Raw genomic sequence first — 57,671 nt, 5'->3', positions numbered from 1 at the left:
GCTGTGGGGCGATGGCGTAAAACCTTGCGCCGACAATTTGGTTGAGCGGTAGGTATGAAACAAATCTTTGTTACTTAAAAACGTTTCGAAGTGCGTTCCCAAAACAAATCTGTTTCCTAGTGGGAAATAGCGTAATGAGTGGGCATGTACCTGAAAGTAATGATGATCTGCCGTGAGAGTTGCGTAGGACGATTTATTGGTTCCCGGCTGGTATTTCTCTTCTCCGCGAACAAAGTTTACCTCAATTCCCCGATGAGCTCCTTCTGTGGCATACTGTTTATAATTCAATGAATTATTTTCAAATCCAATTTTTGAAACAAAAGCATTAAATTTTGAGGTATTAACTGCATTTTCCACATCGGTGTCCTCGGTTTGATAAAAATCGTTACTTGCCGAAGAATACGCCACTCCCGAATACAATTTACTGTGCAAACCCAGCGGGAATCCGTTTTCTATCCTAAAATTGGTTTCATCTTTAATAATGTATGGCGTACGCACGTCCTCAAAAATTAGCTCGGTACTCGACGAAAAATAATCCCAACGGTTAAAAGTTAAATACGATTCGAGATAAAACGGTAACGAGGTTGGGTAATCAATTCGTCCACCCAGTTTAAAAGAACTGTAAAAACGGCCAAAATATAGGTTCGAATGCAGCGAATAAGCCCTGCTGTTGTAGGTCCTGAAATTAATCGCAGCAAAACCCTGGTTTATTGGTTTGGTAGAAATGTTTCCGCCAATGCTCAAATCAAGCCTTTTTTCAGGTTCAACTTTTAAATGCAAATCAAAAAGACCCGAATTCTCATTGTAGCGCGTAATTGGCTGAATTGATTTTAGTTGCTCGTCGGCCACCAGTTTAAAATATTCCTTTTTTAGGTCTTCTAACGGAACAATATCATTTTTGTGTTTGATGCTCTGGATAATAAATTGACGTTGCATGGGGTCGGTAACGCCTTCAACCTGAATGTTTTGAAATGAAAGTTCCGGTTTTCTTGAATTAAAACTTTCGCGTTTAGCCTGAATTGTTTCCTTCGGAACACGTCGTTTTATCAATTGTTTTATGCTGTCGATTGAGGCCAGAGTTGTTCGCTCACCGCGGGCCAAAACCGTATCAATTTTATTAAAGTCGAGCAGTCCAACATTATCAAATTTCGTCTCCAACAAAATTCCGTCCGATGGTTTAATCTCAAAATTTGTTGGGCGCATCACCATATTCGAGATTTGTTGCATTACATCATCGGCATCGGCAGCTTTTACATCATCAGCAACTTTATGTCCGATTATAATGTCCGGATTAAAAATCTCTTTCATATAATCGGTCGGGAAGTTATTCAGCAAACCTCCGTCGAACAGTAATTTACCGTCAATTTCAATAGGTTTAAAATACAAAGGAACAGTCATCGAAGCCCGCATGGCATTTCCCAGATCGCCATTGCTTAATACTAACGGCTTGCTGTTATTTACATCGGCAGCAATACAAAAATAGGGAACCATTAACTGGTTGAAATCATAATTACAGGCTGCGCTGGTTGCGGCAGTTAATTCCATAAAAGCAAAATCCATTTGCTCGGCCGGAATAATATTCGTTGGTGGCAGAATTTTTACTTTCTCATCTTTTTTGGCAACCCGCAATTGTACCCAGGTCGGGTCGTCTTCCTGCCGTTTAAAGTAATAACGGTATTCCCGTTGAATTTTACCCGTAGACCAAAAATAAAAATCATCCGACTTAAAAAGTTCTTCCATTTCGTCGGTCGTATAACCCGCAGCATAAAGCCCGCCAACAATTGCACCGATTGAAGTTCCTGAAATATAATCAATTGGAATGTTGTTTTCTTCCAAAACGCGTATAACTCCAATATGCGCCATCCCTTTGGCTCCACCACCGCTTAGCACAAGCCCAACCGACTGTGCATTACACTGTAAAATAGCAAACGTAAACAGTAAGGAAATAAGTAGTGGTTTATTCATTCTGTTAAATTGTTTCTGAACGCTATCAAAATTACAAAATCGAAGTTTGATAGATAATAGATTAGTATAAAATTTTAAATAAATCTGATCAAACTCAGCTTTACATAAATTATAGACCGAAATTTTGATGAACGGGTTGCTTTGTTGACTAAATTTTTTCTTTAGAATTTGAATATTAATAGTTTTGTTATATCTGCATATTAAGAAACGGAAATGAGAACCGGGTTGGTAAATATTGAAATATAACATAAATCCGGTTTAGGAAGGCAGTTAAAATAGAGAAGGAGTTTTAAAATAACAGAACAAGTTTGAAACAATTACTCATCATATTATTCATATTTTGTTGCATCGGACTACAAGCGCAGCAAAACACTATCCCAGATGTAAGTTGGGGAAATACACATTATTATAATCTGGATATTGGCGATACCGTTTGGTTTAACGACAGAGCTGTGGTTTTGCTCGACATCGAAAATCAGTATAATACCATTAGTTTGGGAAATGATACGGTGAAAGTTAAAGTTGGCACCCGAAGTTTGCCCTATGCGATTTATGGCATTCGGATGTTTGTTGCCGATAATAAAAATTTAAAAAAACTCACTGCTGATAAGGATGTACACGGATTGCTGACAAAGGACGCGTTGATCTGTTTGTCGGATAGCAAGAACCTGCTGTTGTCGCCTGAAAGTTTTATTTTTCCGGTGAGTTATAACGATGGTTTTAACTGGAACATAAATGAAGACAATTATATGTTTTCGTACATGCAGCAGAACTGCGAAAATAAGCGGGAAATGCCGCATTCGAACGAAGGAATTGGTATTGCATTAAGCGATGCTCGAGGTATTCAGAAACACTGGTTACTGGCGATGGAATCCAGCACGGTAATGTGGGTAGAAAAGAAAACGGACGTGCGGAAAAATAAGGAAGCCTGCATTCTATTACAAAGCGATTCAAATCCGTCTGTTTTTTATGTTTACGATCATTTATACGTAAACAATATCGAGGTAAAAGAAGGCCAAAAAGTACGACAGGGTGAATTGTTGGGAACGATATGGGGTGATGAAAACTGGGGATATCTGCAACTGGCAGTTGTCCATTCAGACTCTGTTCCAACCTTTGAAAACAGGTTTGCCAACTGTATCAATTTCTTTCCGCAGCTTTATGAGTTGTATTTTAAAAACACCTTTAATTTTTCGAAAACCTTTACCCGCGGGAAAATTGAATTTGGTCGTAAACCTGTCCTTAACGGTAATCAGAAAAATATCCTCTCGTTTGAGGAATTTACCGGAATGGGGTGGAACCTGGGAGCGTGGAACACAACCGAAAAGGTTATGCACTGTACAAAAGGCGAACTGGGGAATGCACGCTTAAAAAAGATATTGTTCGCAAATACGGCTGCGGAATGCCGTAATCCGAATAATTTTTACGAATACGAAATAAATGTTCGAAATGGTGTTTACCGCGTGCGTGCACAGGTTGGCGATGTTAAGCAGGCGTCGTGGCAAAAGATCGAATTCGAAGGGATTGAAGCAGCAACGTATGCGTTGGAGCCCGGTGAGATGAAATGGACTTCGGAAAAAGTGATAAAAGTGAACGATCGCCGGATGACAGTTCGAATTTATGTCGATCCGAAAAACCAAAAGGTTGCCGGAATCAGCGAAATTGTATTTCAACAGGCTTACTAAAATTTAAAAACCATTCCTGTTTTTACCTGCTCTGTTTTAAAAGTTGAATAAAATAATGCCAGTGCAGGGAGTGCTGTGCAGTGCGATGGTAAAAGCTTCTCAACCTGATTATGCTTGAAATATTCTAACGTTTTTAAAGTTTGCTCATCCTTGTTTTTAAGGTGAAATCCGCCAATTATAGCTTTTATTTTATTTATTCCGGTAATCTTTTTAGCGTGTTCACAAATATTACAGATTCCTGAATGCGAGCAGCCGGTAATTATTACCAGTTCGTTATTTACGATGGCAGCCAAAGCTGAATCATCAGGAATAAAATCATCAGATCTATCTTCAAGTTCAAAGCTGGTCGATTGACTTTCATAATCGTTAGTTCTTGGAATTTCACCCAGAAAGTACAGGTTTTCGGTAAGTTGTAGCGGGATTTTACTTTCCTTCAGAGAAAATGTTTCTTCAATCTCTTCTTTCGTAAGCTTCAATCCAACACTGCTATGACTTGTTTTGCTGAATCGGTTTGAAAAACTGGCGGGATGCGTGAATAGTGTCTTGTTGTTCAAATGCTTTAATCCGTTTCCGTGATCCCAGTGACCGTGGCTTAAAACAACCTTTTTGACCTCGTTTTCAATATCAATATTTAGTTTTTTCGCGTTTTTAAGAAACACATCGGAGTGACCGGCATCAAATAAAATCTTTTCATTATCGATTTCAACGAGGTAGGAGAGGCCGTGCTCTGCCAGAAATTGTCCGCCGGCTGTATTATCGGTTAAAATTGAGATTGTTATCATGTTACTCAAAGCTAGTTGTTGCTGATCCTTTTCCAAATGGTTTTTAAATTTAAACTTATTGGATGATCCGGCGCATATTCAATCAAAGATTTTTCGTGTAACATCGACTCAACGAACAGCTCCGAAAATGGAACTTTACCAAGAAGTGGAATATTTTCGTCGTTTAAGTAGTTTGCAACGGTTGCCGTAAATTCAGTATTAATATCGTATTTGTTGATAATGGCGAAAATGGGTACGCTGAATGAATTTACCAATTCAATAAGCCGTTTTGCGTCGTGCAAACCCGAAATGCTTGGTTCAATAACCAACAAAACGGCATTTGTACCGGTGATGGAAGAAATGGCAGTGCAGCCAATTCCCGGTGGACCGTCATTGAGTATAAACTGCGCTTTATTTTCCAGGGCCAGTTCTTTTGCTTTTTCCCGTATTCGCGTTACCAGTTTCCCTGAATTCTCTTCGCCGGGGCCCATTTTAGCGTGTACCATTGTTCCAAAACGCGTGTCGGAAACAAACCACTGGTTGTTCAGGTTTTGAGAAGTTTGAATGGCGCCGACCGGGCAAAGTCGTTCACATAGACGACAGCCTTCGCATTGATAAGGATTGACTTCCGGGAAACTATTCGAATTTATATGGATCGCTTCAAATCGGCAAGCTTCCTGGCAGGTCCCGCAGTTGGTACATGCTGACTGATTGATGAAAGCCAGCGAGCCACTGTCGAATGGATACGTTTCTTTAATCTCAGGTTTTAAAATCAAATGCAAATCGGCAGCATCAACATCGTTGTCGCAAAATACCGCGTTTGAGGCCAGGTAAGCCAATGCCGCTGCAATGCTTGTCTTTCCGGCACCACCTTTTCCGCTCAGTATTGTTATCTCTTTCATTTTAGTTGATTATTGATGCCAGTTTGCCAATGATAGATTGATAGGCTTTTTCTACTTCTTCGGGGATATTTTCAAACAATTCGCCCCGAGAATAATTCTCGGCATAAGCTTTTGAAAAAGGTATTTTACCCAATAACGGAATGTTGTTTTCTTCCAAAAACAGATAAACATCATCGTTGCCCAAATTGGCTTTGTTTACAATTACGCCAAATGGTTTATTTATTTCTTTGAGTAACTCCACTGTTATTTTTAAATCGTGCAAACCAAACGGAGTTGGCTCGGTAACCAAAATGACGTAATCAGCGGTAGCCACCGTTTCAACTACGGGGCAACTTGTTCCGGGAGGTGCATCAAGCAGCGGGATTTGCTGTTCTGAATCAGCTTGCTTTTTTACCTTTTTGATCAGTTCTGTTTGCATGGCTGAACCAATTTCGAGTCGTCCTTCTGATATTCCGGCACCAAAAGTTGTCCGGTAATTAGAAATGCTGCCCAGCGGATTTTCAATCTGTCTTAGCGCATCAAAGGAACAAGCCTCGAAACAAGCACCGCACGAATGGCACAGCTCGTAATTTACTTCTGCAAATTTCAGTCGTTGAACAATACTGATCGCATTAAATTCGCACCATTCAACACATTTTTTACAATACGTGCACTTGTCATTATCAAGTTCAGGAACCAGAGTAAAAACCTTTTTTTCTGTTTCTATTTTCGCGTGAGGGAAAAAAAGTAAGTCGTTAGGTTCTTCCACATCGCAATCGATCAACTGCACCCGGTTATTATATTTTTCAGATAAGAAATAATACAGACTGACCGATACAGTGGTCTTTCCGGTTCCTCCTTTTCCGCTGGCGATGGCAATTTGCATATTCAATAGTGTTTAAAAAATTCCCCGGAGTCACACTCCGGGGAATACCGATTTAGTAGCTAACTCTGAGTGACTATGAAATTAAACTCAGAAATACCCTTTGTTCGCACTGTAGTATTACTTTTTATGAAGAAGGGCAGCTATGCTCATCTATCTAGTGATCGCAATAATTGGCTGAAAAATCAATTGTTTCTTTAAGGTATCCCTGTACTAATTCGGCTGCAGACAGTTTTGGAGCACCTACAAAAACATTTACATCGTTGTAATTGAATATCTGAATGGCTTTGTGTCCCATTCCTCCTGCCAATACATCGGTAACACCTTTTTCCGCCAACCATTTGGGTAAAAGTCCCGGCTCGTGAGGTGGGGGAGTTACCCGCTCTTCATTAATTATCGTTGAGTCTTCAACATCCAGCACGGCAAAATATTTACAGTGTCCGAAATGCCCATCTAAAATCCCGCTTTCATCAACAGGAACTGCTATCTTTTTACTCATATTACTTTCTGATTATTAGTTTTCTAAACGACTAAATCCACGTCCTTGTCCTCGTCTTTTTCCGCGCCCCCAGCCTGATTGTAAAGTTTCTTCGTTTGTAAGATTTCTGTTTCTGAAACCTCTTCCACTTCTTTTACCAAAATGGGCGAATTGTTCTTCACTAAGTGACGCGCTGCATCTTCCTTGTTTTCTGCCGGTTTGGGTTCCTTGTCCCATTGGTCCGGTTTTGTCTAATCCTGGCATTGTTTCTAATTGTTTTCAATTTTAAAAATCACATCTTTTACATTTAGCTCTTCATCATCCAGTTCTATCATTTGAATGTGGAACTTCTCCAACATATCCTTGGCTTTTGGACCAAAATGACCTGAGATGATTTGCTCAGCACCTAATTCTGCTGCCATTTCCGAAGATTTTGTACCGGCTCCGCCATTTGAATTTTTAAAGCTGTTTTCGATAAAATTGGTAGTGTGAGTTTCTTTATCGTACACACAAAACCATCCCGCACGCCCAAATCTTAAATCAAATTTCGAGTTTACATTGTCTCCGGATGAAGTAATTATTGTTTTCATATAATAAACAAATGTTCTTTACAAATCTAAAATAATATTTTAGAATATGCAATAGTTTAAATGAACAAATGATTAATATGTGTGCGTGATAGTTTTTGAAATTAGAACAAAAAAAATGCAAAACCTTCAGTAATTACGGGTTTTGCATTTTCCTTTAGTTTGGAAAGATAATGAGGTGTTATTCTTGCATTTCCTGAGCTTTCCTTTTTACGCGGTTTGCGAGTAAAAGCGTTATTATACCAGCAAAAATGGCGAATGAACCCATCACTTTAACAATGACAAGTGCAGAGGTGTAAGGCGAAGAAATTAAAATAATACCAAGGACGATCGAGAATATTCCTCCCCAAATCATGGAGCGTTCTCCTGTGTGGTATTTTTTTATTCGAATTCCGGTAACCACTCCGGTAATTCCGTTAATCAGAGCAACTAAACCTAAAAACCACATTAAAAAAGAGGTGGTTAGTACCGAGCTCGAAAATGGTTTTATTACAACAATTAATCCTGCAATAATTCCCAGTCCGCCGGTAATTAAACCCCACCACCAGTTTTTTCTCACATCTTTTTGTTTGAAGGTGTTGTAAATGGTAACAACCCCATCAATTAGCCAGTAAATTCCGAGTATAAAAATTAAGGTTGTAAGCGTAGCCTGTGGGAACAGGAGTAAAATTAATCCTACAACCAGTAGTGTTATGCCACGTGCCATAATAAGTTTCCACATACTTTCGGCAACTTTTTTGTTTGTGTTGTCTGTCATTTTTAAGTTTTTATTAGTGTTCGTTTGATCTACAAGTTAGGGTAAATTACTGAAAGATACCACAGTATTAGAGTTGAGTTTACATAAAAAGAAAAGGTTGCCTGTAACAGACAACCTTTCAATTTACGCATATTATTGCAGAGCTATTCTACTCCGGCCTTTTCAAGGAAAAATTCCAGCGGACAGAATTTGGTGATCGATGATTGAAATAAATTCAATCCAACAAAACCTGCCAGGCCAAGCCAGTAAATATTAACGAATATGGCCAATAGAACGCTTGTCAACACAAATATTCCTGCAACTGCGCGTATTATTCTCTCTTTCATGGTATTCTATTTTTGTTGTGATTAATTTCTAAATAGGTGATTAAACAAATTTCTCGATGGCCGAGATATAAGCACTTATCGGGCTTATTCCTTCAGCTTCTTCGTTAAATTTCTTGATTCGCTCAAGAAGCTCAATTGCTTTGTCCTCTTCCAAAAAGGTGAACGAAATGAAATAGCGGTACGGATTTTTTGATGATCCGAACCAGTTGGAAATGTCTGAATTTCCATCAGCACTTTCCATAAATCCATCAACCGGTAATTCGCTGTACGAATTGATATGGATGTCGCGAAAGATTTGCTCCAGCTCGTGATGATAAGCTTCAGCACTTTGAATAATTACAAATTTCATCATTTTAATTTTCCTCGTTAGTTAAGTTATTTTTGGTCTCCTGAGTTTCAGCCACCGGAGTTTCTTCTACCGGATATTTTTTCTTCTCAGTCATGTAATAAATCAGCGGTACAATAACCAGTGTTAGGAATGTTGATGCAATTGTTCCACCCATCAGCGAAATTGCCAATCCTTGGAAAATAGGGTCGAATAAGATTACAACTGCACCAATTACAACTGTTCCGGCAGTAAGCAGGATAGGAGTGGTTCGTACTGCTCCGGCCTCAATTACCGCGTCTTTTAGCGGAGCTCCGTCCTTAAGCCGGAGATTTATAAAGTCGATGAGCAGTATGGAGTTTCGGACCATAATTCCTGCCAGCGCAATCAATCCGATCATTGAAGTTGCTGTAAAGAATGCACCCATCAACCAGTGACCGATAAGAATACCAACCAAAGAAAGTGGTATGGCAACCATCATTACAAACGGTACCGTAAAGTTTTGGAACCATCCGATGATTAGCATGTAAATTACCAACAGAACCACTGCAAATGCAGCGCCTAAATCGCGGAATACTTCGTAGGTAATTTGCCACTCGCCGTCCCATTTCAAACTGTAATTATCCTGTACAAAGGGTTGTTGTGTAAACTCTTCGTTCAAAGTGTAACCTTCCGGCAATTGAATTTTATCGAGGTTGTTGCTCATATCGAGAATTCCGTAAACCGGACTTTCCAGTTCTCCTGCAATATCGGCAGTTACATAAACCACACGTTTCTGGTTTTTACGGTAGATACTTTTATCCTGAAGTGCTTCTTTTATTTCAACCACATCACCAAGCGCCACTTTCTGGCCGGTCATAGTCATGATGTTTATTTTCTTCAGGTCTTCGATGCTCGAACGTTCATTTTCTGAAAAACGCAGCGCAATGCCAACCTGGTCATGTTCTTTCTCGGCATACAATTGTGTTACTTCCTGACCACCAAGTGCCATTGCAACGCTGTTTACAACCTGCTGCGTTGAAACGCCTGCAAGCGCTGCTTTTTCTTTTAGCACGTTGAATTTGTACTCCACCTGGTCGTCTTCCATTTGCCAGTCGATATCTACCACATCGGCAGTTTCAGCAAACAGGTCTTTTACCTGACGGGCCACTTCAATCTGCTGGTCGTAATCCGGTCCGTAAATCTCGGCAACCAATGTTGAAAGTACCGGTGGACCCGGTGGAACCTCAACAACTTTTGCGTTGGCGTTGAATTTTTTAGCCAGCTCCTGAATACCCGGACGCATGGCTTTTGCAATGTCGTGACTTTGTGCTTTACGTTCTGTTTTGTCAGTAAGGTTTACCTGAATATCGGCTACATTCGAACCTCTACGTAAATCGTAATGACGAACCAAACCGTTAAAGTTCATCGGCGAAGCAGTTCCCACATACGACTGGTAATTAATTACTTCCTCTTGCTGAGCGATGTATGCTGCCAGTTCTTTAGTAACGGCTGCGGTACGCTCCAGAGTTGTTCCTTCAGGCATGTCGATAATCACCTGAAATTCGTTCTTGTTATCGAATGGAAGCATTTTTACAGCTACCTTTTTAAAATATACAAGCGTTGTTGATGCGAGTAGTAAAAACGTAATTGTTCCGATAAATGTCCAGCGTTTCCATGGCGACTCCAACATCGGTTGCATCGTTTTATAATAGATCTTATAAATCGGCGAATTTTCCAGTTTGAATGCCTTTTTTACCTTGTCGTCTTTCTCAACAACTTTTAATAAACGGAAAGCCAGATACGGAGTAATCGTTAAAGCTACCAGCAATGAAAAGATCATTGCAATAGATGCTCCAATTGGCATCGGGCTCATATAAGGTCCCATCAATCCTGATACGAAAACCATTGGTAAAACTGCCGCAATTACGGTAAATGTTGCCAGAATTGTTGGGTTACCCACTTCATCGATCGAGCGCAAAGCTGCCTGGATGAACGGTAATTTTTTCATTTTAAAGTGCCGGTGCATGTTTTCGGCAATAATAATCGAGTCGTCAACAACAATCCCTGTTACAAAAACCAGTGCAAAAAGCGTAATCCGGTTCAGGGTGTAATCGAGGAAATAGTAGCTGAACATGGTTAATGCGAAAGTGATTGGCACCGAAAGGAACACAACCAGTCCACCGCGCCAGCCCATGGCAAGCATTACCACAAAAGTTACCGCTATAATCGCTCCGGCAAGGTGCATCAGCAATTCCGATACTTTGTGCGATGCAGTTTCACCGTAGTTACGGGTAACATCAACATGCACATCAGAAGGAATCAGGTCTTTTTCAAGGTGGCTGATTTTCTCCAGAATCTGGTCAGAAACTTTCATCGCGTCAGCACCACGGCGTTTTGCCACCGAAATAGTTACTGCCTGGTATTCGCCTGCAAATTCATTTTTCTTCTCGTCCATCGATCCGTAACCAAAATTCACGTATTGAATTGGCTCTTCAGGACCATCAAGAATTTGGGCGACCTGTTTCAGATAAACCGGGCTTCCGTTGTGGATGCCAACAACAAGGTTCGAAACATCATCAGAAGTTTGCAGAAACTCACCGGCCTCAACCAGGTATTCCACATCGTTCTTGTTAAAAGCGCCTGTGTTGAACTGCTGGTTGGCGATCTGTATTTTTTGTGCAATACTCAATGCATCAACATTGTAACGAACCATTGCTCCATTGTTCAACATCACACGGATCTGACGAGAGCGACCACCAATTACTTTTGTTTCCGAAACATCGGTAACCTGTTCAATTTCGTTATTTACTTCCTGCGCAATTCGTTTCAACTGGTAGTCGTCGTAATTTTCGCTCCAGAAAGTTAGTCCCAACACCGGCACATCGTCGATAGAACGTGTTTTTACCAATGGCAAACTTGTTCCGTGCGGCATCTGGTCCATATGCTTCATAATTTCGTTGTACATTTTTACCAACGAACGTTCGATGTCTTCACCAACGTAAAACTGAACGATAAGCATGGCCTGGCCCGGCATTGAGGTAGAGTATACATATTCAACTCCGGGAATATTGGCTACCACTTTTTCGAGCGGTTGCATTACGCGGGATTCAATTTCTTTCGGGCTGGCTCCCGGATAACTAAAGAGGATGTCGGCAATTGGTACGTCAATTTGCGGTTCCTCCTCGCGGGGAGTCAGGTACGAGCTGTAAATACCGATCGCCATAAAAGCGACCATCAACAGCGGCGTTAATTTTGAGTTTATAAACTGTTTGGCTATTCCGCCAGCAAATCCTGTTTTCATTTTCTTTCTCTTCTTAAATTCATTTTTTAAGTTCCGTTTTAAGACCCCCTATCGTCACTTTGTTCCGATTGTCCCCCTAAAAGGGGACAGGAGCTTCTTTGAAGCGACAGGGGTAATTCTCAGAGGAATTACCTTTTTGTTAGTTAGAAGCTATAATTGCTCCGTCAAAAAGTTTGCTGTCAGATTTCACAACGTATTGTTCTCCATCAGATAAACCTGAAATGATCTCAATTTTGTCGCCAAATGTTTTACCGGTTTTTACCCAGCGTAGCAGGGCATTTCCCGACTGACCAACAGCATAAATTCCAACCAGCTGACCACGGTGGATCAAAGCTGATTCTGAAACCAGGATGCGTTTTTGTGTTCCATACTCAAACAATACTTCGGCGTACATTCCGCTGTACAATTTTGCTGTACAGTTTTCAGGAACGGTAACCAAAACTTTTGCGCTGTATTGGTTGCCGGTATTTGTTGTTGATGGATTTATCTCGATAATTTTTCCTTCCAGTTCTGCATTTGCTGAAGTGAATTTTACTTTAACAGCATCATTCAGCTGAACTTTTGCAATGTCGGCTTCAGGGATGCGTGCAATAACTTTCCATTGCGACGGGCTTTCCATGCTCAATAAAGGCATTCCCGGATTGGCCATGTCGCCTTCCTGAACGAATTTGGTTGTAATAACTCCGCTGTATGGTGCACGAATCGATGCATAACGCATGTTTTCTGCCACTTCGTTTTCCATTTGTTCAACGGCAGCCAAACGTGCTTTTGCCATGTCGTAACGGGTACGCATGTCGTCCATTTCCTTGTCCGATGCACTGTTATCTGCGTAAAGTGCTTCGTAACGTTTTAAATCTTTTTCAGCGCTTTCGTAAGCAGTTGTTGCTTCAACTTTGCTGGCTTCAACCTGTGCTTTCTTGGCCAGGATATCCTGGTTTCTGATCTGGATTAACAGATCTCCCTGGTTTACTTTTTGACCTGGTTTTACGTAAATGCGCTGAATTTGCCCCATAATACGGGTGCTTAAATTACTTTGTTTGTCGGCCTCCAGTTTGCCCGAAAAACTATGTACTACCGGGTAATCAGTAAGGTTGGCAACAGCAGTTTGCGCTGCAACTTTTTCTTGTGAAACCGTGGCGTGTTCTTTCTCTTTGTTTCCACACGAGATTGCAATTATTGATACCAATGCAATTGCAATTATAAGTTTTGATTTTTGTACTAGTGTCTTCATTTTAAATATGGCGTTATTCGTTAATATCTTGTTCGATAAGCAATTCCATTTCGAAAATGGCTTGCTTGTAATTATAAATTGATTGAATGTATTCTAATTCTTTTTGTGATGTAAGGGCTTCCGACATCAACAGGTCGGCAGTTTTTTCAAGTCCTTGTTCAAAACGGTTTGTTCTGATTCGTAACGACTCCTTGGCCTGATCTTTTGCGAGTTTGCTCGATTGGATGCGGTTGTAATTCAGTTCCATTTTACGGGTAGCACGATTGATTTCAATTTGGCTTTGAGACAGGTAATCTTCGTAGTTAATTCGTGCTTCGTCCAATTGTGCAGTAGCGTGTTGAACAGCTCCTGCATTTTTATATCCGCTAAACAGGCTCCAGCTTAGTGATGCTCCAACCATGTAGTTGTTCGCTGAAGTACCGAACAACGATTCGTCGTTCCACTCAAAAGCTCCAAAAGCATTCAGGCGGGGAACGAATTTCATTTTATTCGATTTAACCATGTTTTCGCCGGCTTCTATTTGTTTTTGATAAGCCAGCATATCCGATCGGCTTTCCAGGTTTACTGAATTACGGTCGATAAGAACCTGCATTGGCGGTTGGATAAGCGAATCGGTTGTTTCAATTACTTCGCTAAATTCCATGCCTAACAAATAAACCAAAAAGTCGTTGGCAGTTTGTCGCTGGATTTGCGCTTCAAGTAACTGATTCTTGCGTTCCTCAACACGAACAGAGGCTTCCAGAACATCAGCTTCTTTAGCAAATCCCTGTTTGGCATTGTTTTGTGTTAAACGTAAAGCTTCTTCCGCTACAGCTACTGATTTATCTAAAACCTCAACCGACGACTCAGCAAGCTCCAACATGTAATAAGCTTTTTTTACTTCGTATTTAATATTGAGTTTAACCCTGTTTGTCTGAAACGACATTGCATCCAGTTGATTTTTGGCTGCTTTTCGGGCGTAAATTCCGTCAAGGTTCAGCAATGGTTGCTGTAACTCGATTTTTGTCTGGAAATTTTCGATACTTCCCGGATCATTTAACAGATCAGGATTAAAATCCTGTTGTGTAACAATCTCCTGTTTCAATTTAAAACCGAAGGAATTTAACGGGTCGTTGGTTGACATTCCGGTGTGACTCGCTTCCAGTCCCGGTAAAAAAACAGAATTGGTCATTCGGTAATTAGCACGTGCGGCTTCCACACGGGCTTCAGCACTTTTTACATTAAGGTTGTTTTCGTCTGCAAGGATGAGTGCCTCGCTCAAACTTAATGGTCTGGGTTGTGCCTTTAATATTGCCGGCGTTAATAACAGCAATAGAACTAGATAATTAAATTTTTGTGTTGACATATTTTTAATCATTTTTGATTCTTTTTTCGGCGCAAATATATGTTTTGAAATCTAAATATATATATAAATAGATATATAAATAATTGATAGGTCATTTTTGAAATCTATTACGATTTAAGGTTGTTGATTTGTGAGCATATTAGCATTCCAAAATTTATGTAAAAGTTAAGTGTAGTAACGTATTCTGATTCTTATAGTTACTGTGGAATGATAAATTAATTTGATGAAGCGATAAAATTGATTTAGGGGATAAGTTATTGGGGGATAATGAACATTATTTCAATGTTAACTGGATTTGGATTGAGAATAGAAATAGGTTGAAATAGGAGAGAAGATGCAATCTTCAAAATTAATTGGGGGCTTTTGTTTCATTTTACAAAACTTACAATTGTCGTATGACATGTGTAAGTTTCTCCTTTATTTCGTGGGCAATTGGTTCGATAGCAGTGTTGTTAACGGCCATCATCGACGCAACCGGGTCGATTGCCGAAACAGTTATTTTGCCGGGTTCCGGCGATTCCTGAACGACAACATTACAAGGAAGCATCAAGCCGATTTGTTCTTCCGCTTTTAACGCTTTATAAGCATTTGGCGGATTACAGGCACCAAGAATTTTATATTGTCTGAAATCTACATCCAATTTTGCTTTTAGTGTGCTGTGAATATCAATCTCTGTTAACACACCAAATCCTTCTTTTTTAAGTTCCTCTTTAACTTTTTCTACTGCGGAATTAAAGTCGGAGTCAATGGTTGTTTCAAAATAGTATTTCATGGTTATTAAGTTTTAGTATGTGGTATTCTAAATTAAAACATTCCCATTTTTAACAGGTTTGGTTAATGTATTGTTTAAAGAGTGCATGGTAAAAAAAAGGGCTTCATCTACAGTGAAACCCTTTCTTTTCAGTTCAATTGAAAATTAATGCTTATGTCCTTTGTGATCATCCTCAGTTTTGGTTTCTGCAGTACGATCGTAATGACAACAGCCCGGAAGATTTTTATAAACTTCGTCATCGGCTTTGTAATTCGGCGTGTCGTGCCCTACTTTGGCAACCGCTTTTTCAATTGCATCAGTACTTGTTTTCGAATCATCGAAACTTACTTCAAGCATTTTGGATTTTTTGTCCCATTCCGCTTTAGAAACTCCGTCGATTGCATTTACAGCTTTTTCGATGCGGGTTTCACACATTCCGCAGTTTCCGCTAACTTTAATTTTTTCCGTTTTATTTCCAGCAAAAACGGTAAATGCGCCCATCATAAACAGGGCCACTAAACTTAAAACTTTTGTTTTCATCTCGTAATTTTTTAAATGATTAGTATTTAATTTTCTCTATATAAACAGCACTCCGGCAAAGCTTCGTAAATAGCGTCGGGTGCTTTGTATTTTTCAGTATCGTGACCAACCGCGGCAATTGCTTTCTGAACCTCATCGGATGATGTTTTTGATGCATTAAAATTCAGGTGAAGCGTTTCTGTTTCACTCTCCCAATTTGCCGATTCTACACCATTAACCGATAAAGCAGCTTCTTCAATCCGGTCTTTGCACATGCCACAATTTCCTCGAACTTTTATCATGACATGTTCTGCAGAATTATCTGTTTTTTTATCCGTATTCTGATACTCAAATCGTTCGTAAAGGCAACATTCCGGCAGCTCATCATACACACCGTCAGGAGCTTTTTCCAGTTCTGTATCATGACCCACTTTTGCAATGGCATGGTGCACTTTATTAAGCGATAGACCATCCTCGTAATTTAAATGAAGGTCTTTTGTCTCAGCGTCCCATTCAGCAGAAATAACACCTGATACTGACAGAGCCGCTTCTTCTATGCGATCTTTGCACATGCCGCATTCTCCGCCAACTTTAAACATCGCATGTTCTGCCTGATCACTACCCGCATTTTTTAGGCTCATCATGCTCATTTTTCCGGCAAGCTGCGCTGCAGCATCAATACTGAATGTGCCGTTAATAGCAATTTCTTCGCCTTGCTGAAGACCGTTTTCAATAACGTAACTTTCGCCAAGTGCAGGACCCAAATCCACCTCGCGCATTTTAAAATACACGCCCTGATCGTTTTCTGATTTAACGTAGATTACCGAGCGTTCACCTGTCCACATAACTGCAGTTTTCGGAACTACGAGTGCATCGGTTTGCGGTAGTTTTGCTTCCACTTTCCCTGATACAAACATTTCAGGTTTCAGTTTTAGGTCCGGATTGGATTTAACCACGCGTGCTTTTGCCACTCTTGTTTTCGGATTGATCACCGGATCGAGGTAATCGATATTTCCTTCAAATGTTTCACCGGGCAGCGACTCAATTGTATAACTCACTTTATCGCCTTTTTTAATCCACGGAAGATCCGATTCGTATACATCGAAAAGCACCCAAACTTTTGAAAGATCTGCAATCTCGTATATTGCCTGTCCTCTGCGCACATAATCTCCGGTGTTCACCTTTTTCTTAGTAACATAACCCGATACTTCAGACAGAACATCGAAGGTCTCCAATGGTTTTCCTGAAGTCAGAATCTGGTTGATCTGCTCATTGGTGAGTTTCCAGTTTTTTAATTTTTCTTTGGCCGCATCGAAAAGTTGTGGCTGCGTAGCCTTAATTTTTTGGGCTTCAAATAACTCTTCCTGTGCAGTTACTAAATCGGGTGAGTAAACTGAAGCGATCACTTGTCCTTTTTTTACGTAGTCGCCCGTAAAGTTTACCAGCAAATTCTCGATCCTGCCGGGAATGTGCGACGATTGCGAAAAGATCAGGCGTTCATCTTCCTGAACTTTTCCATCCAACCTTACCACTTTAAGCGGTTCTGCAGCGCCTACAACGGCTGTTTGAATATTGGCCAGTTGCATCGCCGTCGCCGACATACTCACCGCATTCGGATCAATTTCGCCATTTTGCTCTTCTTCCAGCGGAATTAAATCCATGCCGCAAATGGGGCAGTCGCCGGGTTCGTGCTGACGAATTTGCGGGTGCATCGAGCAGGTCCAGATTGTCTCTCCGGCGACTTCTTCTTCACTGTGTTCATGTTGATGTTCCTCAGTTGCGGTGCTTTCTGAGCCCCCAAATATCAACCATCCCAGCAACAAGCCAATTGCCAGTGTTGACAGAACTATGATTATTGTTTTTCTATTTGTGTGCATCGTTAATATGTTTTTGCGGTGATGTAATTTAGTTTTGCCAAAGCGGTTTGATATTGCGTTTCAGCCATGGCTTTCATTTTTTCGTATTTCAGTAGTTGTTGCTGCATGCGTAAAACTTCCTCAAAGTCTTTTCCCGAATTTCCGTAGGCGCTAAACAACAGGTTCAGCGTTTGATTGGATTCAAGAATTTGCGCCTCATACAAATCGATTAAATCTTTTTGTTGTTGAATTTGAAACCAAATAGATTCGTATCCAGAGGTAAGCGAATTGATGGTTTCCTCTTTTTGAAAGGAATATTTTTCCTGAGTCAGCTGCGCCTCTTTTTCGGCTGCTCTGTATTTTTTTCTGAAAATTGGAATACTTGCTGAAACCATTGGCATGAATACGTTTTTACCGTTGTCGTTCACCTCCATGTCGGTGCGTTTTCCAACAATTGCATAATCCACACCAACACCCAGTTTCGGAAGTCCCTGTCTTCTCGCAGCTAACTCACTCTTTGCGCTGGCTTGTTGTTTCAGATCGATTGCATCGAGCATCGGATTATTGGTCAGCAAGGAATCTCTCCTAAAATTTTCAGGTAACAACTCCATCGTTAGTGAATCCTGAAGAACTACCGTTTCGTTTTCGTCTCTGTTGAGCAAGTTGTTGAAGGTAACCAGCAGTGGTTTTTCCTTTTTAGTCAGAATTCTGAGATTGGTTTGTGCATCTTTCAGCATGATATCTACCCGCAAAACATCGGTCATTGGCGAAACTCCGTTTTTAAATTTGGAGTTGGAAATGGTTTTATACGATTGCAGAATTTCGATATTTTCCTGCTCAATTGCTTTTAAGCGATTCAGCTCAATCAACGGATAATACGCTTCAGAAACGCTATAATAAAGCCGGTTGCGCGCGTCGAGAAATGCCTGGTATTTTGCATCGGCCATTAGCGAAGCTGCATCAGACTGGGCTTCCAAAGTTCCGAACCATGGAAACATCTGGCTAAGCGAAAACTTGGCACGTTGTGGTCCTACACGTGTTTCAACCGGTGAAATAAAATAACCGAAAGAAAAGGTGGGATCGGGAAGGGAACTTACCTGCGGTACTTTTTGCAGGGCTGCCTCAAAATCCTTGTACTGAGCCTGCAGTCCCGGATTATTTTCGGCCGCAATCTCAAAGTAGTCGCTCAGCGTTTGTGCCTGCACTGTAGTCAACGCTGAGATGAAAACGATTATAATTGTTGTTATTTTTTTCATGACTGACTCTTTTTAAGTTTTCGCTCTTCGCGGTAGCTATACAATACCGGAACAATGAAATAGGTAACGGCGGCAAAAATCATCCCTCCAAATGCAGGAATTGCCATCGGAATCATAATGTCGGCGCCACGGCCGGTTGATGTTAAAATAGGAAGCAAGGCAATAATCGTCGTTGCCGATGTCATCACTGCCGGTTTTATTCTTCGTTGTCCCGCTTCCACCACAGCAGCCCGAATTCCCTTCAAGTTGTTGGTTCGGTTTTTTGCAAAACTCTGATCTAAGTAGGTTGCCATGAGCACACCATCGTCGGTTGCGATACCAAAAAGCGCAATGAATCCTACCCAAACTGCCACACTCAGATTTATAGTTCCCATCTGAAACAGTTCCCGAATGTTCGTTCCAAAAACTGAAAAATCGACAAACCAATTTTGGCCGTACAGCCAGAGCATCATAAATCCACCACTGAATGCCATGGCAATTCCGGTGAAAACCATCAGCGAAGTGGATACCGATTTAAACTGGAAATAAAGAATCAGAAATACAATTGCAAGAACAAGCGGAACGACTATAGACAGCCGCTTTTCAGCACGAACCTGGTTCTCGTAACTTCCCGAGAATTTGTAACTCACGCCGGCAGGAACTTGTAAATCCCCTGAACCAATTCGTTCCTGAATGGCTTTTCTGGCGTCATCAACTACGGTGACTTCCGAAAATCCGTCGTTCTTATCGAACAGAACATATCCCACTAAAAAAGTTTCTTCACTTTTGATAGCCTGCGGACCACGCTGGTATTTTATATGAACCAGCTGGCTCAGCGGAATTTGAGCGCCGGTTGGTGTTTGTATCAGAATTTTTCCCAATGATTCCGGATCATCACGCAATTCACGAGGGTAACGTACCCGGACAGGGAAGCGTTCGCGCCCTTCAACCGTAGAAGTGATATTCATGCCGCCAACAGCTGTTTCAATGGTTTGCTGAACATCTTCCACATTTAGTCCGTAACGTGAAATTTTATCCCGATCGATATCGAAAAGTAAGTAAGGTTTTCCTACGATCCGGTCGGCAAAAACAGCCTGAGCTTTTACCGAAGGAACTGTTTTCAGTATATCTTCCAGTTGCAGGCCAAATTTTTCGATGGTTGTTAAATCAGGTCCGTAAACTTTAATTCCCATCGGAGCGCGCATACCCGTTTGTAACATCACCAGGCGTGTTTCAATCGGCTGAAGTTTAGGTGCCGAAGTAACGCCCGGAATCTTGGAAGCATTTACAATTTCATCCCAAATATCGTCGGGTGATTTAATTTTCTCACGCCAGTTACGGAAGTAGTCTCCGTTTTCATCCGGAATCAGCTCTTCTCTGGTAATTCCTCGATGCAATGCATCTTCATTACTAAGCTTCTCTCCGTTTGTCAATATAAAGAGATCGTCTTTATCTACTTTAAACCGTAAACGATGTCCTTTTTCATTCAGCATGTATTCCGGTTTGTAGTTGATCACGTTTTCGTACATCGAAATCGGAGCCGGGTCGAGCGCTGATTCTACACGACCGAGTTTTCCAACAGTCAATTCAACTTCCGGAATATTGGAAATTAGCATGTCAAGCTGACCCAAAACTTCCCGGTTATACTCAACGCCCGAATGTGGCATTGAAGTGGGCATCAACAGGAAACTTCCTTCATCCAGCGAGGGCATAAATTCTTTACCAATTCCCGGAAATCCGTGTGCAAGGGTAGACCAAACTTCAGTAGTTCGAACATTCCATCCAAGCTTGTCGAATCCGCGGGCAACAAATCCAAAAAGATTATTGAAGCCCATCCAGGCAGTTATTCCCACGATGATCAAAAAGGTAGGAATGGAAAGAAATGCTGCTTTATGATCGAGACACCAGGTTAATATTCTTTTGTAGTAATATTCCAGTAAGGCAAATATTCCCAAAATGATGGTAAGCAGAATGGCAACAAATACTACATTCATTACCATGCTTTTAGTTGGTCCTAATGGTAGCCAGTATTTTGCCAGAAGCCAGGTAACGCCGATAAGTACGATAACTACTTCAAGATATTCGAACAGAAAACTAAACGCCTTCTGCAAACGCGTCTTCCAACGATTACTAACAGTTTCCAGACTTCGGTCTTCGGTCTTCCGACTTCTAACTTCTTTTAATGTGCCTGCCAATCCAAATGCGAGAATCATCATACCTCCCCAGGTTTGGCCGTAAATCAGCAGAATTATTCCGAGCGGGATTAAAATAATATTTACCCATTTCCGGATGGCTTTGCTGTTGATGCGTACTCCAAAAAACCAGTGTGCCAGCGCCGGCATTATAAATAGAGAGACAACCAGTGCTGCAATCAACGCGAAGGTTTTGGTAAAGGCAAGTGGTATAAATAATTTACCCTCTGCAGCCTGCATGGTAAATACCGGAATAAAACTTACAATTGTGGTTGATACTGCAGTCAGGATTGCAGAACTAACTTCTGCCGAACCGTTATAAATAGTTGTTATCAGTTTTTGTTCGGGAGGGGCTTCCTTTGTGTGTTTTATTATATTTTCTGAAAGAATTACCCCGAGATCGACCATGGTTCCGATGGCAATTGCAATACCCGAGAGTGCCACAATATTGGCATCTACACCAAAATAGCGCATGGCAATAAAAACCATTAATACAGCAATTGGAAGCAAACTTGATATTAAAAGCGAAGCCCGCAGGTTATACACCATGATAATTACCACAAGAATGACAATGAGAACTTCGAGAGAGAGCGCTTCTTCCAGCGTCCCCAAAGTTTCTTGAATCAGAGTTGAACGATCGTAAAACGGAACGATTGTTAGTTGACTTTCCACGCCATTGGGTAAAACTTTTGAAGGTAGCCCCGGTGCGATATCCGCAATTTTTGCTTTTACATTGTTGATCACTTGTAGCGGGTTGGCACCGTAGCGTGCAACCACAACACCTCCAACAACCTCAGCACCATCTTTATCAAGTGCACCACGACGAGTTGAAGGTCCGAGACTGACAACTGCAATGTCTTTTACCCGAATTGGCACGTTGTCCTGAACCGCAACCACGGCTTTTTCAATGTCCTCAACATTTTTAATATAACCCAATCCGCGAACGAGGTATTCAGCCTGGTTAATTTCAATGGTTTTCGCACCCACATCGCGGTTCGATTTCTGAACCGCTTGCATTACTTTGTGTAGCGGGATGTTGTAAGCTTTCAGCGCGTCGGGATTAACGTCGATCTGGTACTCCTGAACAAAGCCACCAATGGAAGCCACTTCAGAAACACCTTCGGCAGCATTTAACGAATACTTGACGAAAAAATCCTGCACAGTGCGGATTTCGTGTAAATCCCAGCCTCCGGTTGGGTTTCCGTCTTTATCGCGCCCTTCAATGGTGTACCAGTAAACTTGTCCGAGCGCGGTTGCATCGGGACCAAGTGCGGGCTGAACACCATCAGGCAAAAGTCCGGACGGCAATGAATTCAACTTTTCTAGTATCCGCGAACGCGACCAGTAGAATTCAATATCTTCATCAAAAATGATGTAGATGCTGGAGAATCCGAAAATGGATGAACTACGGATCGATTTTACTCCGGGAATTCCCAACAAATAAGTAGTCAATGGATAAGAGATCTGATCCTCAATGTCCTGAGGAGATCGTCCCATCCACTGGGTAAAAACAATTTGCTGGTTTTCCCCAATATCGGGAATGGCGTCAACCGGAACCGGATCTTTTGGCAAAACTCCGGTGTCCCAGCCAAAAGGAGAAGTTATGATTCCCCAACTTACGAAAAGGATCAAAACCAGTATCGTAACCAGCTTATTTTCAAGAAAAAACTTTATGATTTTATTTAGCATACCTTTTTAGCTATGAAATTAATACAATAGAAAATCGGGATCACGAGTATTCGTGATCAGATAATTTATCATAATAATTTCATAAAAGGTATAACTGTTCTTCCGCAAGAAACTCCATCACCGTAGGAGGAGGTGGGTCGTTGGTTAAATCGAATTCTTCAGTTAATTCGTTGGGAAATAGTAAGTCAGTATCAAGAAATGTCTGATGTAATACATCGATTTCAGCAAGTACCGGAATTTCAGAAATTACCGGTGCCGAAAAATCTTCTTTTACTTGATAAAAATGATCTTCGTTCTGGCAACAGCCTGGATCGTCGCAGCAAGAATCGGCTTCTTCAAAAAGTTTTACCGAAACCAACTGTCCGTGACAGTAGTGTTTGCTCACAGCCATTCCCATTGTTGAGATCAACAACAGGGTTGCTAAAATAATATGGCTGAGTTTTTTTATCATTTATATTTTTGACTGTACTATATAAACGTTATACAAAACTAAAGGTTTAAACGAAATGGCCAACCGTTTAACAAAGCTTTAACATGCCTGCGGTTTACACCGCTTTGTAGCCAATCGATTCAACAGTTTCTTTTACTTTGTCCAGATCAATATCATCACCTTCCAAGGTCACCGTTTTTTCTGCAAGGTTTACAACTGCACTATCTACAAATGCCAGTTTTTGCAGGTTATTTTCTACGTTCGCCTTGCAATGGTTGCAAGTCATTCCTTCAACTTTAATCGTTTTTAATTGCATGGTATTATTTTTTAATTGAGTTTCAGTTTGTTCTTTTGGAGTTCGGTATCGCTGAATGTAGCCGTTTAAAATCAATCCAAGAAGTATAACTCCGGAAGCAATTTGCCACCAATTCAGGTGAGTTCCGTGGTCGTGTCCCAAATGTTGTTGGGTAATTTCTGTGAACCACTGTACGGGCAGCAGGTAATCGATAATCAGTCCCGATCCCAATGCACCAATAATAATTGTTCCAAGATAGGTGAACAAGCTTTTTTTGCCCAAAACTTTGCCGATCATGGTAATTGTAGCTGCATTGGTAGCAGGTCCGGCCATGAGCAGAACAAAAGCTGCTCCCGGACTTACTCCTTTTAAAATAAGGATAGCCGCCAGCGGAATTGAACCGGTTGCACAAATGTACAAGGGAACCGATACAACCAAAATCAGCAGCATTTGCAAAATTGGCGACAGGTTTAAAAGCTCAAAAAAATCGTTGGGTATCAAAGCCGAAATAATGGCCGCTAAAACCAGACCGATGATCAGCCATTTTGAGATATCCTGAATGAACTCCACAAAACCATAACGAAAAATAGCCTTGATTTTTTGCCCCAGTGTTTTCGGTTTTGAAACTGTATCTGCGACATGCTCTGGTACAGGTTCATTTTTTGTAATTATACTTGTAATCAAACCTCCCGATATTCCGGTAATTAATGCGGCAATCGGACGAATAATAGCAAAAGGTAATCCCATCAATGAGAATGTTGCCAAAATTGAATCTACGCCGGTTTGCGGAGTAGAAATCAGGAACGAAACAGTTCCGCCTTTTGAAGCACCATTTTTATATAAAGCTGCTCCGGTAGGAATTACTCCGCACGAACATAATGGAAGTGGTATTCCCAGTAAAGAGGAGAAAATAGATGAGCGAAATGGCGAACCATTAAAATACTTATCAATTTTTTCGCGTGGAATAAACGCATACAAAAGCCCGGCAAAGAAAAATCCCAGTAAAAGATAGGGGGCCATTTCACCCAAAATGGTGGCGAAATCGCCTAAAAATTTTACTATGTATTGTCCTGCTTGCATTCTATTCAGTTTTACAATACAAAGTAAAGCAGGATAAGGGAGATTTTGTTTACACGATTTTGGATTAGATTTATAAGATTTTGGGATTTCATCCGATTAGCACTGAATATCAATTCGTTTACCCCGTCCCTAAAGGGAGCGAATTGATTGTCTCTGCTCCCTTTAGGGATGGGGTATTCAGTGAGAATCAATTTGCGGGTGATGAAATGAAGAAAGCTTATTTGTCGAAATTACACCTCGTCAAGCGGTTTACGCTTGTTTTCTTTAAGCTTTTTAAAGTGCGAAGGCGTTAATCCGGTAACCTTTTTAAACTGGTTCGACAGGTGTTGTACACTGCTGTAACCTAGTTGATAGGATATTTCATTCAAGGTAAGTTCGCCGTAAACCAGCAGCTCTTTAACCTTTTCTATTTTTTGATTGATGATGTATTTCTCAATCGTGATTCCTTCCACCGAAGAAAACAACTTACTTAAGTACGAATAATCATGACCAAGATCTCCGGCAATGACATCCGAGAAATTAACGGGTTCTTTTGCGTCGTTTGAGTAGTGCGTTTTTTCGATGATAATGGTTTTAATCCGGTCGATCAGCTGGCTCTTTTTATCATCCATCAACTCAAAACCATTGTCGTTCAGAACCGAGCGCACTTCTTCTGTTTGGTCTTTATCCAGATTCTCAGAAATACCAACTTTGCCCAGTTCTATCGTTTCAATCTGAATGTCGAGCTTTTCAAGTTCTTCTTTTACCACTTTAATACAGCGGTTGCAAACCATATTTTTTATGTGAAGAACCTGTTTCATAAAGTTGCATTTAAACGCTCAAACAAGGTGTAAAGGGAGTGTCAGCATTATTTAAACGATTGCTGCAATGCCACCATTTTTATGGCAGTAACGGCAGCTTCGTCGCCTTTGTTGCCCAATTTCCCTCCGGCACGGTCGAGTGCTTGTTGTTCGTTGTTGGTAGTTAAAACACCAAAAATAAACGGTTTGTTGTATTTCAGGTTCAAATCCTTTGTGCCTTGCGTTACGCCTTCGCAAATATAGTCGAAGTGGCGTGTATCACCCTGAATAACGCAACCCAATAGAATTACAGCATCAACGTTATCTAATTCTGCAAAATACTGTCCACCCAAAGGAAGCTCAAAAGTTCCCGGAACATATTTTACTGAAATGTTCTCTTCAGTAGCGCCGTGTTTTTTTAGGGTGTCAACTGCACCGTTTGCCAATGCCGATGTAATTTCCCAGTTCCATTCGGCTACTACCACGCCAAAACGCATGTTTTCTGCTGATGGTACCGAATTAATATCGTATGCTGATAAATCTTTTGTTGCCATAATCTGTCTTTTTTGATTTGCTGATAAAGCAAAAGTAATGTTTATACAAACAAAAAACCCCTCCGAAGAGGGGTTTAACTATCGATTGAATATTTCTTAGTTCAATTTTGTGTTGATGCGCGCAATGTAGCGATCGGCACTTGTTCCTTCAGTAGATTGAGGATATTGTGCTTTAATATCTTCGTACAATGCCAGTGCATCTTCCAACTCGTCCATCGATTCCAGCAGGTTCGCTGCTTTCATCATGTAAACCGGAGTTGTTAATTCGTTATCAGATAAAGCGTATGCTTTTTTGTAGTGTTTAAGCGCTGTATCGGTTTCGCCTAATTCAAGGTAAGCATCACCTTTTGCACCTTCAGCTACTGGAGCTAAAAGTAAATCGTCAGTTTTAAAATCATTTAAGTAATCCAGTGCTTCTTCGTACTGTCCCATATACAAATATGAAATACCAGTGTAGTATTTTGCACGGTTCGCCGATTTTGTAATACCGTAGTCATCAATAATATCAAGGAATCCTAAGTAGTTTCCGTCGCCGTTAATGGCCAGATTGAATGAATCTTTTTCGAAATAATTTTCGGCCATAAACATTTGCGATACAGCTTCGTCTTCTTTAGGTTGCACATAAAATCGGTTAAACCCAAGATAAGCTGCAACTACTACAATAATTCCACCAACAACATAGCTGATGATTTTCGAATTATCTTCAACAAACTGTTCCGTTTTTGTTAACGCACTTTCAAGTTCCTGTAAATTATCGGCTTGTTCTACATTCTTCTTTGCCATTTCTGTCTTTTTCAAAATTGTGCCGCAAAAATAGCTTTTTTTTCAAAACAGCTAAACCAATGCTTATTTTATTTTGCAGAATAATCAACATAACAATGTTATTAACTGCTTTTTGTCAACATTTCAGATTTGTGCAGGCTTTTTATATAGTTTTGTGGTAACAAAAATAACGAAACAGATAATGCACATTGAAGAGATTTCAATTGTAAATTTTAAAAATATTCTGGAGGTGAAGGCGGAGTTTTCGCCAAAGCTGAATTGTTTTATCGGTAAAAACGGTGCCGGAAAAACAAATATGCTCGATGCCATTTATTACCTGTCGTTTTGTAAGAGCTTTTTTAATGCAAGCGATTTGCTGAATATTAACCACAACGAAAACTTTTTTATGCTGAACGGAAATTACAACCGTCAGGAGTCAAAAGAAAGTATAAACTGTGGCATACAAAAAGGGCAGAAAAAGCAGTTTAAACGAAATACCAAAGTGTATAAAAAACTTCAGGAACACATCGGTTTGCTTCCGTTGGTGATGATAACTCCGTCGGATGTAAACCTGATTTTAGGAGGCAGCGACGAACGTCGAAAGTTTATGGACGGTGTAATTTCGCAGTACAATCAAAACTACCTCGACGATCTTTTAAAATACAACCGGGCACTTTCACAACGCAACAACCTTTTGAAACAGTTTGCCAGCGAACGTTATTTCGATGAAGAGCTGTTGGGCATTTGGGACGATCAGTTGGTGGAATACGGAACACGCATTCACGAGGAGCGCACACGTTTTGTTGAAAAGCTGATTCCCGTTTTTCAACGCTACTACAATTATATATCTGAAGGAAACGAAGTGGTGGAATTGGTGCACCAATCTGATTTGTATGAATCGGATTTGGCGACAATGCTAAAAACGGCTTTGCAAAAAGACCGGATTGTTCAGTACACCACGGTTGGAAGTCATAAAGACGATTTGCTTTTAAATATTGGTGAATACCCAATAAAAAAACTGGGATCGCAGGGGCAGAAAAAAACCTACCTGGTGGCATTAAAACTGGCACAATTCGAGTTTATAAAAGAGATTTCGGGCCAGAAACCGATACTTTTACTCGATGATATTTTCGACAAGCTGGATCAGTTTCGTGTTGAGCAAATTGTTACGGCTGTAGCAGGCGAACAGTTTGGTCAGATATTTTTAACCGATACCAATCGCGAGCATCTCGACACCATTATTAAAAAAATGGATGCCGATTATCGAATTTTTCACGTAGAAACAGGAAAAGTAAAACTGGCAGAATGAGACGAAGTAATACACAATCGTTAAGCGAGGTTTTAAAACAGTACATCGAGGAAAACCGCATTGAGCGGAAATTAAAAGAAGTGGACATTGTTCAGGGCTGGGAAAACCTGCTCGGAAAAACCATCGCCCGCTACACCCGAAATATTTATATCCGCAATGGAATATTGTATGTCGAGATTACCTCGTCGGTGGTAAAAAACGAATTGTTTTTAATGCGTGATGAGATTTGCCGCCGGATTAATGAAAGTGCCGGTGATGAAATTATTACGCGAATTATCTTTAAGTAAAAGCCGGATGCTTGATCTTGGATCCTGGATACTAAAAATCTGAAACTAAATAAAAATGAACATAGACGAATTAAACGACCAATTTGGTGTTGAGGGCGAAATTGGTTTTATGGAACTGGATGGCGACATGCCTTTTGTAACGGTAACCAATAAATATGCTGAAGCTGATATTTGTTTGTACGGAGCGCAAATTACCGGTTTCAGGCCAATGAGTACCACCGATGTTTTGTGGATGAGCCCATACAGCGTTTTTGAAAATGGTAAAGCCATACGTGGCGGAATTCCGGTTTGTTTTCCGTGGTTTGGTCCACACGTTAGTGAAGCTTCTTTTCCGCAACATGGTTTTGCACGAACCTCAATGTGGGAAGTAACCGAAGTTGACACCCTGGATAAAGGGGAGAGTTTAGTTAGCCTGCAATTAAAATCGTCGGAAGAAACCAAAGCCTACTGGCCGTTTGATTTTGTTGCTGAAATGACATTTATTATCGGTAGTTCATTAACGGTAACGTTGAAAGTGACAAATCCTTCTTCTGAAAATATTTCATACACAGCTGCTTTACACAGTTATTTTAATCTTTCGGCTATTGAGAATATTAAGATTTCCGGTCTGGCAAAAACGCATTACGAGAACCAGTTAGACGGAAATCGTTACGTTCAGGAAGAAGAATTGCTGGAAGTTTCAGAAGCTACAACACGTCATTATTTCGATACCGAAACCGATTGTGTTATTCACGATCCGTATTTTAACCGCAGTATCCGCATTGCAAAAGAGGGTAGTAAATGTTCAACGGTTTGGAATCCGGGAGCAGAAGCATGCGCACAAATGAGTGATATGCCCAACGATGGACACGAAACTTTTGTTTGTCTCGAAACGGTGAACAATATCAACGATCAGATCGATCTTGCTCCGGGGGAATCACACGAAACAACTGCTGTAATAAGTGTTGAATAAATCCAGGGGAGCTTTTTGCACCGTTCATTAGAGCGGTGTTAAAATACAGTGTATCTGGTGATGATTTTTCAGGGATTTTGTAAATTAAAATCTACAAAATTCCTGAAAAATCTGTACAATTTGAATTATCATTCATCACCACCTTAAAAGGTGGTGCAAAATTTATTCGTAGTCGTAAAAACGCTCGAAAGTTGAAAAGAAAAAATCGGCTTCGCGCGTAGCATTTTCATCGCTGTCGGCGCCATGAACGGCGTTTTCGGTAACACTGCAGGCAAACAATTTTCTTACAGTTCCTTCTTCGGCGTTTTCAGGATTAGTGGCACCAATTAGCTTCCGAAAATCTTCAATGGCATTTTCTTTTTCTAAAATAGCGGCGATAATTGGTCCCGAGCTCATAAACTTCACCAACCCTTCGTAGAATGGTTTATCCTTGTGGACTTCGTAAAAAGAACCGGCCTGTGTGGTTGACATACGCGTAAGTTTCATCGCGCGAATTTTGAAACCGGCATCGTTAATCATTTTTAAAATTGCACCCTCATAATTTTTGCGCATTGCAGTGGGTTTGATCATTGTAAAAGTTCTGTTTCCAGCCATTTTAAATTTGTTAGTGTTAGTTAAAATATAATAAATGCTTGTCAATTACAATATTAACAAAATTTGAGAACTATCAGTTTTACTGCGAGGTAAGATTTTTTATCTTTGCCAATTCTAATTTTTGAATATTTTGAAAAATACTGACATAGAGATTATTACATCGATTAAGACTTTGCTGTCAGCCTCGAAAATGAAGCTGGTAATTGTTCCGCATGAAAATCCGGATGGTGATGCTATTGGTTCGGCCCTTGGGCTTGGACAGGTACTTGCCGATTTCGGACACGAGGTAAAAGTATTATCCTCAAACGATTATCCCGTGTTTCTAAAATGGTTTTCTGCCGATGTTCCGGTTATTATTTACGACAAGGATAAAAAGAAAGCTAAAAGCTGGTTGAAACAGGCCGATGCAATGATATGTGTCGATTTTAACGAGGCTTCGCGAGCCGGAAAACTGGAGAAGAAAATTCTTGAATTTGACAAGAAAAAGGTGTTGATCGATCATCATCCATACCCAACGCAATTTTGCGATTTTATGGTTTCTGAAACATCTTACAGCTCAACATGCGAACTGGTTTTTGATGTGCTGACCGAAACCGGTTTTAGCCCGTATTTTTCGCAAAAAGCTGCCGAGGCACTTTACACCGGAATTTTAACCGATACCGGAGGTTTTAGCCACAACATTTCGAAAAATACCTTTAAAGTGGTTTCTGAATTACTGAACCACGATATTGAAACCGATAAAATACAGTCGGCAGTATTTCATAATTTCTCCGCCGATAGAATGAAACTGCTCGGATTCTGCCTCAACGAAAAAATGCAGGTTTTTCCGGAGTACAGAGCCGCTGTAATAAGTATTACTAAGGAAGAATTGGAACGATTCAACTTTCAGCCGGGCGATACCGAAGGATTTGTAAATTACCCGCTGTCGATAAAAAATATAGTTTTCAGTGCGCTGTTTATCGAAAAAGATGAGTACGTAAAAGCATCTTTTCGATCGAAAGGAAATTTTCCGGCAAACGAATTTTCATCGAGCCATTTCAATGGTGGCGGACATTTGAACGCTGCCGGAGGGGAGTCGGAGTTAGATTTTGAAAAAACTTTATTAAAGTTCACGCAACTTTTACCTGAGTATAAGCATCAATTGTTGGAAACAACAATTTAAAAATGTTAAAAATGAATTGGAGATTAGTTACAAGATTTTTATTGGCGATTATTATTGGAGTAGTAGTGGTATCGTGTATTGAGGAGGGTGAAGAATATATTCCGCCAACACAAGCAGAAGAAGATGCCTTGTTAAGTGAATATCTCGATACGCTTCAAAACCGTGGTTTAGATATCGATACAACAGCTTTGGGTGTTTATTATGTAATCGACTCGGTTGGAAACGGAACTTACCCGGTTATTGGAGATACTTGCGAAGTAATGTATACCGGCTTCTTTATCGATGGAAGTGTATTTGATTCAACCGGAGATAATACCTGGGAGTTTGAATTAGGCGACGAGGGAGTTATTCCTGGATGGACCGATGGAATGCAGGTTATTGACGAAGGAGGAAGAGCATTCCTGATTATTCCTTCGGAATTAGCCTACGGAACGACGGGTTATGGAAGTGTTCCGCCTAATACTTCGTTAGTTTTTGTTGTAGATATGGTAGAAATAAAACCACTTGATTAAATTTGCAGCAAAATTTAAGTTGAACCACACTGTTTTTAGGAATAGGAAATAATTAAAAGTCAGATGAAGAAAACATTTTCAAATATTTTATTGGTAGTAACGGCCTTTGCGTTTTTTGCCTGTAGCGATGGCATTGATTACCAAAAAATGAGAGAAGCAGAGTTAGATCTGCTGGATGAGTATCTCGCAATTGCCCATCCGGGAGCAGAAGCAACACCATCTGGTCTTTATTATTTTAACGAACCTGGATATGGCGAAGGTGATACCATTAAAGTTGGCGACCAGGTTCAGCTATTTTATGCTACATGGGCCTTAGAAGATACAGATGAAGGGCCGGACAGTACTTTAGTAGACGAAACAAGTGGCTTTCTCGACGGACACCGTTATGAACCTTACCTGGTTACTGTGGGTAGCGGTGGTTCAATTACCGGACTTGAAGAAGGTTTGACCTATATGCAACCCGGAACACGCTCAAGATTAGTAATTAACTCGGAGTTGGCCTATGGCCAGAGTGGTTCGGGTTATACTGTCGGGGCATTTCAGACTGTATTAATGGAGGTAGAGATTTATAAGGTGATTCCTTATAACACTGGCTCCGAAGAAGAAGAATAAACTGCTTGTTCTTTGTCACAGCTCGTTAAAAAGTTATTACCCGGTTTTATTCCTCTGTTTGTATTCATCGCTGCCGATGAAATATGGGGGACTAAAATCGGGCTTTTTGTTGCCATTGGTGTCGGTGTGGCAGAAATGGCCTGGATTGCCATTAAAGAAAAGCGATTCGAAAAATTTGTGCTTTTTGATACACTGCTGCTTGTTGTTCTTGGTGGCGTTTCTATTTTACTCGATAACGATATTTTTTTCAAGCTGAAACCGGGATTGATTGAATTGATCTTGGTTGCAGTTCTTGCCATTTCAGCATTCTCAAAAATAAATATTGTTGGATTAATGGGGCAGCGCTATATGATAGATGTAGCGTTTAACAGTACCCAAATGCAACAGATGCGACAAAGTATGAAGAGCCTGTTTTTCATCTTTTTGTTGCATACTGTATTGGTGTTTTATTCGGCATTTTATATGAGCAAAGAAGCCTGGGCTTTTATTAGCGGTGGTTTGTTCTATATTATTTTTGGCGTTTATTTTATCTACGAATTCCTTCGTCAGAAACGTAAACAAAAAGCACTTACAAACGAAGAATGGGTGCCACTTGTTGATGAACAGGGAAAAGTTACCGGACAGGCGCCACGCAGCCAGGTGCATAACGGCAGCAAATTATTACATCCTGTTGTGCATTTGCACGTGCTCAATAATAAAGGATCAATCCTGGTTCAAAAACGCCCGGCTGATAAACTTATTCAACCCGGAAAATGGGATACCGCTGTTGGTGGTCATATTTCAGCAGGAGAAACGCTGGAGCAGGCTTTAAAAAAGGAAGTTTTTGAGGAGATTGGTTTAAAGGAGTTTTCAGCAAAATTGCAGAAAGTGTACAAATGGGAATCGGAAGTAGAAGCCGAGTTGGTTTATTTGTTTACTACATTCGATTATAAAGGTTTTGGCATCCAGTCAGACGAAGTGGAAGAACTCCGTTTCTGGACAAAAAAACAAGTGGAGAAAAACCTTGGGAAGGGTGTTTTTACACCAAATTTCGAAGTGGAGTTCAGGTTACTGCAAGAACTCAAATTGATTTAATAAATCGCTTATTTACCCCAACAAAAAGATTACCGGTTGTTTGTGTAGATCGGGAACACCGGCTTTTTTCCAATCCTGAATGGTTTTGGTTTGGATAAATTCATTCTCGCCGGTAATATTTGCCGCTACACAAAACAGTGTTGATGGCGAACACGATTTTAGAACATCATTAACCAGCTGATTATTTCGGTAAGGTGTTTCGATAAAAATCTGCGTTTGTTGGCTGTTTCTGATTGTTTTTTCCAACGATTGTAATTCTTTCGTCCGTTCCTGTGGTTTTACGGGCAAATAACCTTTAAATGCAAAATTCTGCCCGTTCATTCCCGAGGCCATTAATGCCAGAAGAATTGAAGATGGTCCAACAATAGGAACCACTTTAATACCGCGTTTATGGGCAATTTTAACAACCTCGGCACCCGGATCGGCAACACCCGGACATCCGGCTTCGGAAATTACAGCCACATCATATCCGTCAACAATTGGCTTTAAAAAGCGCGGTAAATCGGCATCGTTGGTTCGTTTGTTAATCTCATAAAATGTACACTCATCAATGTTTATCTCGCGATTTACCTGTTTCATAAATCTGCGTGCTGTGCGCACATTTTCCACAATAAAATACTTTGTTTGAGTTAAAATAGTCTCAACCTGTGCCGGCATAACTATTTGCCATTCGCCTTCGGCCAAAACATTCGGGACGAGATAAAGTGTTGCCATTCGTTAAAAGATTTTTGCAAAAGTAGTGATTCTTGTTATTTCACAACTGCTTTTGTTAATTTTGGCGCAAATGGCAAATCCTTCAATAAAAATAAAAGCGACACTTTTGGGCACGGGCACCTCACAAGGAGTGCCTGTTGTTGCTTGTGGTTGTGATGTTTGTACTTCGGAGAACAAAAAAGACAAGCGCCTACGATCGTCGTTGATGCTCACTATTAATGATCAGAATTTTGTAATTGATGCCGGTCCGGATTTTCGGCAGCAGATGTTGCGTGAGAATGTGAAATCGCTCCGGGCAATTTTACTGACACACGAACATGTCGATCATATTTTTGGTCTGGATGATATCCGTTCTTTCAACTGGATTCAAAAGAATCATATGGAGATTTTTGCCGAAGAACGGGTACAGAAAGCGATCAAACGTATTTTTAACTATGTGTTTGCAACGTTTAAATATCCGGGCATCCCGAAGATGGAATTGCGTAAAGTTGATGATGTGCCGTTCGCTGTTGATGGTGTTGAGTTTACTCCGATTCGTTGTTGGCATCACAAATTACCGGTTTATGGTTACCGGGTAGGGGATTTAACCTACATTACCGATACAAATTTTATTGAAGAGAGTGAACTGGAGAAAATCCGAGGCACAAAAATCCTGATCATTAACTGCCTCAGAAAAGAAAAGCATTTATCGCATTTTAACCTGGAAGAGGTATTGGAAATCGTGGAAAATATTAAACCCGAACAGACCTATCTTACACATATTAGCCATGCTTTTGGCAAGCACGACGATGTGCTAAAAGAATTGCCTGAGAATGTGTTTTTGGCCTACGATGGACTTAAACTTGAAGTCTAAAGAAACTTTTCGAGTTCGGCAAAATTTTCGATTCGGTTGGCGTAAGCAGTGTTGGAATATTTCTCCAGACGATCGTAAATAACCGTGTCGATTCCAAGTTCTTTCCCCGCCTGAACTTCTGACTTGATATCGTCGCCAACAATTAAAATCGCGTCTTTTGGTAATTTGTATTTCTCTAAAAGGTATTCGAAAATGTCCTTTTTGGTTTGATCCGACTCTTGCAGGTCGAGAATAACAATTTCTTTAAAATCTTCGCGAATACCGAGGTTATCAATTTTACTGTGTTGCAATTTGCTAAACCCCGAGGTTACTAAAAACTTTGTTTGTGGAAGTTTTCGTACCAGCTCATAATCCGGAAAATACTGCATTGGCTCATCGTAAGTCAGGTTGATGTGAATAGCCATACATTCCTGGAGCAGTGGTTCGCTAAAAGAGAAGGTTTGTGCTACCTTTTGAAAAGGAGTGCGTTGAATTTCCAGCTTAATTGTTTCAAAATCTCCCTGGTATTCACCACTTTTTTCAATGGCAGCAAACAAGGTTTTAAATAGTTTTGCACCAATTGAACTTACCGGGTAAATGGTATTATCGAGATCGAATATCAGTACTGATTTGCTCATTACAATTCATTTTCAAGTTGCTGAATAAAACATCGTATTTCAAATCTATAAACAAGTAAAGCTGTAAATATTGATTTTCGAATGCTGATTAACGAATTATGATTTCAGAACTGAATTTTCGGACTTTTTTGTTTTTCAGTCAATCGTAAATCGACATTCATTATTCTTTTTTCGTTCGTAGCCACGGAAGCGAAACCGCTGTTGCCGCCACAAGATAAATGATTCCGGCCAGTAAAAATGCCTTATTTAAACTCACGTTGTCGGTAATCCATCCTAGCAGTGGTCCAATTCCCGCAAAGGCCATTCGAATAATAAAATTCCTTACCGAAAGCATGGTTGCCCGCACTTCGCTGTCGGTGTATTGGTTAATGTAGTTCTTAAAAATAGGGGTGGCCAAACCACGCACCAGGTAAAAGAGAAAAAGAAAACCAAATCCCCAGTACGAGATGGTGATTCCGGATAAAAAGTATCCGAATGACAACAAAAGAATAACAATTAAAACCGACCAGCGTTTTCCCAAAAACAGTTCTACTTTATACGCAAGTACCGAAGAAATGCCCACACTTAAATTTAGTGCTGTCCAGAATATCCCAAACAATTCTTCGGGTAGTCCAATCGCCACAAAAAATGGCTGAACCAACCACGCAAAAGTTAGTGTAGCAGTTCCTGTAAGCGCTGATAGCAATATGGCAACTCTTAAATTCGTGTTCGTAATCAGCGAGTTTTTTATGTTGGTAACCAGTTTCTTTATGGAATGTACATGCTCAACCGAATGTACTTTAGGCTCAATTAGTGTAAATGCCGCAGGAATTGCCAGTGCCGCCACTCCAAACTGAAAATAAAACGGTGTTCGTAAACTAAAATAAACCAGCAAACCACTAACCACGCCCGCTATGGCCTCTGCAAAATTCCCGGCAGAAGTAATTCGTCCTTCTTCACGCGTATATTTATCAGTTTTGTTATCTGCTTTCAGACTGTCGTAAAGTAAAGCCGAATCCGCCCCCGAAATAAATGAAAGTCCTATGCCCAGTACAACTTCAGCTGCAACAAACGCCCAAAATCCATAGGAGAAGCTGTAGATTAGAAATCCAAGGCTTCCTAAAATGCTTCCAAGAATAAGCGTTTTTTTACGTCCCCAAACATCTGCCATCCAACCCGAAGGGATTTCCATAACAACAACAGCAACCGAATAAATAGCTTTTAGCACAAATAGTTCGTACGATCCCAATCCGTTACTTTTATAAAAAAGCAACATAATGGGCATAACCATATTAAACCATTTCGAGATTTTTATGATATAGAGGCGCGGTATATTTTTGCTGAAATTTGCCATTTTAATACGGTCACAAAAATAGCAAATTGAATGAACAGGAAGATTCTGGCGAAAAATAACACCGCGTTTTTATATATTTGAACGTAGTAATTTGTTATTTGCAATTAGATTTATACTTTTGCAGCGCAAAATTAAAGACTGCTTTCTAAGCAGTGGTCTTTAAAAATAAGGTACGCCTCGGTAGCTCAGTTGGATAGAGCAACTGCCTTCTAAGCAGTAGGTCATGGGTTCGAATCCCGTCCGGGGTACTATTTGTACAACATAAAGGCACTGAAATCAATGGTTTCGGTGCTTTTTTCGTTTAAAGGGGGTGAAAATAGGGGGACAAATTATATTGAAGGATTTCTCATTTAGCGGATAATTACTACTTCCAGCTACTTCATCTGCACAATTCAGAAAAAATATTCTTTTCAAAAACAAGAAATTTCCAGTAGGGTAACTTTCCATGTACCTGTATTATGAATGATTACGATTAAAGTTGTAATTAATTTTGAGGTTTTAATGGTAAAAAACGGAAACAGTTAGTAGCAACCCGCCTGGTGAGGCGGGTTGTTTTGCATCAGAAAAGTTTGAATTCTAAAAACACAACTATGACAAATTTTACATTACGTTCGATTCTTAGCTTCGTAATTCCGCTTGTGTTATTTACATCGTGCCTCGATGTGGAAACGGATGACCGAACCTACAAGGAGGAAATGATCGAGTTGAGTGACCTGCTTAGCGGACTTGTTGCTGAAGGATACGATATTGACACAACAGCCCTGGGCGTGTACTATGTGGTTTTTAACGAAGGAGTGGGGGAATCGCCGGTTGAAGGGGACACACTTTCAATAAGTTATAATGGCTATTTTTCTGATGGAACCTTATTCGATACATCCGAAGAGTGGGCTACCGATGGAATTTGGGAGTTTGTTTATGGCGAGCAATCGCTAATAACCGGATTTCAGAATGCACTTTCGGTGATGCGGGATAGCAGCCAAATGCAGTTTATTGTTCCTTCTACTCTGGCCTATGGCGAATATGGTTATGGGAGTATCGGGGCGTACCAAACGCTTATTTTCGCCATCGAAATGCACGATATAAAACCTGCCAACTGATTTGGAGGTAGGGTAAACAGGCGAAAAACTGTATAATATGTGAAACGAGTTCCGAATTATCGAGACGAGTTCCCTGTCTGACGACAGGCAGGCATCTGTGACTTTGAAAAATAAACATTGTAAACAGATGAAAATTGATTAAATTAAGTTCGATTTACAGAAAACTGTTTCTATGCCGGGTATAGAGAAAAGAGAATTTATAGCATTGTTTAACGAAATGTTTCTGCCAATTAAGAACTACGTGTACTACAAGGTTGGAGATATTGAAGTGGCAGAAGACATTGCACAGGATACATTTACAAAGGTATGGGAGAAACGTAACGAAATAAGACAAAATACGATGAAATCGTTGCTTTACACCATTGCCAATAACTTGTGCATAAACAGGTTCGAGCATCAGCAGGTGGTTTACGAGTTTGCCAATAATTACGACCGAAACCAGTGGGATGTGTCGCCTGAGTTTGAGCTGGAACTGAAAGAGTTTAATATAAAATTGCAGAACGGAATTGCCGGGCTTACCGAAAAGAACAGAACCGTATTTTTAATGAACAGAATAGACGGATTTACTTATAAAGAAATAGCAGAAAATCTCGGAATAAGCGTAAAAGCTGTTGAGAAGCGAATGAAAAATGCCTTAACTGATTTGAAAAAAACGATTAAACACAAATTATAGAAAATGTCTACCGATAACGGAAATAAAATAACACACGAAGAATTCAGAAAAATGGATTCAGAGGAGCAGATCCTTAATGTGGCCGGTAGTTTTGTTCCGCCTGCCGGAAGGCCACAGCAAGATATTCTGAACGATATTCTGAATAATATTGAGGAAAAAGAACCCACACGTACCTTACCTATAATACGTTACATGAAAGTTGCCGCAGCAGTTGCTCTAATTCTATTGTCAGTTAAAGTGGTGCCTGGTTTATTGTCGGCTAAGCAGGTTCGAACTTCCTTTGCCGAGCAGCAGGAAATAACTTTGCCCGATGGATCGGAAGTTGTTTTAAACGCTGGCTCGAAACTAAAATGGAACAAACGAAAATTTAATAAACAACGCTACCTTACACTTACAGGAGAGGCCTTTTTTGATGTGGAAAAAGGAAACGAATTTGTAATCAGTACCAAAAATGGAGATGTAGAAATACTTGGAACACAGTTGAATGTGTTTTCAAGAAACAACGAGTTTTGGGTAAGTTGTTTAGAAGGTAAAGTACTTGTACGTCATCAAAATCAGGAGCAAATTATTACTCCCGGACAAATGGTTCGTTTAAACGAGGAAGAGCTTCAGAAATCAACTTCAGAGACCATAGAAAACACCACATCTTGGAAAGAAGGAATTTTACATTTTGAAGAAACAAAGCTTAGCACTATTTTTGCTGAGCTGGAAAGACAGTTTGATGTTAAAGTTTCGTTCGATGGAAACGACGAACGAAGAGCAACACTGGACTTTTCCAATAAAAATCTTCAGGAAGCTTTAGATGTTGTGTGTATCCCGATGGAACTTGAGTATGACGTTAACAACAATAAAATTACAATCACGGAAAAGAAATAGACTTCCCTATATAGTTGTTGTTTTATTGTTATTGATTCCGTTTTTCGGACGGGCTCAGCAATTCAAATTTCAATTCAATCAAACTCCTGTTTCTTCTGCTCTGGTAGAGGTGGCCGGAAAAACAAATAATCGTATTTCTTTTGATGCCGACAATCTGGAACAATTTACAGTTGACGGCAGTCTTGAAACAGACAGTATCTCCGACGTATTCACTTGGTTACTAAATGGCACAGGATACCGGGCAGAATTAAAATACAATACCTGGTTAATTTTCAAAATTGGTGAGAATGGTGTTGAGTCTATGCCGCTTGAGATTCGGGTTTCGGGATATATATCCGATAGCGAATCGGGCGAACGGTTACCTTATGCCACGGTTTTGGTTGGGCAAAAAGGTGCAGTTATTCCATCAACTGTTGATGGGGTTTTCAGTGTAAAACTGCAACAAAACAGTGCATATTTCTTCCAGGTGCGTTATTTGGGCTATCAAACGCTCGACACGGTAATTACAGTCACCCCCGAAAATAAGGTATTCAATTTCGCGTTGCAGCAAAAACTTCAAAATATTGCCACCATCGATGTGCAGGGGCACAAACTCGAAATGCTGGAAGTTAGCAACGATGCGGGTCATGTTACGTTTAATCCGAGGCGATTTGCAGATTTACCCAATTTTGGCGAAACCGACGTGTTTAAAACTCTTCAGCTTTTACCCGGTATCAGTACGCAGGAAAACTCGTCGCAGTTGAATATCAGAGGAAGTTCTGCCGACCAGAACCTGGTAACTTTTGACGGTTTTACCTTGTATAATCTCGACCACTTTTTTGGTGTTTTTTCAGCACTTAATCCTAATGTTATAAAAGATATTCAGGTTTACCGTGGCGGATTTGATTCGCGTTACGGTGAGCGTGTATCCGGAATAGTTGAAATTACAGGCAAAAGTGGCGACAAAACAAAACCGAGGGTTTATGGGGGCGTGAATTTAATAAGCGCTAACCTTACAACCGAAATTCCAATTTCCGAGAAATTGTCGCTGGTAGCGGCCGGCAGACGTGCTTATTCCGATGTATATTCAAGCTGGCTGGCCGATGCAATTTTGGCCAAACAAACGGGCAGGGCGAGCCGTTTCCCCGATGCTGATGAGGCAATAGAACCGGAGTTTTATTTTAGTGATTTTAACACCAAACTAACATGGACTCCAAGCAAAAAGGATATTGTTTCGTTTAGTGCATATGGGGCAAAAGATAACTTAAACAGCTCGAATGTTCTGGAGAAAGATTTTATCGAGATCGACACAAAAGACATTAATAAGTGGGGAAACTACGGATTTGGAATATCGTGGAAAACGCAGCATAAGCCCAATTATGTCAGCGAATTACAGTTGGGGCATTCGGGGTATTACAACGATTATTACAACAACACTACTTTATCCGATTCAGTTGATGTTCAGATTCCCGTGAACGACCGGCGCGAATATCAGGCTACCAACGAAGAAAATAAGTTAATCGATTATTTCTTGTCCTATAAGAGTACCGTTTTTCTAAATACTGCCAATCAGCTGGAATTTGGTGTGGCATCGCGTTATACAACATTCAATTATTATAAAGATGCCGATGACGATGTAGTGTACAGTAAACTGGAAAAATCGGCCACGTTGTATACTGGTTTTATTCAGGATAAAATAGCAGTTGGTGAAAAATGGTTTGTAAAACCAGGTTTTCGAATAAATTATTACGACGAAAAGGATAAATTTTATTTCGAGCCAAGATTCGCTGTTCATTACATGGCAAACGAAAACGTATTGCTAAAAATGGCTGCCGGGAAATATTACCAGTTTCTGAATAAAATAGCCACAGAGCAGACATATGGCTATAATCGCGACTTCTGGGTTTTGGCCGAAGGCGACCGCAATCCGGTTGTTTCGTCCGAACATTTAATTTTAGGTACGAGTATTACTGCCGGTAAATTCTTTTTCGATGTTGAAGGCTATTATAAAAATGTTAGCGGTTTGCAGGAATATTTGTTTTCGGAACCCGACAGAACACCCGGTGAAACTCCTTCAGTAGAACCTGGCGAAGAACCACTCAGTCTTTTTATTGCCGGAGACGGAAAAGCTTATGGTATTGATTTCCTTGCAAAATACCAGATTACAAATTTTAGTAGCTGGCTGGCTTATTCGTTAAGTAAATCAACACGTAATTTCGATGAAATTAACAACGGTGCAGATGTTCCGGCTTTATACGACCAAAGACACGAGTTAAAATGGACCAACATGTTCTCGCACAAGCGATGGAATTTTTCGGGAGTTATGCAATACACAACTGGTAGTCCGTATATTGCATCAACAGAGAAAGACAGCGATTTTAACGTAACCCGGGAATATAAACGTTTGCCTGATTATTTTAGGGTAGATCTTTCGGCTAATTATAACTTCAATATCAAAAAAGTGAATATTAAACCCGGAGCGTCCTTATTAAATGCATTTAATACCCAAAATTACCTTGGAGTTTATGTTCGCGAATTTAATTTCCAGGGAAATTCAATTACTGAGATTACCCCAATTAAAGCTCAGGATATTACGCTTAACTTTTTCATCAATTTCAGTTTCTGATCAACAATTTCTTATTCACAGTAGGGTATTTCATTTTTGATTTGTATTAGATGTACAAGCAAATAACAGTGTGATTCATAGGTTTAGTTAGACAGAAGGTAGTAACAGAAGAATTTAAAGTACTCTACTTCGTGCAAAAGTGCATTTCTTTATTTTGATAGAGATTTGTGCTTTTGCTGTTTTTAGGATGTTCTGTTAACCACATAATTATACCCATCCTCTTATCCTTCCCTGCAAGCAAGGAAGGACGATTGGGCAGTATTTCATGAAGTAATCAATCAAATTATTAACGTTTGTAGTTCCTTTTACAGTCTAATCGTCTTTCCCTTCAAAAGGGAGAGACAGGAGAGAGGGTAAAAAAATCAAAAAAATAATTTTTTAGGGTAGGGTAAAATATAACCCACCTGTATTATACATGTTTTCAGGCAGAGGCCGAAGACTAGAAACAGTTTGGTTCAACAATCCGCCTCAACAGGCGGATTGTTTTTTAGACTTCGAGCAATTTGTCGATCACCTGAATAACATAAGGTTTAACACCCTTTAAAACATCTTAAGATTTTTTGGGGTATGGTATTTAGGCAAATGCCTGTATTAGTTCATAAATTGCAATGCCACAACAATTAATTGCGTAATGCAAAACAAAAAACTGAAAACTACTGGAGAAATGAAATGTATTATACTTGAAAGACCTCACGCACAAAGTCCTTTAAAAGAGATGGTAAGTATGGTGCCATACTTTCATTTGGTATCGTACTGCTCGTCGGTTTTTGATGCCTATGAAATTCTTCGCAGGGAAAAAATTGATATTGTATTTGTTGATACAGTATTATCGAAGGTTTCAGGCGTTGATTTTATAAAAAGCCTGGAGCATAAACCACTTTTTGTATTTGTATCGGACAAGCCGGAACTGGCCGTTGAGGGTTACAATCTTAATGCACTCGATTTTCTTTTAAAACCATTGACTTTCGACCGTTTTCTGAAAACAGCAAATAAAGCTTACGAGTGCAGTGCACCGGAAGTTAAAAGAACCGAATTTGTTCCCGAGCCTGAACACCAGGAGCTGGGACATAAAACCATTTTGGTTAAAACAGATTATAAAACGATTTTAATTAAGGTGAACAATATTTTGTACATCGAGGGATTAAAAGACTACATTAAAATATACACCAAAGAGAACAACAAACCGGTTATCACGCTGAATTCGTTAAAAAGGTTGCAGCAGAATCTGCCTTCCGAAAAATTCTCGCGTGTACATAAATCATACATCGTCGGGCTCGATCATATCAACGCGATCAACAAAACCCAGGTAATGATAAAAGATAAATTTATTCCGATTGGCGAAAGTTATCGTTCTATTTTTAGTCAGAAAATGGAAGAACTTCGTGTCTGATTAATTTTTGGCTTTTTTACTCCCAACAATCATTTCAGTATTACATTTTACATCGCAGAATCATCTGTAAAACCTTTGTGAGTTTTACACAAACAGGTGCTTTTGCGATTTTTTTTTAGCGAAAAGCAACATTCTCGAGGCTGCTTTACAATCTCTTTCTTAAAAAGTTTAACTGAGTAAGGACGTTTTATATCCTTGCTCAGTTAAGATGATTTAATCTCACGAATGTTGGAGTTCTCGTAACGGTAATCGATTAAATTAGTCGATTACACGTTTTAGGAATGCCATTTCATTCAAACTGAAACCAATATTAAGAATCAGGTATTTTTCTTTTGTAAGGTGACCGGATGTGCTTCCGTAAGTACCTCCGGTTAATGATATATCCATATTTGAAATAGCTCCATATAGCGGAATTCCGGCACCTAGCGTAAGAGCGTTGCTACCCAATGTTGTGTTACCAAATTTCAGGTACGACGATTCGTGGCTAAATCCCATTCGGTACGTCCAGTTTTTATAACCTGGATTAATGGCGCGGCGTTCCCAAGGGTTAACTTCAAATCCTGCAGAGAAACGGTGCGAGTCGGCAAATTCTTCAGCCTGAATCGGGTAATCTACATTGCTCCATTGCTGAAACGTGTAATCAAATGCAAGGCTCATCCGTTCGCGTGTTACCCCAATTCCTGCTCCAAAAATCTGTGGAATTACCAGGTATTCGGTTTTATATTGTTGCGCCTGAATGGTGGAATAGTCACTGTCATATGCGGTTACAATATGTTTTGAGCTCAGGCTTTGTTCAGGTGCATAAGTTAAACCGAGTGAATAGTCTGTTCGGCCTGAAATGAATTGGTACTGAAGCCCGAAATCAAAGTAAAAACTCCGCAAAAAGTCTTTCCGTTCAATCATCATAGAAGGCACCATCGTAGAGCCGGTAATGTATTCTTCCTGAATTAGCGGCCCAAACAGGTACGACGTATTTACGCCAAGCGACAACTTTTTAAGCAGTTTGATGGCATTGGCAAAGTAAAAACGGGTTATACCGCCACTTCCAACATATTGTGAAATATATTGCTCGTTGGTACCTTCAATGTAGTTTGTTCGGTTAATCGAGTAGCCAACGGTACTAAAAGGCATCATTCCAAACGAACCGGCCATCCACGGAGTGTATTTAAAACCAAGGGCAAAATAGGCCAGATTGGCTTCGAAACCCGAAATCGACTGGTTGGAATTACTGATGTTGTAGCCTTTCCCCTGAAGACCGAACTCAAAGATCAGTTTCAGGCTGTCCATTCCGGCATACGACGCCGGATTAAGCGCATTCAGGCTATTTGTCGATTCAAGTGCAATTCCACTTCCTCCCATGCCCAGATTGGCGCCAAATCCACCATTTCGAATTTCTCCCGGTCCGAAAATGGAGTAGGGCGAAACGGTATTTTGTGCCTTTCCGCAAAATGGTGAAATCAAAAATAGGAAGAGAATGCTTATCGTGAGAAATCTATTCATTTTATTCAATTTGAGCCTGCCGGCTATTCGTAAAAAACATAGTACAGGTTGAGGGTAGGGCGATAATTTGAAAGTGTACGTGCGTCGAAGACCACATTGTTAAGCGTGCCGCCATATTCTGTATCGGGTAACATTACCAGCAATCCGTCTTCCGGATCAACATAGCCATCGCTCAGTTCGTTGTAAATAAAATTGGTGATATCAAAAATGTACTGTGTCGATTCATTGTAAAACTCGTCGTAATACAAAACTGATGGTATGGAATAACCATCATCATCGGTCAATTCCGAAAGAACATTGTTACGTTTATCAGTATAGTAAAGTAAAAGTTCTTCGGGCAGCTCTCCCTGGTTTTTATAGGTGCCGGCAAGTGGTTTTAGCACCAATTCCGCATTGTACAATATGTTTTTGTATTCTACCTCCAGAATCTGGGTGATGCCCGGAAAATCGATCCGAGTGGTGTATCCAAGGCTGCCAAGCAGGTAGGCACGTTTGTCCAATAGATTTGACGAAACAGCTTCTTTTTGTGTGGTAAGCTGTTCCAGTGGCATGCCACTTACATCGTTGGTAACATTGTTAAAGTGGTTTTGGCTGGTACTTTCGTAGTTGAAAGTGTAGGTTAAATTCTTTTTAACTTCCTCTATTATGTGGGTATATACTTTAATTTGAAATGAAGAATCGGCATCGAAGCTTAATATCGAATTGTTTTCGTCTCCGGGAACCAGTGCTACTCCCTGAAAATACTCGAGGAACTCGCTTAAAGTTTCCAGCTCATCGTCTTCGTCGCGAAGATAGGAGAGGAATTCCAGCCCCAGTTCATCGTTTAAGCGAATGGCAATTGTATCATGGAAATTGGGCTTAGGAACAACTGTTGTTGATCCTAGCGGAGTTTCATCGTATTTAAATTTTGTGGTGTTGTACAAGTACGGTTCTTCGTCGTATTCGTCGCTTGGTTCAATATCTTCGCGTACACGGTGTACTTTAATGGTTTGAGGCAAAAGCGTATCGCCATAGGCCATTCCGCTGTAATTCATACAAATTACAATCGAATCGAAAATTTCATCATCGTCAATGTCGGCCGATGGCATACCAATTTGAGCGTAGCCGGTAGCACTTATTTTTCCTAAATCAGTATCGGTATAACTTCCGCTTAATAAATAGTCGCTTTCGGATGTGGGCACCGAGTCAATTTTAACTGTCGACAATAGTACCTGGATGGTATCAATCAGTGCAACATTTGTTTGGCTATTAATGTAATTGTCGCCAAGCGAAACCATTAAGGATTCTTCATCGTGGCACGACAATAAAAATAACCAGCCAACAAGGGCAATAAATGCTTTTTTCTTCATTGTATATTTTCTGTTTTCGGCCTCAAATGAAGAAAAGAATTGCCTTACGGTAAAAGAATATATACCAAACAGCTATTGTTACAGACCATTCGGTATAAAATGTTTCTTTTAGAACTTTTTAACGATAAAACCACGAAGAATCAGGAATAAATTGGCGATTAACGATAAAAAACATCGGTTAATCTATACTTTTTCGCTTGTAGTCCAAATTCCTTTTTTATCACTGTAAACAGACTTAGGTTTGCCCTACCGAATTAAACAATTACAAATAATTTTTTAGTCATGATGAAGACAGGAAAAAACATTCTTTTATACTTTTTATTTATTGTGCTTGCAACACTTACTGCGTGCAGCGACGATGATGACGATGAGATTACAGATGGCGACTGGTGGGAAATGTCGGACTTTGACGGTGTGCCACGCAGCGACGCTGTTTGTTTTGTAATTAACGATATTGCCTACATAGGTTTGGGTTATGATGGCGACGACCGCCTGAATGATTTCTGGAAGTACGATTCTGATAATAATTTCTGGACAAAGGTTGCTGCGTTTCCGGGAAAAGCCAGAAATGGTGCTGTAGCCTTTAGTATCGACGGTAAAGGATATGTTGGTACCGGATACGACGGCGAAGATGAATTGAACGATTTTTGGGAATATAATCCAACGTCAGATGAGTGGACTCAAAAAGCTGATTTTTTAGGAAGCGCACGTTACGGTTCTGTTGGTTTCGCAGTTAGCGGAAAAGGTTATATCGGTAGTGGTTACGACGGAAACTACCTGAAAGATTTTTATGCCTATACGCCTGAAAGCGACAGCTGGGAGCAGATTATCAGTATTGGAGGATCGAAACGACGTGATGCCGCTTGTTTCGTGATTGGCAGTAAAGCTTATGTAATGTCAGGTTTGGATAATGGCGTTTACGAAGACGATTTGTGGGAGTTTGACCCATCAACCGGTTACTGGACTGAAAAACGACCGATATCAGACGATGACGACGATTTAAGTTACGATGACGATTATATTTCAATTGCACGTATCAACGGAGTTGGATTTACAATTAATGGCTTAGGATACATTGCAACGGGTAGTACCGGATCGATGGTAAGCAACATTTGGGAATACGATCCATCTACAGATTTGTGGGCAGAAAAGACATCATTTGAAGGAACAACCAGAACAGAAGCAGTTGGTTTTGCAATTGGTTCGAGAGGGTATGTTACCACCGGAAGAAGTTCCACTTATTACTTCGATGATATCTGGACTTTTGATCCGAACTTAGAATACGATGAGGATAATTAATAATGTCTGAAGGGACAGTTAGTTATATATTTCTTGTGAACGGAAAGCGCTTATTTATAAGCGCTTTTTTTGTTTGCTTCTTTTCGAATTGTCGATTATTAGTGGATTGGATTATACTTTCGTTTGTTTGGAATATATTAAATCCTGTCCAATGCATTAGGTTGCATATTTTATCTTTCTTCTAATTTTTAAAACCTTTTCTGTTTTGCCATTAATTACCCTATAAGATGACTTGCTAACCCAGTTATTGTGATCGTCATATTTGTATTCATATTTATGAACCAACATATCATCACAAGATAAACACTCGGGTTTGAGTTCCTGAATTATGTCTCCAAAGTTATTTTTTGTAACTCCTTCCTCTTTAAAATTATCGTCATCATTCAAATTCAGTTTTAAGTCAATTGTTTTTCCAATAATGCTCCCTTGACCATTAAAAACTTTGATTAATACTTCATTCTTGTCGTAATTATATTCAGCAATTTCATATCCAATCAATGAATTGTCGCAGTCATACGATGTAATCTTAATTGGATAACCATTCTCCGTATTAACTATTGATCTACTAGCTGTACTGCCATTATTTCCAATGGTTACGATTTCTTTCAAATCACGTGATTCAAAATTAAATCTGGTTGTAATCAGTGAATAACCTAGTGAATGATTCCATTTTTCATCCTTAATCTCGATTAGATTATCCAGAACATCATAGTCATAGCTCATCCTTGTACTCAGTTTACCTTCTGCATCCAGACCTACCATCTTAGTAATAAATCCTTTTGAATTGTAGTAATGAGTCCTCTTGTATGTACTTGTCCCTGATGAATCGAAATATCTTATAGTTTCTACAATCTCGGTAATAGTTGTATCGTTCAACCTATAGTCATTGATAAGAAATTTTTGAATTGTCTGGCCCAAACAATTCAATTGGTACAAGAGGAAAATCAATAAAATCAAATGTTTCATTGCGCTAACTTTTCTATTATCCTTTTTGATATGCCCAGCTTTAACCTATCGAAAGGATCATTACAGTGCAAGATATACTATTATTCTCACCTCTGCATATATTGTTAATCAGTTTATGACGTTCTGGATACTAATTCAAGTAATTAGAAATGAGCGCAAATAAAAAAAGGAGGCACAATTGCCTCCTTTTGGAACTTATGATAATAAAACCAGCTATAGACTAAACTTATACGTTAAGCCTACAATGTTTCGGTTTTCTTTTGTGCTGTTTAAATACTTGTTTACGCGGTAATAAGCGCCTATTTTGTGGTGTTTGTTTACTTTATACATCAAACCACCTTCGAGCCGTTGTTTGCTAAATTCGCTGGCATCTAGATCCTGGTACCATTCGCTTACAACATAAGGCTCCAGATCAAGCTTTTTAATCTTGTATTCCAGCTCGAATTTATAACGCAGGTAATTGGTTGCTTCGTTGTCGTCGGCAAAATCATCGGCATTGGTAAAACGCAGCCTGAATTTCGGATTGAAATTTTTCCATTTATAACCGGTTTTTGCGTCAACATGAAAACGGCCAAACGATTCGTGCTCATCATCGCCATTAATGTTGTAGCCAAACCGATAACCGGCCCCCAGTTTAAAGTACTTATGAAATTTGTATTCCAGTGCCGTTTGCAGAAAATACTCGTTCAGCTCGAAATTGTCTTTGAAACGAATTTCGGGAGATACCGAAAATTCAAGGTCTTTGACAATTTCGGTTGAGAAATCGGCATTAAACCAGGTGCGTTGCGAATACGCTTGAACAAACAATAGGGTTATGCTAATTGTAAAAAATAGTTTCTTCATCATCTTCAAAAAGTGTTGGTGTCGCCGTTAGAATCATTTATATCGTGGAAAACCTTTATTTTGGCGACATCGCGCAGATAGTTGATTTCCTCAATCTCAATACGTTTTACTTTAATACCCGTACGTTCCTGTATATCGGCGTACAACTCGGCTTTCTTTTTAATGTTAATGTTGTTAATGTTTTCGTAGTTAATTACCAGGCAAATTTCCTGTTTTAAAAGCAAGGCTTTTTCCAGTATCCACATGGTTGAAACAATAGCAACGTTGGTAAACATTAACTCGATATGGCTAACTTTTTTGTTTGATAACGAGTTGATTACCGAGATGCCAATGATTACAAAAAGATAGGTCATTTCTTTAATCGGGATGGCATCTGTTCGGTAACGGATGATTCCAAAAATAGCGAACAATCCGAGCGCAAATCCCAGTTCAAGTTTAACACTTTCCAACAGGAAGCATAACACAAAAACGGTCATGCTGATGGAAAAATAGCTGAAATAGAAATCCTTTCTGTTGCTGTTTTTTGAATAAATGTAGTGTACCACAACAAAGGTTACCAAAAGGTTTAAACCCAGTCGGACCAACAGTTCGGTAAAGTCCGAGGGATTAATAACCTTAATGTCCAACCACCTTAGTGGCTCTTTTATAATCGTATCCTGTAACTGATCCATTGTTTTTCTTGTTTTCGTTAAAAATTGATGTTGTACTGTTTTTTGTTGGCTTCAATACTATAGAGCCATTAAATTGTTTCTTTAATTGTATGAGTCTTTCTTTAAATAAATTTTGTTTTAAATCCGGTTCCAAAAACGCACGGCCAATACAGTATTTGCTAAATCCCTGTGGTTTTATTCTCAACTGATTGAGTGCTTCGGCAAGTGGTGTTTTTTCATTCACACTTCCTTGCTTTAATTCCACAATTGCCATCGAATCCATTTCAACTTTTCTGTTTTTCGAATACGAAACCATTGACAAATCGATGGTGCAACGTTCAGAATAATCTTTGTTAACCAGCGTAATACGTTCAAACGCGTTGGTGTTTTTAACCGGCAAGGTAAAGTTCGACAAGATGAAATCGAAGTTGGTATTTGCCGATAAAAAGTCGAGTTCCTTTAATGTGAACGATGAATTTTTATTTTCGGCAACCATCCTTAATTTCCTGGTTTTACCTTTGTTATTTTTCCGTTTTATTTCCAGAAATGACATCCCCGAACTGAGGTATTCACGCTTTCGGATTTTTAAACGGTTCAGCCGGCCGTTGTGATGGCTGGTGTACAGCTCATCACTACCGGTGTCGTAATAAATAGTGCTGTATTTGTGTTTTCGTTTTCCTTCAATTTCTAAAATAAAATAGTCGTCTTTTATGGCTTCGAGGACTTTGCTGAGCTTACTAACCGAAAGCTGGTATTTTGAGTCGAAACGGTTAAGCAGGGCCACGTCATCCATCTCATCCAATGAAATGGCCTCAAACCGTTGTAAAAGCGATGTTATCTGCATTTGTTTAATTGCTTAATTGATATCCTGTTACGCGTTGCGATAGCGTGAATGTTTTTTGTAATGTACCTGCTGAATAGGTCGCATCGGTGTAATACCCGTTTTCTTCTGTGCCGCTAACCGAACCACCGCTGTAAAAATTGTAGCTCACACCCTGGTCGAGCTCTGGCGAACTAAAAATAAAGGCCTGAAAATCTTTTGCCGGTTTAAAGGTTACCAACTCTTCACCACCAGCAGTTTCGATATGACATAAAGTGCCATCATCTTTTGTGCTTCGGAAAACAAGCGCTACGCAGTTGATACTCGACGAGGATCCGGGAGCCTGCAACATTCCTGAACTGCCGGCACCTATTAATGTTCCGCCGGTTTGGATAAAAGAGTCATCATAATCGAGAATCCCGTTTCCACTTCCGGTTGGACCGTTTACAATTACTATTCCGTCGCTCATTTCAACCGATCCGTTGGAGTCGAGGCCGTCGCCCTGTGCATTTACAGCCATAAACTCCGGTGCCAGGTATAAGGTATAACTTGCTGTGGCTGATTTTCCCCATCCTCCGGGGCCACCACCCATACTGTCGCCACCGGCTGCAACATTAAGTCCGTCGTCGCTCGACGTGATATCAAATGTACCACCATCAATACGCAAATCGCCCGACGTACTTTCTATTCCTTCGTACGATTTTGTAATGGTGTAATCTCCTGAATTAATTGTAAGATCGTAATCGGCATGAATTCCGTCGTCGCTTGCCGAAATCGTATACGTACCGCCATTTAGCGTTATAGTTTGATCGGAATGAATGGCATCTTCGGCCGAATTAATTGCAAAAGTACCGGCATTAACGATCAGATTCACTCCCGATTTCAGACCTTTTAGCGAAGTATCGCTGTAGGAGCTGTTACCGTTTGTTGTAAGATCGAAATTTCCGTTTTCAATCAGAATATCTGTTTCGGCAGAGATAGCATCGCCACCGGCAGTAATATCAATGTCAACCGTAAGGATTTGAATATATCCCCGTGTTTCATCGTTGTCGTTATCCGATTTTAAACCATCACCAGCTGAGGTAATGTTTATCGTTCCGTCTTTAATAATCAGGTAGTCTTTACCCCTGATTCCGTCGTCAACAGCATCAATTTCCAGCTGATTTACATCTACAATCAAACCGTCTTTCGAGTTAATACCATCGTTAAAATTGGCGTCGATGGTAAGTTTCCCATCGCCAAAAACAGTAAGGTTTGTTTTACTGAATATTGTTGAGTTGGGTTCTTCATCTTCAGCATCATCATAGTCGTACGAAGTGCCGTCGCTTAATGTGTTCTCAGTGTTTTCGTTAACTACCACAATTACTTTTTCTGCACTTTTAATATAGATGGGCGCACTGTTAGAGCTGCTTATATCAACACCATCTAAAATTAACCGCACTAAATCGCTTTCGGCTGCATCAACAATAATTTGTCCGTTGCTTAAACTGCCGCTAAAACTGTAGTTCCCGGCCGCACTAATAGTAAGCTTGCTACCACTGACGCTGATGTTGTCCGAACTTTCGGTAACAGAGCTACCGTTTAGTGTAACCGTTTCAACATCCGAATTGCTCCATGTGTAATCCGAAGTTTCGTCGTGGTCGCCGTCGTTATTCGCCACGGCATCATCAATGTCTTCTTCGTTGTCGGCCGCCTCTGCTTCTTCCTCTGTTTCCTCGGTGTCATCATCAAATCCTGTGGACATAACATCGCATGACCAAAATGAAAATGTGAACATGAATGTTACAAGGAAAATCAATAAAGTTTTCTGTTTCATTATCCTAAGTTGTGTAAAATTGTTGTTGTGTTTTATACAGGAGATAAGCGGATTTCCCTACCGGATATTACAAAAAGATTACAATTAGATTAAATCGCTTCCTGCAGCGATGCTTACTGGAGCGTGGGGTGAATGTCAGCAAAACAAAAGCGCTAAAGATCTTGTCTTTAGCGCTTTTATGTCGTTTCAATTTTTACTAACTGCTCAGCTAAAAAAGGTTAGGATTTGTTTAGCCGTGATAATTTTTCGGCGATACTCCAAAGTGTTTTTTGAAACTTACCGAAAAATGCGACGGTGTACTAAATCCTGTCATATCAGCAATTTCCGAAATATTCATATTCCCTTCCAGAATAAGTTCGGCAGCACGGTTTAACTTGTAGGTTTTAAACAGTGTTCCCGGATTTTCACCAGTCAAACCTTTTACTTTATAGTAGAATTTTGTCCGCGATATTTTAAGAACTTCTGTCATTCGGTTGATGTTCAGTTCCGAATTCGAAAGCTCATTCTCCATCAGTTTATACAACTCACTCATAAAGTGTTTATCCTGTGGAGTAAGAATATCCTGTTCAATTTTTTCAGTTTTGGTAACGCCAACCAACATACGCTGGGTTTTCTTTCGGTTACTCAGCTGCGAGTTTATAAGCGCCAGTAAATAATTCGGATCAAAAGGTTTGGTAACATAGGCGTCAGCTCCGGTATTTAAACCTTCCACCTGGTTCTCGACAGTAGCTTTTGCAGTAACCAAAATGATTGGAATATGACTGAAGGACAGGCTTTCTTTTACTTTTCGGCTAAACGTATAACCATCGGTTCCCGGCATTACAACGTCACAAAGAATTAAATCCGGCTCAATTTCGTTTAGCGCTTTGTATGCAGTATCGGCATCAAACTTATAACTCACTTCGTAATACGGCGATAAAAGCGCTTTCAGGTAATGAACAATCTCCGATTCGTCGTCGATGATTAGAAGCTTTTGTTTTTGAGTGGAACTTTCCTTCGAAAACTCATATTTATAGTCGTTTTCAGGAGGATAGGGGATGTATTCATTTTGACGTGTTTCCGATTCCGGCTGTCTTTCTTCAGGAGAATAAGCCTGTTGCGAAACTGGAAGAACAAATGTAAATGTTGCCCCGCCTTCGTCGTTATTGCCTGCCTTAATAAAACCATGATGAATTTCCACCAAACGGCGCGAATAGTAAAGCCCGATTCCGGTTCCCCAGTTATAATATTCTTTGGTTTGATTGTTCAATTGGTAATAACGTTCGAATATTTTTTCCAGTTTATCTTCCGGAATTCCTTTTCCCGTATCGCTGATGGCAACTTTTACCCACTGTGTGCTGGCATCCTGCACTGTTATAGGAAAAACATGCTCAATGTCTTCGCGCGAAACCACATCGAAATTAATTCCGATTTTTCCTTTTGGCCCGCAAAATTTTATTGCATTGATAAGCAGGTTTGTGACGATTTTCTCCAGTTTGTCCTGATCAGTCCACATCAGAAATTCATCCTCCAAACCATAGGTGTTAATATCGATCTCTTTTTCCTTGGCATTCAGTTTAAAAATATCGATGGTACGATTCAGTCCCGATATTATATCGATTGATTCCACCTTCAATTTAAGCGTGTCGTTTTCGAGTTTGTTAAAATCCATCAACTGATTTACCAATCGCAGCATGCGGTTTACACTTCGCTGAATCATGTAGATCAACTGCTTCGATTCGTCTTTTATACCTGCGTCGTTGCTTAAAATGGTAACCGGGCCGGAGATCATAGTTAAAGGTGTTCTGAATTCGTGCGATAAATTGGCAAAAAAGCTCATATTCATCTTATTTACCTTGTGCTCCTGCTCTTTTTCTATTTCGGCTTTTAAGGCTTTATCTTTATTTGTTTTTATACGACGTTGCATGCGCACCCCAATAAACACGATACATAAAAACAGGATGGAATAAAGCGATAGGGCAGGCCAGCTAACCCACGGTGCCGGTTTTATGCGCACAAAAATCTCGTTTTGGGTTTCGGTAATAGTATTTTCGTTGTTGAAGATTTTTACGCGAAACGTGTATTTTCCGGCCGGTAAGTTCGAATAATAGGCCTGTCGGCTGCTGTTGGCTTCTATCCAAACATTATCGTAGCCTTCCATTTTGTAGGCATATTTTACCCGTTCGTACTCACCGTAATCGATAGCCGAAAACGAAATGGTAAAACTATTCTGATCATGATCGATAGTAATATCAGGATTATATGAAAGATGTTTATCGATACTTTCGCTTGTGGCCGGTTGCTCAATTTTGTTGTGTATTTTAAGATTTTCGAAAACCAGTGGAATATTCTGTTTATAGTTGATGTCGATCGGGTTGAAAAACGTTAATCCATGGGTTCCTCCAAACACAAGTGTATTGTCCGAAAGCCGGCAAACACTCCGTTCGTTAAACTGGTTTCCACCAATTCCGTCGGTTGCATAATAATTAATAAAATGTTGTGTGGTTCTGTCGAATCTGCTTAAGCCAAACAAAGTTCCAACCCAAATATTCCCTGCAACGTCTTCAGTAATACTGCTGATGTCGGTACAGCCAATTCCGTTAATTTGTTCAATCGAGTTGTTTCGGATCGAAAGTCGGTAAATACCATTGTTAAGTGTACCAATCCAAACATCTCCAACTGCATCTTCAAAAAGACACACAGGAACAAAGGCAGTCTTTTTAATTAGATGTTTAATGGGGATTGGTGTAACCTCCCTTGAGGCTGCATCGATCAATTGTAATTCGTGATTAAAGGATGCAACCAAAATATTTCCCGACGACAGCGTTAACAGGCCAGGAGTAAAATTATACTCTTTTCCGTATAAGTGAAATTGATCGAATGCCGTTTCGCCTTTGTTGAGAACGAATATCGACTGTTCTTTGCCGCCCAGCCAAATATTACCTTTGGCATCTTCAGTAATCGATAGTAAACCCGTTGGGAAATAGTAATATTTCTTAAGTGCCAATTTGTCTTTTTCGAGGCGCATTTTTAGCAGCATCCAGTCGGATAATACCCAAATTGTATTGTCGCTGCCAATATAAATTTTGCCGGCTGTATGTTGAAACGAATTCCAAAAAGCATACAACTCCTGATTGGTGAAATGTTGTATTTCGTGATTATCGTTGCGATACAAAAAAATACCATCGGAGCGGGTAACAATCCATAAATTGTTGTCGTTGTCGGTTGTTACCGAAAGAACGGATTTACCTTTTAATTTCGATTGTAAAAACTGGTTGTTGTTAAACCGTTCTTTATAATGATAGATAACTTTGTAGCCCTGATCGTAGGACCCTATCCAAAGGTTTTTTTGCGAGTCGGTGAAAATGGAAACAATATCAAAATCTGGTGCGTTGAACGGGAATCCGCTTTCTGATTGGTGGATAATGGTTTCTGTGACTTTATTGTACAGGAAAATCCCGTCTTTTTGCGTTAGTATCAATACCGACGAATTATTGTAAGGATGCATGCGGTAGATAATGGCATTTTTTAACACCGGATGCTGCTCAATGCCTCGCGGAACTTCAGTATATTTTCCGCTTCGCGTATCGTAAATTTCCAGATTTTGCCATGACGAGAGCCATAACTTGCCATTTTCATCGAGGTACGAAAAGGTGGTGTACTTATCGCGTTTCAGCTCTTGTTTTAACTGGTAGTTATGACTGTTATAGCATTTTACCAGCGAAGGAGTAACAATCCATATATTGTTTGATTTATCAACAAAACACGAACTCAGTACATTTTCGTAATCCAGTTCGCGAATCACCGGCTCAAACTTATTCTGTTCTTCGTTGTACACACAAATCTCGAAATTCAGGTTTAAATAAAGTTTGCCATCATTGTCTTCAAAAAAATACAGGGCATTGCTACTTGTACTTTCAATCGGAACGCGGTCAAAACAATCCTGATCGTTGTATCTGCAAACACCGTCGATTGTTGCTATCCAAAGTCGTTTTTTCGTGTCGGTATAAATTTGTTGTATCCGGTTGTTCGAAATACTCAGCGAATCTTCGGTATTAAAATATTGATGATACTCGTTAATATTGAATTTATTCAATCCCCGAATTGTTCCAATCCAAATGTGACCAAATGCATCTTCAGCAAAAGAAGAAATATACTGATTGGAGATTTCGTTGGAAACAATTATGCCGCTCTCGGTTGGAGATTCTGTGGCAGAATCCGACTCTCCCCGTGCAAGAATTGCAAACGCAAAAAATAGAATTAAAAATATCGTTCGTTTCATTAAGTCTTATTGAGTTTGGAGCAAAAATAGCAATAAAACCCGGCTAGCTTTCTGATTTTATGTTGTAGGTGCATGCTTTGAATAAAATCAAAAGAATTTGAACAAATACGAAAGTGAATTTGAACAGATAATAAAGCACTTAGGACAAACTGAAAAATGATTGAAAATGGATCTCTGTAGCATTGTAAAGTCAAAAATCTGATAGAACTGACTACTTATGAGACCAATAAAACTAATCATTCAGACTCTTTCTGTATTGTTGACTGTGTCGTGTGTAGAAACACAAAAAAATGACACAGAAATTACATGTCGGAATAAGGTTACTGCATCAAACGACATTACAGTTGTAGAAACTGAGGCCGGAAAAGTTGCAGGATATCTTGAAGATGGCATTTATATCTATAAAGGTATTCCTTATGCCGAAGCCGAACGTTTTATGCCTCCACATTCTCCAAAATCATGGGATGGAATAAGAAGTAGCCGCGCTTATGGTCCGGTTTGTCCGCAGGAAAAACGACTGGGTTGGTATTCTGATGAGCAGGCTTTTGCTTTTGACTGGGATGATGGTTATGCTAACGAGAATTGTCTCCGGGTAAATGTCTGGACATCGGATGTGAAAGAAAAACGTCCGGTGATGGTTTGGTTACACGGTGGTGGATATTCGGCCGGATCGGGACAGGAACTTCCTGCCTACGATGGTGCTGCTTTGTGTAAAAAGGGCGATGTAGTTGTTGTGTCGCTCAATCACCGATTAAACGTGCTGGGTTTTCTCGATTTATCAGCTTTTGGCGAAAAGTACGCTAAATCAGGAAATGTTGGAATGCTCGATCTTGTAGCTGCTTTAAAATGGGTAAAAAA

General features: G+C 40.0%; 51 protein-coding genes and 1 tRNA gene (2 of these 52 only partly in view). 17 read left to right on the top strand and 35 right to left on the bottom strand.

The window, feature by feature from the left end; all coding sequences use genetic code 11:
- Positions 1–1,965, bottom strand: the 5' portion of a protein-coding gene (locus tag SLH46_RS11635; RefSeq protein ID WP_320281357.1) for a patatin-like phospholipase family protein. It extends 327 nt beyond the left edge of the window; 1,965 of the gene's 2,292 nt are visible here — the first part of the coding sequence; it begins with the start codon at positions 1,963–1,965; its stop codon lies beyond the left edge, outside the window.
- Positions 1,966–2,273: 308 nt separating this feature from the next.
- Here SLH46_RS11635 and SLH46_RS11630 point away from each other — a divergent pair, with 308 nt between their 5' ends.
- The gene (locus SLH46_RS11630; RefSeq protein WP_320281356.1) at positions 2,274–3,650 is read left to right on the top strand and encodes a hypothetical protein; all 1,377 of its coding nucleotides are present in this window, start codon (positions 2,274–2,276) and stop codon (positions 3,648–3,650) included.
- Here the strand turns inward: SLH46_RS11630 and SLH46_RS11625 are convergent.
- The 22 genes from SLH46_RS11625 to SLH46_RS11520 form a co-directional block, all read right to left on the bottom strand.
- A complete protein-coding gene (locus SLH46_RS11625; protein ID WP_320281355.1) occupies positions 3,647–4,432 on the bottom strand; it encodes an MBL fold metallo-hydrolase in 786 nt (261 codons plus the stop codon). The two genes, SLH46_RS11630 and SLH46_RS11625, sit on opposite strands and share 4 nt — an antisense overlap.
- Before the next feature lie 11 nt (positions 4,433–4,443).
- Positions 4,444–5,313: a nucleotide-binding protein gene (locus SLH46_RS11620; protein ID WP_320281354.1), complete on the bottom strand. Its 870-nt coding sequence runs from the start codon at positions 5,311–5,313 to the stop codon at positions 4,444–4,446.
- A 1-nt stretch (position 5,314) separates the two neighbouring features.
- Positions 5,315–6,178, bottom strand: coding sequence for an ATP-binding protein (locus SLH46_RS11615; RefSeq protein ID WP_320281353.1), 864 nt, complete (start codon positions 6,176–6,178; stop codon positions 5,315–5,317).
- Positions 6,179–6,332: 154 nt separating this feature from the next.
- Complete coding sequence (locus SLH46_RS11610) at positions 6,333–6,674, bottom strand: NifB/NifX family molybdenum-iron cluster-binding protein (RefSeq protein WP_320281352.1); 342 nt, start codon at positions 6,672–6,674, stop codon at positions 6,333–6,335.
- A gap of 15 nt (positions 6,675–6,689) precedes the next feature.
- Positions 6,690–6,917, bottom strand: a complete 228-nt coding sequence (locus tag SLH46_RS11605; RefSeq protein WP_320281351.1) for a DUF5320 domain-containing protein — start codon at positions 6,915–6,917, stop codon at positions 6,690–6,692.
- A 5-nt stretch (positions 6,918–6,922) separates the two neighbouring features.
- A complete protein-coding gene (locus SLH46_RS11600; protein WP_320281350.1) occupies positions 6,923–7,243 on the bottom strand; it encodes a NifB/NifX family molybdenum-iron cluster-binding protein in 321 nt (106 codons plus the stop codon).
- A 178-nt stretch (positions 7,244–7,421) separates the two neighbouring features.
- Positions 7,422–7,997: an HdeD family acid-resistance protein gene (locus SLH46_RS11595; protein WP_320281349.1), complete on the bottom strand. Its 576-nt coding sequence runs from the start codon at positions 7,995–7,997 to the stop codon at positions 7,422–7,424.
- A 143-nt stretch (positions 7,998–8,140) separates the two neighbouring features.
- A complete protein-coding gene (locus tag SLH46_RS11590) occupies positions 8,141–8,323 on the bottom strand; it encodes a YgaP family membrane protein (protein WP_320281348.1) in 183 nt (60 codons plus the stop codon).
- A 40-nt stretch (positions 8,324–8,363) separates the two neighbouring features.
- Entirely contained in the window at positions 8,364–8,675 is a 312-nt protein-coding gene (locus SLH46_RS11585) for a hypothetical protein (RefSeq protein WP_320281347.1), read from the bottom strand.
- Between the two features lies 1 nt (position 8,676).
- Entirely contained in the window at positions 8,677–11,931 is a 3,255-nt protein-coding gene (locus SLH46_RS11580) for an efflux RND transporter permease subunit (RefSeq protein ID WP_320281346.1), read from the bottom strand.
- Positions 11,932–12,070: 139 nt separating this feature from the next.
- Positions 12,071–13,162, bottom strand: coding sequence for an efflux RND transporter periplasmic adaptor subunit (locus SLH46_RS11575; protein WP_320281345.1), 1,092 nt, complete (start codon positions 13,160–13,162; stop codon positions 12,071–12,073).
- 13 nt (positions 13,163–13,175) lie between these two features.
- Positions 13,176–14,507, bottom strand: coding sequence for a TolC family protein (locus SLH46_RS11570; RefSeq protein ID WP_320281344.1), 1,332 nt, complete (start codon positions 14,505–14,507; stop codon positions 13,176–13,178).
- Between the two features lie 382 nt (positions 14,508–14,889).
- A complete protein-coding gene (locus SLH46_RS11565; RefSeq protein ID WP_320281343.1) occupies positions 14,890–15,279 on the bottom strand; it encodes a DUF302 domain-containing protein in 390 nt (129 codons plus the stop codon).
- A gap of 144 nt (positions 15,280–15,423) precedes the next feature.
- Complete coding sequence (locus tag SLH46_RS11560) at positions 15,424–15,798, bottom strand: heavy-metal-associated domain-containing protein (protein ID WP_320281342.1); 375 nt, start codon at positions 15,796–15,798, stop codon at positions 15,424–15,426.
- A 26-nt stretch (positions 15,799–15,824) separates the two neighbouring features.
- Positions 15,825–17,654, bottom strand: a complete 1,830-nt coding sequence (locus SLH46_RS11555) for an efflux RND transporter periplasmic adaptor subunit (protein WP_320281341.1) — start codon at positions 17,652–17,654, stop codon at positions 15,825–15,827.
- A 2-nt stretch (positions 17,655–17,656) separates the two neighbouring features.
- On the bottom strand, positions 17,657–18,889 hold the full coding sequence (locus SLH46_RS11550) for a TolC family protein (protein WP_320281340.1): 1,233 nt from the start codon (positions 18,887–18,889) through the stop codon (positions 17,657–17,659).
- Entirely contained in the window at positions 18,886–22,749 is a 3,864-nt protein-coding gene (locus tag SLH46_RS11545) for an efflux RND transporter permease subunit (protein WP_320281339.1), read from the bottom strand. Before SLH46_RS11545 ends, SLH46_RS11550 begins: the two co-directional genes overlap by 4 nt.
- A 79-nt stretch (positions 22,750–22,828) precedes the next feature.
- A complete protein-coding gene (locus SLH46_RS11540) occupies positions 22,829–23,200 on the bottom strand; it encodes an HYC_CC_PP family protein (protein ID WP_320281338.1) in 372 nt (123 codons plus the stop codon).
- A 94-nt stretch (positions 23,201–23,294) separates the two neighbouring features.
- The gene (locus SLH46_RS11535; RefSeq protein WP_320281337.1) at positions 23,295–24,554 is read right to left on the bottom strand and encodes a permease; all 1,260 of its coding nucleotides are present in this window, start codon (positions 24,552–24,554) and stop codon (positions 23,295–23,297) included.
- Between the two features lie 230 nt (positions 24,555–24,784).
- A complete protein-coding gene (locus SLH46_RS11530) occupies positions 24,785–25,354 on the bottom strand; it encodes an AraC family transcriptional regulator (RefSeq protein ID WP_320281336.1) in 570 nt (189 codons plus the stop codon).
- 47 nt (positions 25,355–25,401) lie between these two features.
- On the bottom strand, positions 25,402–25,887 hold the full coding sequence (gene ribH / locus SLH46_RS11525; protein ID WP_038562481.1) for a 6,7-dimethyl-8-ribityllumazine synthase: 486 nt from the start codon (positions 25,885–25,887) through the stop codon (positions 25,402–25,404).
- Positions 25,888–25,983: 96 nt separating this feature from the next.
- Positions 25,984–26,670, bottom strand: a complete 687-nt coding sequence (locus tag SLH46_RS11520; RefSeq protein ID WP_320281335.1) for a tetratricopeptide repeat protein — start codon at positions 26,668–26,670, stop codon at positions 25,984–25,986.
- Between the two features lie 181 nt (positions 26,671–26,851).
- Here SLH46_RS11520 and recF point away from each other — a divergent pair, with 181 nt between their 5' ends.
- The 3 genes from recF to SLH46_RS11505 are packed head-to-tail and all read left to right on the top strand — an operon-like array spanning position 26,852 to position 29,197.
- Positions 26,852–27,958, top strand: a complete 1,107-nt coding sequence (gene recF / locus SLH46_RS11515; RefSeq protein ID WP_320281334.1) for a DNA replication/repair protein RecF — start codon at positions 26,852–26,854, stop codon at positions 27,956–27,958.
- Positions 27,955–28,245, top strand: a complete 291-nt coding sequence (locus SLH46_RS11510; protein ID WP_320281333.1) for a DUF721 domain-containing protein — start codon at positions 27,955–27,957, stop codon at positions 28,243–28,245. The genes recF and SLH46_RS11510 overlap by 4 nt, the downstream gene beginning before the upstream one ends.
- A gap of 55 nt (positions 28,246–28,300) precedes the next feature.
- Positions 28,301–29,197, top strand: coding sequence for a D-hexose-6-phosphate mutarotase (locus SLH46_RS11505; RefSeq protein WP_320281332.1), 897 nt, complete (start codon positions 28,301–28,303; stop codon positions 29,195–29,197).
- A gap of 162 nt (positions 29,198–29,359) precedes the next feature.
- Here SLH46_RS11505 and SLH46_RS11500 read toward each other — a convergent pair whose 3' ends face one another.
- The gene (locus SLH46_RS11500) at positions 29,360–29,791 is read right to left on the bottom strand and encodes a nucleoside-diphosphate kinase (RefSeq protein ID WP_320281331.1); all 432 of its coding nucleotides are present in this window, start codon (positions 29,789–29,791) and stop codon (positions 29,360–29,362) included.
- 130 nt (positions 29,792–29,921) lie between these two features.
- Between SLH46_RS11500 and SLH46_RS11495 the strand changes: the two genes are divergently transcribed.
- The 4 genes from SLH46_RS11495 (at position 29,922) to SLH46_RS11480 (ending at position 33,151) form a co-directional block, all read left to right on the top strand.
- Positions 29,922–30,953, top strand: coding sequence for a DHH family phosphoesterase (locus tag SLH46_RS11495; RefSeq protein ID WP_320281330.1), 1,032 nt, complete (start codon positions 29,922–29,924; stop codon positions 30,951–30,953).
- Positions 30,954–30,964: 11 nt separating this feature from the next.
- Entirely contained in the window at positions 30,965–31,465 is a 501-nt protein-coding gene (locus SLH46_RS11490) for an FKBP-type peptidyl-prolyl cis-trans isomerase (RefSeq protein WP_320281329.1), read from the top strand.
- A 63-nt stretch (positions 31,466–31,528) separates the two neighbouring features.
- Complete coding sequence (locus tag SLH46_RS11485; RefSeq protein ID WP_320281328.1) at positions 31,529–32,077, top strand: FKBP-type peptidyl-prolyl cis-trans isomerase; 549 nt, start codon at positions 31,529–31,531, stop codon at positions 32,075–32,077.
- A 12-nt stretch (positions 32,078–32,089) separates the two neighbouring features.
- Positions 32,090–33,151 (top strand): NUDIX domain-containing protein, encoded by a 1,062-nt coding sequence (locus tag SLH46_RS11480; RefSeq protein WP_320281327.1) that lies wholly within the window; start codon positions 32,090–32,092, stop codon positions 33,149–33,151.
- Positions 33,152–33,163: 12 nt separating this feature from the next.
- On the opposite strand, the gene SLH46_RS11475 is transcribed toward SLH46_RS11480, so the two are convergent.
- The gene (locus SLH46_RS11475) at positions 33,164–33,865 is read right to left on the bottom strand and encodes an SAM-dependent methyltransferase (RefSeq protein WP_320281326.1); all 702 of its coding nucleotides are present in this window, start codon (positions 33,863–33,865) and stop codon (positions 33,164–33,166) included.
- Positions 33,866–33,935: 70 nt separating this feature from the next.
- Here SLH46_RS11475 and SLH46_RS11470 point away from each other — a divergent pair, with 70 nt between their 5' ends.
- Complete coding sequence (locus tag SLH46_RS11470) at positions 33,936–34,718, top strand: MBL fold metallo-hydrolase (protein ID WP_320281325.1); 783 nt, start codon at positions 33,936–33,938, stop codon at positions 34,716–34,718.
- On the opposite strand, the gene SLH46_RS11465 is transcribed toward SLH46_RS11470, so the two are convergent.
- Together SLH46_RS11465 and SLH46_RS11460 are read right to left on the bottom strand one after the other, a co-directional pair.
- Positions 34,715–35,335, bottom strand: a complete 621-nt coding sequence (locus SLH46_RS11465; RefSeq protein ID WP_320281324.1) for an HAD family hydrolase — start codon at positions 35,333–35,335, stop codon at positions 34,715–34,717. The two genes, SLH46_RS11470 and SLH46_RS11465, sit on opposite strands and share 4 nt — an antisense overlap.
- A gap of 160 nt (positions 35,336–35,495) precedes the next feature.
- The gene (locus SLH46_RS11460) at positions 35,496–36,668 is read right to left on the bottom strand and encodes an MFS transporter (protein WP_320281323.1); all 1,173 of its coding nucleotides are present in this window, start codon (positions 36,666–36,668) and stop codon (positions 35,496–35,498) included.
- A gap of 174 nt (positions 36,669–36,842) precedes the next feature.
- Here SLH46_RS11460 and SLH46_RS11455 point away from each other — a divergent pair.
- The 6 genes from SLH46_RS11455 (at position 36,843) to SLH46_RS11430 (ending at position 43,309) form a co-directional block, all read left to right on the top strand.
- Positions 36,843–36,916 (top strand) — tRNA-Arg (locus SLH46_RS11455).
- A gap of 342 nt (positions 36,917–37,258) precedes the next feature.
- Positions 37,259–37,765 (top strand): FKBP-type peptidyl-prolyl cis-trans isomerase, encoded by a 507-nt coding sequence (locus SLH46_RS11450; RefSeq protein WP_320281322.1) that lies wholly within the window; start codon positions 37,259–37,261, stop codon positions 37,763–37,765.
- A 172-nt stretch (positions 37,766–37,937) separates the two neighbouring features.
- Positions 37,938–38,438: an RNA polymerase sigma-70 factor gene (locus tag SLH46_RS11445; RefSeq protein ID WP_320281321.1), complete on the top strand. Its 501-nt coding sequence runs from the start codon at positions 37,938–37,940 to the stop codon at positions 38,436–38,438.
- A gap of 3 nt (positions 38,439–38,441) precedes the next feature.
- The gene (locus SLH46_RS11440; protein WP_320281320.1) at positions 38,442–39,314 is read left to right on the top strand and encodes a FecR family protein; all 873 of its coding nucleotides are present in this window, start codon (positions 38,442–38,444) and stop codon (positions 39,312–39,314) included.
- 25 nt (positions 39,315–39,339) lie between these two features.
- Positions 39,340–41,919 carry a TonB-dependent receptor gene (locus SLH46_RS11435; RefSeq protein WP_320281319.1) on the top strand — a complete coding sequence of 860 codons (2,580 nt, stop codon included), beginning with the start codon at positions 39,340–39,342 and terminating at the stop codon, positions 41,917–41,919.
- A 664-nt stretch (positions 41,920–42,583) separates the two neighbouring features.
- Positions 42,584–43,309: a LytR/AlgR family response regulator transcription factor gene (locus SLH46_RS11430; protein WP_320281318.1), complete on the top strand. Its 726-nt coding sequence runs from the start codon at positions 42,584–42,586 to the stop codon at positions 43,307–43,309.
- Positions 43,310–43,567: 258 nt separating this feature from the next.
- Here the strand turns inward: SLH46_RS11430 and SLH46_RS11425 are convergent, their stop codons facing one another.
- Both SLH46_RS11425 and SLH46_RS11420 read right to left on the bottom strand, forming a co-directional pair.
- Positions 43,568–44,809, bottom strand: a complete 1,242-nt coding sequence (locus tag SLH46_RS11425) for a hypothetical protein (protein ID WP_320281317.1) — start codon at positions 44,807–44,809, stop codon at positions 43,568–43,570.
- A gap of 23 nt (positions 44,810–44,832) precedes the next feature.
- On the bottom strand, positions 44,833–46,158 hold the full coding sequence (locus tag SLH46_RS11420) for a DUF4270 family protein (protein ID WP_320281316.1): 1,326 nt from the start codon (positions 46,156–46,158) through the stop codon (positions 44,833–44,835).
- A 282-nt stretch (positions 46,159–46,440) separates the two neighbouring features.
- Between SLH46_RS11420 and SLH46_RS11415 the strand changes: the two genes are divergently transcribed.
- A complete protein-coding gene (locus SLH46_RS11415) occupies positions 46,441–47,457 on the top strand; it encodes a Kelch repeat-containing protein (RefSeq protein WP_320281315.1) in 1,017 nt (338 codons plus the stop codon).
- Between the two features lie 156 nt (positions 47,458–47,613).
- On the opposite strand, the gene SLH46_RS11410 is transcribed toward SLH46_RS11415, so the two are convergent.
- From SLH46_RS11410 to SLH46_RS11385, 6 genes are all read right to left on the bottom strand, one after another.
- A complete protein-coding gene (locus SLH46_RS11410; RefSeq protein WP_320281314.1) occupies positions 47,614–48,333 on the bottom strand; it encodes a hypothetical protein in 720 nt (239 codons plus the stop codon).
- A gap of 303 nt (positions 48,334–48,636) precedes the next feature.
- Entirely contained in the window at positions 48,637–49,269 is a 633-nt protein-coding gene (locus SLH46_RS11405) for a DUF2490 domain-containing protein (protein ID WP_320281313.1), read from the bottom strand.
- Between the two features lie 2 nt (positions 49,270–49,271).
- On the bottom strand, positions 49,272–49,937 hold the full coding sequence (locus SLH46_RS11400) for a DUF4956 domain-containing protein (protein WP_320281312.1): 666 nt from the start codon (positions 49,935–49,937) through the stop codon (positions 49,272–49,274).
- Positions 49,882–50,760 carry a polyphosphate polymerase domain-containing protein gene (locus tag SLH46_RS11395; protein WP_320281311.1) on the bottom strand — a complete coding sequence of 293 codons (879 nt, stop codon included), beginning with the start codon at positions 50,758–50,760 and terminating at the stop codon, positions 49,882–49,884. Before SLH46_RS11395 ends, SLH46_RS11400 begins: the two co-directional genes overlap by 56 nt.
- A gap of 4 nt (positions 50,761–50,764) precedes the next feature.
- A complete protein-coding gene (locus SLH46_RS11390) occupies positions 50,765–52,552 on the bottom strand; it encodes a carbohydrate-binding domain-containing protein (protein WP_320281310.1) in 1,788 nt (595 codons plus the stop codon).
- A 229-nt stretch (positions 52,553–52,781) separates the two neighbouring features.
- Positions 52,782–56,813, bottom strand: a complete 4,032-nt coding sequence (locus SLH46_RS11385) for a two-component regulator propeller domain-containing protein (RefSeq protein ID WP_320281309.1) — start codon at positions 56,811–56,813, stop codon at positions 52,782–52,784.
- Between the two features lie 217 nt (positions 56,814–57,030).
- Here SLH46_RS11385 and SLH46_RS11380 point away from each other — a divergent pair, with 217 nt between their 5' ends.
- Positions 57,031–57,671, top strand: the 5' end (the start) of a protein-coding gene (locus SLH46_RS11380; protein ID WP_320281308.1) for a carboxylesterase/lipase family protein. The gene runs 1,003 nt beyond the window's last position; the window shows 641 of its 1,644 coding nt (coding positions 1–641); it begins with the start codon at positions 57,031–57,033; its stop codon lies beyond the right edge, outside the window.

The sequence above is a fragment of the Draconibacterium sp. IB214405 genome (genome assembly GCF_033963885.1).
Lineage (GTDB): Bacteria > Bacteroidota > Bacteroidia > Bacteroidales > Prolixibacteraceae > Draconibacterium.
Note: the sequence above shows the minus strand (reverse complement) of the source record. Positions and strands in the feature narration are given on the sequence as shown.

What these genes read in the sequence shown, in the direction of transcription:
- SLH46_RS11625 (WP_320281355.1), bottom strand. Translation starts at nt 4,432, where the DNA reads ATGATAACAATCTCAATTTTAACCGATAATACAGCCGGCGGACAATTT.
- SLH46_RS11620 (WP_320281354.1), bottom strand. Translation starts at nt 5,313, where the DNA reads ATGAAAGAGATAACAATACTGAGCGGAAAAGGTGGTGCCGGAAAGACA.
- SLH46_RS11615 (WP_320281353.1), bottom strand. Translation starts at nt 6,178, where the DNA reads ATGCAAATTGCCATCGCCAGCGGAAAAGGAGGAACCGGAAAGACCACT.
- SLH46_RS11610 (WP_320281352.1), bottom strand. Translation starts at nt 6,674, where the DNA reads ATGAGTAAAAAGATAGCAGTTCCTGTTGATGAAAGCGGGATTTTAGAT.
- SLH46_RS11605 (WP_320281351.1), bottom strand. Translation starts at nt 6,917, where the DNA reads ATGCCAGGATTAGACAAAACCGGACCAATGGGACAAGGAACCCAAACC.
- SLH46_RS11600 (WP_320281350.1), bottom strand. Translation starts at nt 7,243, where the DNA reads ATGAAAACAATAATTACTTCATCCGGAGACAATGTAAACTCGAAATTT.
- SLH46_RS11595 (WP_320281349.1), bottom strand. Translation starts at nt 7,997, where the DNA reads ATGACAGACAACACAAACAAAAAAGTTGCCGAAAGTATGTGGAAACTT.
- SLH46_RS11590 (WP_320281348.1), bottom strand. Translation starts at nt 8,323, where the DNA reads ATGAAAGAGAGAATAATACGCGCAGTTGCAGGAATATTTGTGTTGACA.
- SLH46_RS11585 (WP_320281347.1), bottom strand. Translation starts at nt 8,675, where the DNA reads ATGATGAAATTTGTAATTATTCAAAGTGCTGAAGCTTATCATCACGAG.
- SLH46_RS11580 (WP_320281346.1), bottom strand. Translation starts at nt 11,931, where the DNA reads ATGAAAACAGGATTTGCTGGCGGAATAGCCAAACAGTTTATAAACTCA.
- SLH46_RS11575 (WP_320281345.1), bottom strand. Translation starts at nt 13,162, where the DNA reads ATGAAGACACTAGTACAAAAATCAAAACTTATAATTGCAATTGCATTG.
- SLH46_RS11570 (WP_320281344.1), bottom strand. Translation starts at nt 14,507, where the DNA reads ATGTCAACACAAAAATTTAATTATCTAGTTCTATTGCTGTTATTAACG.
- SLH46_RS11565 (WP_320281343.1), bottom strand. Translation starts at nt 15,279, where the DNA reads ATGAAATACTATTTTGAAACAACCATTGACTCCGACTTTAATTCCGCA.
- SLH46_RS11560 (WP_320281342.1), bottom strand. Translation starts at nt 15,798, where the DNA reads ATGAAAACAAAAGTTTTAAGTTTAGTGGCCCTGTTTATGATGGGCGCA.
- SLH46_RS11555 (WP_320281341.1), bottom strand. Translation starts at nt 17,654, where the DNA reads ATGCACACAAATAGAAAAACAATAATCATAGTTCTGTCAACACTGGCA.
- SLH46_RS11550 (WP_320281340.1), bottom strand. Translation starts at nt 18,889, where the DNA reads ATGAAAAAAATAACAACAATTATAATCGTTTTCATCTCAGCGTTGACT.
- SLH46_RS11545 (WP_320281339.1), bottom strand. Translation starts at nt 22,749, where the DNA reads ATGCTAAATAAAATCATAAAGTTTTTTCTTGAAAATAAGCTGGTTACG.
- SLH46_RS11540 (WP_320281338.1), bottom strand. Translation starts at nt 23,200, where the DNA reads ATGATAAAAAAACTCAGCCATATTATTTTAGCAACCCTGTTGTTGATC.
- SLH46_RS11535 (WP_320281337.1), bottom strand. Translation starts at nt 24,554, where the DNA reads ATGCAAGCAGGACAATACATAGTAAAATTTTTAGGCGATTTCGCCACC.
- SLH46_RS11530 (WP_320281336.1), bottom strand. Translation starts at nt 25,354, where the DNA reads ATGAAACAGGTTCTTCACATAAAAAATATGGTTTGCAACCGCTGTATT.
- ribH (WP_038562481.1), bottom strand. Translation starts at nt 25,887, where the DNA reads ATGGCAACAAAAGATTTATCAGCATACGATATTAATTCGGTACCATCA.
- SLH46_RS11520 (WP_320281335.1), bottom strand. Translation starts at nt 26,670, where the DNA reads ATGGCAAAGAAGAATGTAGAACAAGCCGATAATTTACAGGAACTTGAA.
- recF (WP_320281334.1), top strand. Translation starts at nt 26,852, where the DNA reads ATGCACATTGAAGAGATTTCAATTGTAAATTTTAAAAATATTCTGGAG.
- SLH46_RS11510 (WP_320281333.1), top strand. Translation starts at nt 27,955, where the DNA reads ATGAGACGAAGTAATACACAATCGTTAAGCGAGGTTTTAAAACAGTAC.
- SLH46_RS11505 (WP_320281332.1), top strand. Translation starts at nt 28,301, where the DNA reads ATGAACATAGACGAATTAAACGACCAATTTGGTGTTGAGGGCGAAATT.
- SLH46_RS11500 (WP_320281331.1), bottom strand. Translation starts at nt 29,791, where the DNA reads ATGGCTGGAAACAGAACTTTTACAATGATCAAACCCACTGCAATGCGC.
- SLH46_RS11490 (WP_320281329.1), top strand. Translation starts at nt 30,965, where the DNA reads ATGAATTGGAGATTAGTTACAAGATTTTTATTGGCGATTATTATTGGA.
- SLH46_RS11485 (WP_320281328.1), top strand. Translation starts at nt 31,529, where the DNA reads ATGAAGAAAACATTTTCAAATATTTTATTGGTAGTAACGGCCTTTGCG.
- SLH46_RS11475 (WP_320281326.1), bottom strand. Translation starts at nt 33,865, where the DNA reads ATGGCAACACTTTATCTCGTCCCGAATGTTTTGGCCGAAGGCGAATGG.
- SLH46_RS11470 (WP_320281325.1), top strand. Translation starts at nt 33,936, where the DNA reads ATGGCAAATCCTTCAATAAAAATAAAAGCGACACTTTTGGGCACGGGC.
- SLH46_RS11465 (WP_320281324.1), bottom strand. Translation starts at nt 35,335, where the DNA reads ATGAGCAAATCAGTACTGATATTCGATCTCGATAATACCATTTACCCG.
- SLH46_RS11460 (WP_320281323.1), bottom strand. Translation starts at nt 36,668, where the DNA reads ATGGCAAATTTCAGCAAAAATATACCGCGCCTCTATATCATAAAAATC.
- SLH46_RS11450 (WP_320281322.1), top strand. Translation starts at nt 37,259, where the DNA reads ATGACAAATTTTACATTACGTTCGATTCTTAGCTTCGTAATTCCGCTT.
- SLH46_RS11445 (WP_320281321.1), top strand. Translation starts at nt 37,938, where the DNA reads ATGCCGGGTATAGAGAAAAGAGAATTTATAGCATTGTTTAACGAAATG.
- SLH46_RS11440 (WP_320281320.1), top strand. Translation starts at nt 38,442, where the DNA reads ATGTCTACCGATAACGGAAATAAAATAACACACGAAGAATTCAGAAAA.
- SLH46_RS11430 (WP_320281318.1), top strand. Translation starts at nt 42,584, where the DNA reads ATGAAATGTATTATACTTGAAAGACCTCACGCACAAAGTCCTTTAAAA.
- SLH46_RS11425 (WP_320281317.1), bottom strand. Translation starts at nt 44,809, where the DNA reads ATGAATAGATTTCTCACGATAAGCATTCTCTTCCTATTTTTGATTTCA.
- SLH46_RS11420 (WP_320281316.1), bottom strand. Translation starts at nt 46,158, where the DNA reads ATGAAGAAAAAAGCATTTATTGCCCTTGTTGGCTGGTTATTTTTATTG.
- SLH46_RS11415 (WP_320281315.1), top strand. Translation starts at nt 46,441, where the DNA reads ATGATGAAGACAGGAAAAAACATTCTTTTATACTTTTTATTTATTGTG.
- SLH46_RS11405 (WP_320281313.1), bottom strand. Translation starts at nt 49,269, where the DNA reads ATGATGAAGAAACTATTTTTTACAATTAGCATAACCCTATTGTTTGTT.
- SLH46_RS11400 (WP_320281312.1), bottom strand. Translation starts at nt 49,937, where the DNA reads ATGGATCAGTTACAGGATACGATTATAAAAGAGCCACTAAGGTGGTTG.
- SLH46_RS11395 (WP_320281311.1), bottom strand. Translation starts at nt 50,760, where the DNA reads ATGCAGATAACATCGCTTTTACAACGGTTTGAGGCCATTTCATTGGAT.
- SLH46_RS11390 (WP_320281310.1), bottom strand. Translation starts at nt 52,552, where the DNA reads ATGAAACAGAAAACTTTATTGATTTTCCTTGTAACATTCATGTTCACA.
- SLH46_RS11385 (WP_320281309.1), bottom strand. Translation starts at nt 56,813, where the DNA reads ATGAAACGAACGATATTTTTAATTCTATTTTTTGCGTTTGCAATTCTT.